We start from the raw sequence: 57671 nt of genomic DNA, 5'->3' as shown, positions 1-57671 counted from the left end.
GTGGAGTATTTGAAGCGGCAAACAATGTGGTTACCCTTACAGATGGGCAAAGAGATGCGCTATTAGCAGGAGAATTATATATCAATGTACATTCTTTGGAAATTGCTTCAGGAGAATTAAGAGGTCAAATTCTTAGAGATGATAATAGATTCCCAGCAACTACTGAAATTAGTGAAGTTAATACAAGAAGAGGATTGATAATTTCATGGGATGAAGCAATAGATTCAGATAATGATCTTGTTGTGTATACACTACAAAGTAGTCTTAATGAAAACTTTGAGGGATTATTAATTAATGAAAAATCTGCAGAGACATTATTTTCTCCAGAAAAGGATCAGGCTCGAAGTTTATTTAGAACCCTCCTGAAAGAGTTTATCAGAGCTAGAGTCCAAAGAAGAAATGCTATTCTTAATTTAAGAGTATTATCATCTGATGGTAGTGTTAGTGAAGTAGGAGCTTCATTTACGAGGAAAATAGATATCTCATTATTAAGAAGTTTATTGTTTAGTAAGTTTAGTAAGACTGAAGTAGAGAAGGAGTTGGCACAATTAGAAAAATTAGAAAATGCTCAAAATTTTAGTGTAAATGTATCTCCTAATCCAGCTACAAACGGTATAATTAGGATGAGTACCATTGGAGCTTTAAATTCTAATCTAAATATCACAATCTATGATATGTTAGGAAATGTAGTGTATCAAAATAATTATGATGAGATAACATCTAATAAAACGATTACTATTAATTCTGATCGATTATCTCGAGGTGTCTATATTATTAGAATGGCAGATGATAGTGGTAGTTATAGTACTACAGAAAGAGTGGTGATACAATAGTATTTATAATACGTAATAACGAGTACAAAATAAAGAAAGTGCCCTGACTTTAAAAGTCAGGGCACTTTACATTACCTACACTTGAAGTAATACCATAATTGTGGGTTGTATAATGTTTAATTTTAATTATTTGTTAATGTTAATACAGTCAATATTTTGTGGTAGAGCCATTTTTGTTAAGTGCTGATTTTGTGTAATTTCAAGCCCTAATACAAACTCAAACTTATAATGAAAAAATTTAACCAATTTATTTCAGTAGTATTTCTATGCTTTTTTTTATCGTATAGTTATGCTCAAGAAGAAGACAGTATGTTTTTTGCAACCATGCAAACTCAGGATGCTAAAGAACTTATAATTGACCATCCAGAAGATATTGTGATTATCGATTCATCAAACGGTTATAGCGCCGTTAAACTGAGTCAAAATGCGGCAGAAGAACTCCATCATAAAGTATTAGTTCATGGTCCTGGTTTCATATATGAAACATCCGAAAAAAATGCACTTGCTTCAATTTCTAATATCAATAAAAGAGCTGCAGAAAAACAAAGAGCAGTATTTTCTATAACTCAAGATGCATTAGTAAGACAGAGTCTTGATTTAGTAAATAATAGAAATATAGCTAACCAAATACAACAATTAGAAGATTATGGATCACGTTATCATACAACCAATAGTGCCCGTCAATCTGTTGTAGATTTAAAAACTAAGTGGGAAGGATTAGCTGCGGGACGTAGTGATGTTTCAGTAAGAATTGTAAATCATACCAGTACTAATATGCCATCTGTGGTTATGACTATTACAGGTACCGAAGAACCAGATGAATTTGTAATAATCGGAGGGCATATTGATTCTACGGCAAGAGGGGGTAATAGTAACAATGCTCCAGGTGCCGATGATAATGCCTCGGGAATAGCAACAATTACAGAGGCTGCAAGAGTTTTGTTTACAATGAATTTTAAACCTAAAAGAACAGTAGAGTTTATGGCTTTTGCGGCAGAAGAAGTAGGGCTAAGAGGGTCCAAGGAAATCGCTGAAGATTATAAAAGGCGTAATGTAAATGTTGTAAGTTATATGCAATTAGATATGACCAATTATAAAGGTTCATCTAATGATGTATATATTTCTACTGACTCATACAACGACGACACTTTAAACGATTTCTTGGTGGATCTAATGCAATACTATAATGCTTCGGGGACTCATAAAATTACGTATGGTACTTCGCAGTGTAATTATGGATGTTCAGATCACTATAGTTGGGCACAACAAGGATATGATGTTGCCTTTCCTTTTGAGGCAACTTTTAACCAGAGTAACCCAAATATTCATACTACACGTGATACTTTTGATCGCTCTCCAACGCCTAATGCTACACATGCTGCAAAATTTGCAAAATTGGCTTTAGAATATTTGATTGAAATCTCTAATGGAGTCACTACCGGAGGCCCAGGAGGAGGCCAATGTGCTTCTACAACATCTTCTTTTCCTTATGTACAAGGTTTTGAAGGTGCAATAGGAACTTGGACACAGGCAAGTAACGATAATCTAAACTGGACTATCGATGCAAATGGAACTCCTTCTAATGGCACAGGACCAAGTGCAGCGGCAGAAGGATCATCATATATATATGTAGAGGCGTCTGGTAACGGAAATGGGTTTCCAAATAAAAGAGCAATTTTAAATTCACCGTGTTTTGACCTTAGTAGTGTTTCTAAAGCTACATTTAGTTTTCAGTACCACATGTTAGGTAGTGCCGTTGGAAATTTAACCGTAGAAGCAAGTACAGATAATGGTGCAACTTGGACCAGTATCTTTAGTAAAACAGGAGAACAAGGAAACAGTTGGAATATTGCTAGTATTAACCTATCTTCATACATCGGCAATACAATACAATTACGATTTAATGCTGTAACTGGCACTAGTTGGCAAGGTGATATTGTTATTGATGATGTTAAATTAACTGAAGGTTCTGGCGGAAGTACAGATATTTGTGATGGTGTAGCACCATATAACTCATCCACAAGTTATCAACCAGGAGATAGAGTAACCTATCAAGGTAGTCTCTATGAACGAACTAATAGTGGATGGACTCTTATAGGAGCCTGCGGAACATCAGCACGCAACTATATAGCAACTACCAAATTAGCAGATGATGATACATTGTTAGTGTTATCTCCAAATCCAGTAAGTGGAGCATATATAAATCTTTCGGTAAATAATGATTTATGGAAAGGAAGCTCGATACTTATAATTGATAGTATAGGTAATATTATAGAAGAGGTCAAACTTAAAGAAAGAAATACCAAAATAAATACTTCTAAACTCTCTACAGGAACATACTTTTTAACCTTATTTAATGGTTCTAAAAGTTATACAAAGCAGATGATTAAGAAGTAATTTTAAAATTTTTTGCCAAATTTGTGAGTCTGAGCTTGTCGTAACATAACCTAGTTATTGAAAAGCTGAAAAAATCGGCAAGCTCAGTTTACTCGTTTATCTTCTATTTTAGTAACCCTGCACGTTTTAATAATGCCTCCGGTTTAGGTTCTTGACCTCGAAAACGCTTGTAAAGTATCATTGGATTTTCTGTACCTCCTTTTGATAATACATTATCTTTGAATTTTTCAGCTACTTTTTTGTTAAAAATTCCATTTTCTTTAAAATATTCAAATGCATCGGCATCTAATACTTCTGCCCATTTATAAGAGTAATATCCTGCAGAATAACCTCCTTGAAAAATATGAGAGAAGGCAGTACTCATACAATTTTCTTCTACATTTGGATATAAAGAAGTCTTTGAGAAAGTTTCTTTTTCGTGTTCTTTAACGCTTTTAATAACACTAGGATCTTGTGAATGCCAAGACATATCAAGTAAGCCAAAACTAAGCTGACGCAAAGTTGTCATTCCTTCCATAAATGTGGCAGATTCTTTGATTTTCTCAACTAAGTCCATAGGAATTATCTCACCTGTTTCATAATGTTTAGCAAAAAGTGCTAGAGCTTCTTCTTCATAACACCAATTTTCTAATACTTGGCTAGGTAGTTCAACAAAATCCCAATAAACGCTAGTTCCTGATAGTCCCGGATATGTAGTATTGGCAAGCATGCCATGAAGTGCGTGGCCAAATTCATGAAATAAAGTAGTTACTTCATTAAACGTCAGTAAAGATGGTTTGCTTGGTGTTGGTTTTGTAAAATTACACACAATAGATACATGAGGTCTATTGTCTAAACCGTTTTTTCTCATTTGTGATTTATAAGAAGTCATCCAAGCACCGTTTCTTTTTCCTGGTCTAGGGTGAAAATCTGCATAAAATAAAGCTACAAAATTTCCATCGGTATCAGTGACGTTAAAAGTTTTAACCTCTTCATGATATGTATCTACTTCATCAGTTACTTTAAACTGAAGTCCGAATAGTTTTGAGGCAATAGTAAATACACCATCAATTACATTCTCAAGTTTAAAGTAAGGTTTTAACTTTTCATCATCAAGATTAAAAAGTTTTTGCTTTAGCTTTTCGGTATAGTATGCTCCATCCCATTTTTCGAGATGATCAATTCCATCAAGTTCTTTTGCAAAAGATTCTAATTGTTTGAATTCTCTTTCTGCTGCGGGTTTTGCTTTTTCTAAAATTTCATTAAGAAATGAAAAAACAGTATCAGGGGTTTTCGCCATTCTTTCTTCTAAAATGTAATGTGCATGTGATGAATACCCTAAAAGTTGAGCTCTTTGATGTCTCAAGTTAGCTATTTTAAGAACATTTTGTTGATTGTCAAATTTATCATTGTGAAAACCTTTCGAACCAAAGGCTAGAGCGAGTTTTTTACGTAATTCTCTATTTTTAGCATAGGTAATAAAAGGAATATAGCTAGGATAATCTAATGTGATTAGCCAGCCTTTTTTATCTTTAGCTTCAGCCATTGCTTTTGCAGCTTCTTTTGCACCGTCTGGCAATCCGTCTAAATCAGACTCATCAGTCAGTAATAGTTCATAAGCATTGGTTTCTGCTAATATGTTTTCACCAAAATTGAGACTTAGTTTAGAAAGTTCCTTGTCAATTTCTCGTAGAGTCTCTTTTTTGGTATCCGGTAAGTTTGCTCCATTTCTGGAAAAAGATTTATATCTCTTGGTTAACAATGTTAATTGTTCTGGATTAAGATTTAAAGAATCTTTTTGATGGTAAACTGTTTCAATTCTTTTAAATAAATCCAGATTCAATGCGATATCATTACTAAACTCTGATAACAAAGGAGAGGCTTCTTGGGCAATTTCTTGTATTTCCTTTGTTGTTTCTGCACTATTTAGGTTAAAAAAAATGCTTGTTACTCTATCTAAAAGTTCACCACAATATTCTAATGACTCGACGGTATTCGTAAAAGAAGGTTCTTCTGTGTTAGAAACTATGGCATTAATTTCCTCTTTGGCAATACTAATTCCATTTTTTATTGCTGGTAGAAAATGTTCAGACTTTATTGTTTCGAATGGAGCGGCATCAAACTTTTTTAATAATGGATTGTTCATTATAGAGCTCTTTTTTTAAATTATTAATTATATTTTTTATTCTTTATCGAGAAAAGGTGTCTTTTATCGAAAAAAGAGGATTTCATTTCATGCTTTTTAATCTAACTGCTTTGGTATACCTGTACCTTTAACACGGTTTATTAGTGAAAGGGTCTATGGGTAGGGAAACTCGAAAATTATTTTTGCTGGGGGTATGAGCGTTAATAATTTTTTTCGAACCAAAGACCAAATATATGTAAAGAGCTATAATTTCTATAGCTCTTTTCTTCTTTTAAAAATATTTTCACTCTATTTTTTCTCTTTAATGTGTGTTTTTATGTTAAAAAAAAATGTTAATTTTTTTTAAAATTGCATTTCATCGAAAAAAACGGCTTTTTAACTAAAATTGTTAATAACTTTTTGTTACTTCTATTGTGTAATCAAAGTAAGGTTTTACCTTTGTAGTAGGTTTTAAGAGTAGGGTCTTACATTGAATTTTTTTGTGTAATATATTTAAGTTGGTTAATAAATATTGTTATATTCTTTTGTAAGACCTGATATTTAAAGAGTCACTGAGAAGTGGCTCTTTTTTTTATGGCTCTATTACAGAGGTTATTTCTTAACTTTTTTAGCTCCTTCAATAACTTTTTGCTTTAACCCTTCTTTGTATATTAAAACTTTATCTAATACACATGAATCATTAGAACCAATGATTTGAGCTGCAAGTATACCAGCATTTAATGCGCCATCTAGTGCAACAGTTGCAACAGGTACACCTCCTGGCATTTGTAAAATTGATAATACAGAGTCCCAACCATCTATTGAGTTGCTTGATTTAACGGGTACCCCTATTACAGGTAATGGCGATAGTGATGCAACCATTCCTGGCAGATGTGCTGCCCCTCCTGCACCTGCAATAATAACGTTGATACCTCTAGTATGCGCATTTTTGGCATAATCAAATAGTTTTTCGGGTGTTCGATGTGCAGAAACAATGTCTACTTCTATTTCTATATCAAAACCTTGTAGTATATCAATAGCTTTTTCCATTACTGGCATGTCACTAGTACTACCCATTATAATCCCAACCTTGCTCATTATGATATTTATTATATTATTTATCTACTAATTACTTTTATAGTCTTTTTTACCTTTTCGGCTATTATTCTGGCTTCTTCTATGCTTTCATGAACAATTGTAACATGTCCCATCTTTCTAAAGGGGCGTGTTTGTTTTTTTCCATAGATATGAGGGGTGACACCACTCCAAGCCATTATTTTTTCTATATTTTTATATACAACGTCTCCTGTATGTCCATCGGCACCAACCAAATTAACCATAATACCAGCTACTTTACTTTCTGTTGCACCTAAGGGCAGGTCAAGAATTGCTCTAACATGTTGCTCAAATTGATTAGTGTAGCTAGCTTCAATACTATAATGTCCACTATTGTGAGGCCTAGGAGCAACTTCATTAACTAAAATTTCATCATTTTGCGTTAAAAACATTTCTACAGCTAATATACCCACATGCTCAAATGCAGTTGATACATTTTTAGCCACTTCTATCGCTTTTAAAGCAATTTTTTCATCAATTCTTGCTGGACAAATTACATATTCTACTTGATTAGCTTCAGGATGAAATTCCATCTCTACTACAGGATAAGTTTTGATTTCTTCTTGCGGATTACGAACAACAATTACAGCAATTTCATTTTTAAAATTGATCATTTCTTCAGCAATGCATTCTACATCAGGTAATTTTACTAGATCTGCTCCTGATTTCACAATAGAAACTCCTTTTCCATCATATCCACCTTGTGTACTTTTCCATACAAAGGGAAGTTTAACCTTGTTGTCGGTTATTCCTTCTGTGAGATGCGCTTTATTAGAGAACCTTCTAAATTTAGCTGTGGGAATATTATGATCTTCATAAAAGAGCTTTTGCTTTCCTTTATTTTGTATTTTTTCTAAGGTTTTGGCACTAGGAAAAACCTTTTTGCCTTCTTTTTCTAGATCAGCAAGTGCTTTAATATTAACGGTTTCAATTTCAAAAGTTAATACATCGACTTTTTTCCCAAAATTGTAGACGGTCTCATAATCCATTAAACTACCTTGTTCAAAATGATTACAAGCGATCTTACATGGAGCATCAGGATTTGGATCCAAAACATATGTTTGAATATCATATTTACGGGTTTCATAAAGCATCATTTTGCCTAATTGACCACCTCCTAAAATTCCTAATTTAAAATTTGATGAAAAAAAGTTTATCATTACGGGGATTTGAAATTAACCTACTGTGAGCAAAAATAAATTTTTCATAAAGAATAACCATAATAATACGAAGTAAATGCTATAGTCAAACTTTTATAATCACTATCTTTGCCGCTTTAAATTGAAAACCAGTAGAGAGTAAGTAAACGAAGGCATGATAAAACTGCACGATTTACAATTTGTTCCATTCATTGCAGAGGATGAAATAGCTACAGCAATTGATAGGGTTTCTGATCAGTTAAATAAAGAGCTATCGGATAAAAAACCCTTATTCATTGGGGTGTTGAATGGTGCATTTATGTTTGTTTCAGAAGTAGTTAAACGTTTTAACTATGATTGTGAGGTAAGCTTTGTGAAATTTTCTTCGTATGAAGGTACCAAAACAACTCATGAAGTTAAAGAGTTAATTGGCCTCAATGAAAAATTGACAGGAAGAACCGTTGTTGTTCTAGAAGATATAATTGATACGGGAAATACTATTGCTTTATTATCCGAAACTTTAAAGGATAAAGGGTGTAGTGATGTGAAGATAGCTACTTTGTTTTTCAAGCCAGAAGCATATACAAAAGAGATTAATATAGATTATATCGGATTTGAAATTCCGAATAAATTTATAGTAGGATACGGTTTAGACTATGATGGACTAGGTCGCAATCTTACTCAAGTTTATCAACTAAAATCAAATAACATGACAAATTTGGTGTTATTCGGCCCTCCAGGAGCTGGAAAAGGAACACAAGCAGAAGTTTTAAAACAAAAATATGATCTAGTACATATCTCGACAGGAGATGTGTTTAGATATAATATAAAAAATGCAACAGATTTAGGTACTTTAGCAAAATCTTATATCGATAAGGGACAATTAGTGCCTGATGAGGTTACTATTAATATGCTTAATGCCGAAGTTGATAAAAACCCAAATGCTAAAGGTTTTATATTCGATGGTTTTCCAAGAACCGAAGCACAAGCGGATTCATTATCCGAATTATTAACTTCTAAAGGAACAGAGGTAAGTGCTATGGTGGCATTAGAGGTGGATGATGAGGTATTGGTGCAACGCTTACTTGAAAGAGGAAAAACCTCTGGACGTGCTGATGATGCTGATGAAGGAGTAATTCGTAACCGTATCAAAGTATATTATGACGAGACGGCTATCTTAAAAAATTACTACCAAAAACATGATAAATATTTTGGGGTAGATGGAGTAGGAGCTATTGAAGAGATTACAGAACGTTTAAGTTCTACTATCGATAAACTTTAATTGTTTTATTTATTACCAGTTCTCCGCAATTTATCGGGGATAACATGCACTGAGTTATGACAGAAGGAAATTTTGTAGATTATGTAAAGTTACATGTGACTTCCGGAAACGGAGGGAAGGGATCTGTGCATTTACATCGAGAAAAATATATTACTAAAGGAGGCCCGGATGGAGGTGATGGAGGACGAGGTGGTCATGTTATCCTTCGTGGTAATCCCAATATGTGGACACTTCATCATCTTAAATTTAAACGACATTTAAGAGCTGAACATGGTGGGCATGGAAGTAAAAGTAGAAGTACTGGAGCAGATGGAACAGATGTTTATGTTGATGTACCGCTGGGAACTGTAATACGCGATACAGAGACTCAAAATATTATTTCCGAAATCACTGAGAGTGGCCAAGAATATATTGCTGCGGAAGGCGGTATGGGAGGTAGAGGAAACTGGCATTTTAAAAGCTCTACAAATCAAACACCTAGGTATGCGCAACCTGGAGTCGAAGGACAAGAACATGATATTACTCTTGAACTTAAGATATTAGCAGATGTGGGATTAGTAGGATTTCCAAATGCAGGAAAATCAACCTTATTGTCTGTAATTACATCAGCAAAGCCTAAAATTGCAGATTATGAGTTTACCACACTTAAACCTAATTTAGGGATTGTAGAGTATCGGGATTTTCAAACTTTTGTTATGGCAGATATCCCGGGTATTATAGAAGGAGCTGCAGAGGGTAAAGGGATTGGTCATCGTTTCTTACGACATATAGAACGTAACTCAACACTTTTATTTTTAGTACCGGCAGACGCTCCTAATATTACTGAACAATATGAGATTTTACTGGACGAATTAAGGCGCTATAATCCCGATTTATTAGATAAAGAAAGACTCGTTGCGATTTCTAAATGTGATATGCTAGACGATGAGCTTCAAGAAGAATTAAAAGTAGAACTTGATAGTCAACTTAAGGTTCCATATTTATTTATATCATCTGTCGCACAACAAGGTTTACAGGAATTAAAAGACAAGCTTTGGCAAATGCTTAATGCATAGTTTATCTTACTTCAATCATTAACTAGAGATAGAGTTTGAAAAGTTGATTTATTTTAAAAATCTATAGTGTTTTGGACTTGAATTTTTACTCAATTCATTTTTTCAATCTGATACATTTTAATCATTTTCTTTTCTAAAATTTTATTTGGAGTACTTTTTAGTATAAAATTTCGAAAGCTCTGTCCGTATTTCTAATGTGCTATTTTTTCGGTACGTCTCGATAATTTAACAATAGTATTTACTTTACTGTATCTTTTCTTTTGAAATTTAGAAAATGCTATTTCCGTATTTTCTTCATTATTGATAAAATGAGACAGGTAATACGCATCTTCAATTGCTTGAGCACCTCCTTGTCCCATATCTGGAGTAGCACTATGGCAAGCATCGCCAATCAAACAAATAGTATCTGTATGCCATTGTTGTAAAGGAGTTATATCATTAATATCACCTCTAATAATTTTATCATTCATTGTATTGGAGATGAGTTGATGTACAATAGGATGAAATTTTGAAAAGATTTCTAAAAGTTTGTTCTTAAGATGTGTTGTATTATCTTTTTGATTTGGTTTACTAGTTACTACTGCAAACCAATATACTTTTTGGTCAGATATTCTCGAGATTCCAAATCTAATTTGATTTCCCCACATTTCAATACCTCTATGTTCAAAATCTGAGTCAATTTTGATATCTGCAACTCCTCTCCAGCAGGTCTGACCAGAGTAACGAATTTTGCTTTTTGGAAATAACTGTTTTCTAATTTTAGAATGAATACCATCGGCACCAATTAAAGTGTCTGTTACCGTAGAAGAATTGTCTTCAAAAATCACTTTTATTTTTTGAGGAGTTGCTTTTTCGAATTTATGAAAAGCCTTGCCCAAAGTGATTTTATGTTTCGGGATGGACTTTAATAGTATTTCTTGAAGTTCGGCACGATGAATTGCTATTGTAGAAAATCCAAATGTATCAACTACGAATCCTTGGTGTGTGTCAGAAAGAGGTGACAAGTCTTGATTAGTGACAGATATTCTGTCAATAGTATTTCCTTTTTCTGCTATTTTATCTAAGATACCAAGCCAATCTAGTACCTGCAAAGCATTGGGGGCAAGCCATATACCAGCCCCTGCCGTTTTTAAAGAAGGTGCTTTTTCAAAAATATGATAATCAATTCCGTGTTTTTCGAAAGCTAAAGCAGTTGTCAGCCCTCCTATTCCTCCCCCTATAATTGTAATCATAGTATGCGTATTTTATTTAGCTTAAAATTAAAGTAAACTATTGTTTTTCTGTATGTATTAGTGTGTCTATTTCAAAGAATTTCTCTTTAATGAGACTTAAACCAAATGCAGCTGCAGCGGCTGTAAAAACAGAATAATCTAGAGGCGCTTTTATACCTGTTGAAATAGTCATTGCCAATGCAAAAGTAAGTAGTATTACACCACTCAATTTGGCTACAAATGTAGTTTTGAAGCCTATAATTAAGAATATTGCAAGTAACAATTCTGCTATTGTAACCGCTATGGCAATTGGATTTATAACAGCATCTGGAAACCAGGGATTAAGTAGTTGTGTGTACTCTAAAAAGTTATCCCAATTTCCCCATGCAGATTTTTCTTGTGACCACATTCCAAACCTATCAGCTATGGCAGATAAAAAACCTATAGCTAAGGTTAGTCTTAAAAACAGTTTGATGTACATAGTTTTATATTTGCCTAGTTTTGCGATGGAATAGGTGTCATTAATGTAGCTCTACCAATTCTGTTCCATGTGTTAATACAGCATATGCCCATGATGATATCGGCTACTTTTTCTTTGCCAAAAACAGTAATTGCATTTTGATATAGGGCATCCTGTAATCCATCAATAGAAATGTTGGTTATTTGCTCTGTCATTTCAAGAATAATTTGCTCTTCTGTACTAAAAAAAGGAGATTCTTTCCAGTTTGCTAGGGCATGAATTCGAAATTGTTTTTCTCCTTGTTCAACAGCTTCTTTAATATGCATTTGTATACAATATGCGCACCCATTAATTTGGGATGCTCTAATCTGGATTAATAAAAATTCTGATGCTGTTAATGAACTTTTTTTTATGTCGTCATATAATTTATATAGAGGTTGATATGCGTTAGGATTAACTTCATTGATGTTGATTCTTTCGGTATTCATGTCTTTGTTTTTATAGTACAATACAAAAATCCGAATAAGGGATGGTCAAAAAATTAATCTAGATTAAGAAATAGTTCGTGATTATTACATCTGGAGATTTTATTTAGCATTTGAAATTAAATGATAACGGGGTAACATTTTGTTTGATTAAGACACCTACCATTGATATTAATCAAAACTATAAAAAAACAAAATGAAACTTAAAACCTTATTATTAACCAATTCAGCAATACTTGAGTATTCTCAGATAAAAATTGCAGATTTAAATTTTGCCTTTTATAAATTCAAAACTTCAGATAAAAACTTTAATAAACAAAGTGTTCTTGTAGTAATTTTATTACTTTTTTCTACTATTTTTTATGCTCAAACAGTTACAATTCCTGATGCCAACCTTAAAAACACATTAATTAACAATTTAAGTATCAATACAAATGCGGATACTGAAATACAGGTAACCGAAGCGAATGCCTATACAGGATATTTAAATTTGTTTAATAAGAATATTGGAGATGCAACAGGTATTGAAGCTTTTGTAAATATTAAGGGATTAAATTTATCGAGTAATAATTTGTATACTGTAGATGTGTCTAAAAATATAATGCTTGCTAGTTTAGCATTAAATAGGAATAACATTGCTGAACTAGATGTTACCAAGAATACAAAACTAGTATCATTAGGAGTTGGAGAAAATGATTTAAAAAGTATTGATATATCAAAAAACACATTTCTTAGAACATTTTATTGTAATGATAATGCGTTACGGTCATTGGATTTTTCTAAAAATATATTGTTAGAATTTTTGATTGTTTCGTATAACGAGATAAGTGTTCTAGATGTCTCTAATTTATTGTATTTAGATACATTAGTTTGTACAAAAAATTCATTGTCTAGTCTAGATTTGTCCACTAATGTTAATTTGACGTATTTGCTTTGCGATCAAAATCAAATATCACATTTAGATGTTTCCGGTAACGATAAGCTTGAGATTTTTGCATGTGGATATAATGATATGACCACTTTATTGTTACCATCGTTATCTACTTCTCTAAGGAGTTTTTCATGTAATAATAATTTATTAGAATCAATAGATGTTAGTCCTTTTCCAAATTTAGAAGTTTTAACATGTTCTAGTAACCCTATTCCATCATTAGATTTGTCTGAGATCTCAAGTTTGAAGTCTATTACTTGTGGTAATAATAATGTGATTACCGAATTGGACGTTTCTACTCAAAAAGGGTTGACCTATCTTTCTGCAGGGTTTAGTCGTAAATTATCTTCAGTAAATGTTAACAATGGGAACAATACAAATATGACCACTTTGTATTTAAGAAATATAGCTCCAACAGCTAAAATTTGTGTTGATGATGTAGCGTATGCTAGTGAGCAGTTTACCGATATTGATAGCTCTACTATATTTACAAATCAATGTTCGGTTGTTTATATTCCGGATGTTAATTTAAAGCAAGCATTAGTCGATAACTTAGTTATTAATACGAATGCAGATACAGAAATACAGGTTACAGAAGCAGAGGCTTATACAGGAAATCTAAATTTGTTTAGTAAGAATATTATCGATATGACAGGTATTGAGGCTTTTGTAAATATTAAAGCATTATTTGTCGAGGACAATAATATTTCTAGTATTGACCTTTCTTCTAATACTCTTTTAAAGTATTTAAGTATTAGTAAAAATCAATTAGATAGTTTAGATGTCTCAAATTTATTGAATTTAACTAATTTAGTATGTACAAAAAATTCACTGTCAAGTCTAGATTTGTCCACTAATGTTAATTTGACGTATTTGCTATGTGATCAGAATCAACTATCGAGTTTAGATATTTCTGGTAATGATAAGCTTGAGACTTTTATATGCGGATATAATGATATGACCACTTTAATATTACCATCGTCATCTACTTCTCTAAAGCGCTTTGCATGTAATAATAATTTATTAGAATCAATAGATGTTAGTCCTTTTCCAAATTTAGAAGTTTTAACATGTTCTAGTAATCCTGTTCCATCATTAGATTTGTCTGAGATCTCAAGTTTGAAATCTATAACTTGTGGTAATAATAATGTGATTACCGAATTGGACGTTTCTACTCAAAAAGGATTGACCCATCTTTCTGCAGGGTTTAGTCGCAAATTATCTTCAGTGAATGTTAAAAATGGTAACAATATAAATATGACTACTTTGTACTTAAGAAGTATAGCTCCAACAGCCAAAATTTGTGTTGATGATGTGGCGTATGCTAATGAGCAGTTTACAAATATTGATAGCTCTACGGTATTTACAAATCAATGTTCTATTGTTTACATTCCAGATGTTAACTTCAAAAATCGAATATTAAGTCATGATCCTATAATAGATAGTAACGCAGATGGAGAAATTCAGGTTTCTGAAGCAGAAAAATTTGATGGTTTTTTGAAAGTAGGAAATTATAATTTTAGTTATGAAAACTTAATAGAAGATCTTACGGGTATTGAAACTTTTGTAAATCTTAAGGGCTTTGATTGTTCAGAACAATCGGTAAATCAAGATTTAGATTTTTCTGCCAATACATCTCTTATAGAAATAAATATTGGCGGAAATGAGATTTCAAATATAAATCTGTCTAAAAATCTATCATTAAAAATACTAGATGTTTCGGGTAATTATTATTTATCTAATCTTGATGTAAGGGCAAATATTAACTTAGAAGAGCTTAACATAAGACATACAGAGTTTTCTGCTATCGATATATCTAAAAACACTGTTTTAGTGAAATTAGAAGCATTTGCAAGTGATTTAACCTCTCTTGATTTATCAACCAATATAGAATTGAAAGATCTTTCTCTGGGAGGTTCTAAAATAAATACTATAGATTTAAGTGCTAATACTAAGTTAGAAAAATTAGAATGGCAATCTGATTTATATAACGAGATTGATTTATCTTCTAATATTAATTTAAAAAGTTTTGCAGGTTACGGCACTAATTTTTCCGATTTTAATATATCTAATAATATTAATCTGGAAAGTTTGTACATAGGAAATAATAAAAACCTGAAAACTTTAGATGTAACAAATAATGTAAAATTAAAAATTCTTTCGATTGCAAATACTGAACTCTCAATATTAAATCTTTTAAATAATGTAGCCTTAGAGCGATTAGATATTGCGAATGCAAAGTTTACTGAACTTGATCTTTCAAATAATAAGATGTTGCAGTCGTTGAATGTGAAAAATAATAAATTTATCAATTTAGATTTATCATGTGTAAATTCATTGACTAGTTTAGATGTTAGTAATAACGCATTTTTAGAATCTTTAAATATTAAAAATGGTAATACAAGTAATATATTCTATTTTGTAGCTACTGGTGCTCCTTTGTTGCAATTTATATGTGTTGATAATGTTGATGTTGCAACTGTAAAATTTAAAAGAATCGATAGCAGTATCACAACTTTTACTCAAAATTGTAATGGTAATACATGTAATTCTAATACGATAAAGGCTGATGTGGTTTATAACGATAAGTTTATTGCGAACAATTCATATAAAATATTTCCGATGCCATTTAATGATGAACTTATTGTGAATGGCATAACAAATGAGAAGATATTTCAGGTGGACTTTTATTCTATAACAGGGAAACATTTTTCTGTAGGTTATATTACAGAAAATAATAAACAAGTATTTAATACAAGTCAACTTCCATCAGGTGTTTATTTTTTAAAATTTAGAACAGATAAAGGCTTCTTAGTAAGAAAAATTATTAAACAATAAATTATAACTAAACCACCCTGTTTCAGGGTGGTTTAATATGTATTTAATGCTTTTTCCTCATTAGGTTTGCTTTAATAGATATAGAACTTGCCTTGATTTTTATATTTCCTAAAAAAATGGATAAAACTGATTCGTTTTTTTTTATTCTCGACTCTTCTATGCTGTGCACAAAGTGTTTAATCTGTATAATTTATATCTTATTTTGATTAAAAAGAAAAAATCAAAATAGTTCTACTTTATGAAGTTTTAGACTTAAAAAAGGAATTAAATTAAAAAAGAGTTCTTGGTTTTTTACGAGCTCTTATTTTACTTAAAAATTCAGGAGTAAATCCTAGATATGAGGCAAGCATATATTGAGGTACACGTTGAACGAAATCAGGATTATATTTACAAAAAACAGTATACAGCTCTTCACCTGATAATTTATACATAAATTGAATTCTACGTTGATCTGCTATACGTACTTTTTCATGTATGATTCTAAAATATTGATTTAAGGAAAGAGAGTCCTTTAGAATACAATCTAATTTTTCTTTACTAATTTTTAATATCAATGAATCTTCTGCGGCTTGGATACTAAATTCTGAAGGAGTTTGATTAATAAAACTATCAAAATTGGTGTACCACCAATCTTCGATTCCAAAATTAATCACTTTTTCGACACCTTTACTGTTTAAGAAATAAGATCTAAAACAGCCTTTTATTATAAAATATACATGTTTGCAGTATTGTCCTTCTTTTAAAAGGTATTCTTTGTTGTTGACATCTTGATATTCTAACGCTCTTAAGAATAAGGAGAGTTCATTACTAGGTGGGGTGACAAACCTTAATATGTGATTTTTTAATGGTTCTACCATGATAAGAATAGCGTAAAGGTTTTGTACTATAAAAATAATACATTGTATCAAAATTATGGTAAGAATTCTATGTAAAGAAATGCTAATATGGTAGATAAGTATTGATATTACTTTTTAGGTTTTAAAATTAAAAAGTCCTTATCCATGACATTTCCGGTAATGATTAAATCTTCATAAGGTGTGGCAACTGTCGAGCCAGACATTGTACTGCCATCTTCTACATAAATTTTTTCTACAGAATAATCATTTTTTTCACGATAACTAATTTTTAAAATTTCTGAGGGAGAGGTTTCCTTTTTTCCTTGGGCATATGCTTTAAATCGTAATAAGTTAGGATGAGCCCCTACCCAAAGGTTGCCTTGCGGATCGATTTCAATATTATCCACGCCTGTACCGCAGGGAATATCTTCTATGAATTCTAGATCTCCATTTTGTTTGATGCTATAGACCTTAATTAAGAAACCACGAGGAGAGGCTACATAGAGTAATTGTCGTTTAGGGTCATGATTTATTCCGTTAGCATATGCGATACCATTTGCTACTTCTCTATAGTTTTTGCCGTCAAAGTAGATCACGTTAGCAACAGAAAGCCCACCATATTCTTCCATGAATTTTCCGAAGCCTTCATTATAACCATGATCATTAGTGAAGTAGAATCTATTTTCGTCTACCAAAACAATATCATTAGGACTAATCATAGTTGAATCGATTAATGATTTTTCGAAAATAAGTTGCTCTTTATTTTTCGTAAACACCTCTATTGAATGTCCTTTTGGAGTGTGATTGACCGCCATAACGATATAGGTGCTATCTTTTTTAAGTATAGATATTCCATGTGGAGCAAAAGACTTAGAGAAAGACGAAGTAAGATGTGTAAGATTAAAATTACCAGATGTTAGGTCCATGCTATATAAGCCTCCATGTTCTTCTTTTGTAGGAGGATAAATCTTTCTATCTGTTGACGAGATTAAGGCAAATCCATCTATATGACTCACTGTAATATCTTCTGCACCTACTAAAGGTATTTTTTTCAAGATTTCACCATTAAAATGAGGTTCAATGGTTCTGAAATAACCAGTAGATATTAAGGTGTATGCTACAAAACTTATAACGATTAGAGAGAGTGCTAAGATAATTTTTTTAAAAAAACTCATGAATTAATTTTTTCAGATTACATCGATTAAGATAGCGTTACTTTTTAATGCAATCTAAGATACCTAAAAACTATATATTTTAAGGTATGTTAAAGCACATGAAGGTTATTTATAGTAACAGTAAACGATAATAGCACATTAAATTGAATGATAAGGAAAGTAAAAACGAATTCTAAAAGAATGGCTACAGATAATAATTTTACATCACGTATGTGCTGATCATGATACTATATTTATCCTTTATTATTACTGTATTATTTACGTCTTTTATATTCTATGTGATAGAACGAATTTAAGATTCTGTTAAGAGTTATTTAACCTAAGATTACCAAAGCTAAATAATTTTTCAACGTTTAAAAAAAGCTAGATTAAATTAAACTAAAATCAAACCCGTCATAATGAATATTAGAAATTTATTTCCTGTTTTTGTAGGTGCTATTTTATTATTAACCACTGCATGTAGTGACTCTGAAAAATATATAGTCACAAAAGATGAAAACGGAAAGTTAATAGCTCAAAAAATATCAGATTTACCTGAAATTAATGCAAATAAGGAGCTGGAAGAAAAATTACCAACCATTATAGAGTTTACTTCTGTTGATAAGGGTTTTTCGGTTCTTTCTGATGCTATTAAAACAGCAGAAGTTACAGAAACATTCACGCAAGAAGGAGGTTTTACTATTTTTGCTCCCATCAATAATGCATTTGATAAATTTCCGCCAAAATCAAAAGAAAAGTTGCTGAATCCTGAAAATAAGGAGCAATTAGCAACAGTATTAAAATACCATATCATTCCAAGTGTAATATCTAAAGGAGATATTGTAAAAGCGATAAGAGAAGGTGGAGGAAGTATTCCTTTAAAAACTCTTGAGGGGTCTCGTATAACAGCCTCTCTAAAAGGGGATACTGTATATTTGATAGACGAAAGTGGTAACGGAGGTCGATTGATTACAACTGATGTTGAAGCATCTAACGGATTTATACACACAGTGGATGCTGTTATGATGCCTAAGAAATAAGACTTTATTTTTAAGTCCCAATATATAATTGAAAAAAAGGAGCGCTATTTATAGCGCTCCTTTTTTTATTGCTAATATCTAATTTACTTTAATTCTTACACCTTCAGAATGACTAGAAAATTCGGGAGCATACATACTTTGGATTGTTGTAATACCGTTAGAAAAATCTCCTTGATTATTTACGCGTAAGTCATATTCAAAAACGAATACTCCTTTTGGTAAATAATCGAAGAAAAAGTTAGTTGATGCATCTTTAGTGCTTTCATAGTATCCTAGATTATCCTGCCATTTGTATTGTGAAATTACATTGATAGGTTCAAGTCCAGAAGCACGCATGTCTTTCATATGTACAAACTGCATTGCACGATCAGATCTTAATTCGATACGCACTCGAACCAGATCTCCTAGTGCTAATTTGGTTTTATCGGTAATCTCTGTAATTTTTTCACCAGTATCCGTATTCTTTTTTAAGTATAGTTTTTTCTTAAGGGATAATGGGGTTTTTGCAGGTGTAATCTTATCTAGATTTTCAAAATATTGCCAGTATAAAGCTCCCCAAGCAATACCTTTTCCTTTTTTTGAAATTTTAGCAGTTCCCATTTCAGGTTTGATATCGTTTCCGTTCCAGGATGTTTTAAAGTAGCCCGTACCTGCTTCTACCTTTACATCTTCTAATTGATTTGGATCAATAGTTTGATTTCCAAGTACAATTGATACCATATCTGTAACAGATAACCAATCATTTCCTTGTAGCAACAAAGCATATACAGCATCAGCTGTTGCTTTAGTTGTTTTCCAACGATTAGTTTGTTTGTTTTTTAATAACCAAACCTTTAGATTATCTACAATCTTCGTTTTTAGCGGTTCTTTTTCAATTTCAGAAAATACTTCGATCATTAAAGATTGGGTTTCTATAGGCGCTTGATACCAATACCAACTAGAAGTGTTAGATTTCCAATACATTCCTAATTCTTCACTCGTAATACTTTTCTCATCTAATGATCTAATGATTTTTGTAGCAATGTCTGGATTATTATTTCGGTGCAAAACAAGAGCTAGTAAGCCTTGAGTATATAGACTTTGCTTTAACCAATATTTTTTTGATTGACCTAAATAATAGTCCCAAGCTTCATTCGTTTTTTTCGGCCTAGCAATGTCTTCAAAGAAACTACGCATATATAGATAATGCACTTGTGTGTAGCTTAAGTGATTCTTATTGATATCTATCTTATTTTTTGCACAATATCGTTTTAAATCGGTATACTCTTTAACAAATTCGGTATCTAAAAAACGAATTGCATTTTGTAACATATTCTTAGTGTTGCTATCAAATTGCGTTACACCAAGTTTTTTAAGATGCCCAAATCCAGTAGCTATATGTTGTGTAATAAATCGATTTTCTAGTCCTCCTTTAAACCAAGGAAAACCACCCGAACCATATTGCATTTGCTGTAGTTTTAGCAATGCAGATTGTAGCTCATTATTCATTTTGTTTAAGTCAAATAATAAAGCAATTCTCTTCTTTTGTTCTGTTTCACTTTGTGCATCACGTAGCCACGGAGTCTCTTGTATTATTAAAGATTTAAGTTCTTGATTCTTTTCAAGATTACTTACTAAAGCATCACTAGATTTCCATTGATTAAAAACTTCCTGAATTCTAGGGTTGCTGTTTGCAATATGACTAGCTAGTGCGTTGGCATAATACCTTGAGAATGTTTGTTCTGAACACTCATAAGGATATTCCATAAGATACGGAAGTGCCTGTACGGCGTACCATGCAGGATTAGAGGTCATTTCTAGAGTTAGCTTATGGTGTTCTAAAGTGGTAGAATTGTTATCTCTTAGTTTAGTAAGCGTAAATGTTTTAGTTTGATCAGAACGAATCCACATAGGCAGTGTTTCGGTTACTAACATTCTATTACTTAACACAGGTAAAACATTTTGTTCTCCATCAGAAAAATCCCCTGCTTTTGCAACGATTTTGTATTGTACTGTTTGTACGTTATCAGGGATTGATAGCTCCCAAGAGATATTTGTATTTCCTTTGCTTTTTACTTCGAAATTTTGACGTGCAGTAGTATTTTGTAACTGAGTATCAATTGCTTTATTTGTTAAAGCATCAAATAATTGCAATTCTACTATACCATTTAGATCTTTGATAGCTAAATTAGATATTTTAGAGCTTATTACAATTTTATCACCTTCTCTAAGAAACCTTGGAGGATTCGGAAGAATCATCAATTCTTTTTGAGTAACAGTTTCTAATGTGGTGGTCGCAGAGTTTAGTGTTTTAGTATGCGCTAGTAGTTGTAGTTTCCATTTTGTTAAGGCTTCTGGAGCCGTAAAATTAAAACTCACATTACCCTCTTTATCTGTTGTAAGTTTTGGAAAGAAAAAAGCAGTTTCTTGAAGATTTTTCCGGATTTTTACACCTTCTAAAGAAGTTTCTTTTTGAGACTTATCTTCTTTAGTTTTTTCAGAAGATGCCAGAGCAATACTATCTCCTTCTACAGATTCTTTCTTGTTTAGAGCAAAGTTTTCTACGGTTATCTCTTCTAATTCTGCATCATCAGCCATTTCCATTGCAGCCATAGGAGCAGGAGAAGATTTCATCATTCGTCTACTTCTAAAATATTGTTGTTGGCCAAAATACAATCCAAACCAATTTAATCGATCATATTCTTGATTTGAATAATAGTACCCAGACCCACTGTGGTTTTGTAGATTAAAAGATATACTACCAAAACTTTGTGTAGCAGTCCTTTTGTTTTGAGAATAATATTCAGGACGATTAATTGGGTCAAAATACCATTGATGCGGAGAAAACTGATCTAAAGAAATGTCATACATGCTTGCAAGAAGTTCTGCACTTACACGATCTCCTTTAGGGCCTTTGATAGTGAAACTCCAAGTTTCTTGTTGACCAGGTTTTAATTTGTCTCTAAATGTCTTAGTTTCGATACTAAGTGATGTTGGAGCATATGGCACGGCTATCAAAACCGAACCATTTTGATATCCATTATAATTCACAAAGCTATAACGTATTGCAAAACCACCTAAGTCTTCTTTGGTGACTGGGATTTTTATGATTTTACTGTTGTTAGAAAGCTTGATGAATCTCGTTTCTATAACCTTATGGTTTTTTTCGATATCAACAGTAATTGTAATATCATTTGATGCAGAACTTAGTTTGACAATAGCTTCATCACCAATGATATATGAGTTTTTGTTCGTAGTAACTTCAAATAATTGTTTGTCACTTATGTTAGTATCCTTTTGACTATACATTGTTGTGTAACGTATGTCCTTTACAGATTGTCCAAAACGATCTTTGGTAGTTAGTTCTATGACATACTTACCGGATTCCCACTTTTTAGTGTTGTTTAAGACAATTTCTTGTATTCCTTTTGTGTTGTCTTTCGTTTTGGCAGTATTAAAAGCTTTTTCAAAAACTAATGTCCCTTTTTTCCAAGTTCTATAATCATGTTCGTTTTCAAAAGCGTCATGAGGGAATAATTTTTCAAACTCTTCTTTTTTAAAGCCTTCATAATCGGGTGCTTTCCATGGGCGTATACGTATTGGTTTGTTGTGAGCTTTTAGTTTGAATATTTTTATTTTCCCAGAAGCTGCAATTGCTTCATTGTTCAGGTTTAGAGTGCTTACCTTAAGTGAACTTCCTTTTTGGGTTTTGTCAATCTTATCTTTTAATTCGATACTAGCAATCATAGCATGATATCCCACACGAACTGTGGTAGTTGTACTTCTAGTTTCACCATTTATATCTGTAACATCTGCTGTGACTTCATATGTAAATATGGGTAAATCATCTTTGTTTGCACTAAGGTCAGGAATTGCTTGAAAATCGATGAAATATTCTCCTTGATCATTGGTTTTAGTTTCACCATGTGTGATTTCTTGTGGTTCAACATTGTACCTTGGATACCAATAGCACCATCTAGGATATTGTACTTTTCGATATACTCGATATACCACTTTGGCGTCTGTTATCGTACTGCCCGCGTAGGCAGCTGCAATAGCTTTTAACTTGATGGTGTCATTTACTTTATACGTTTGCATTACAGGATCAAATTTTGTTTCAAATTTTGGTCTTTTGTATTCTTCTACAGAAAAAGAAACGCTATGATAGTCATTAGTTTGTATGGTATAGGTACCTGTAAGTCCAGATGTTGGAAGAATAAATTCACCATTAAAAGACCCATAATCATTTGTGGTGTGATTGGCAACCTTGACTTCTTGACCATTTACATCTCTAAGTGTAATGTATGCAGGTTGTTGCGGTGAAACTTTAAAATCATCTTTTCCATCAGATTGCATTACAATTCCTTTATAATATACTGTTTGGCCAGGTCTGTAAATACTTCTGTCTGTAAACAAAAATGTTTGTTGTCTACTCTGATTATTATGTTGTGGCTGGTACGATTGATTTAAGTAATAACCACTAAAATATGCGTTATCTTTTTCGTAAGAAATAGTAATAGTAACATCGTAATAATGTGTATTTACGATAAGACTTGCCTGACCATTTTTATCAGTCATTAGGGTTTTATCTAAGTTTTTACCATATCCTCTTCGGTCATTCGCTTTAAGGTGCATTTTTGCATTAGCAATAGGCGTACCTGTAATTCGATCAAGGACTTGAAAAATAGTCTTTTCAGGAGTCTTATTTTCAATAAGTGCTAAATTGCTTACTTGCACAGTACCATACGAGAATAAGTTTTTTTGTGAAAGATCTTTTGTGATTGTACTAACGATAAGATAGTTGCCATTTTCTAAAGGCGGAAGTAGGACTTCGGTTGAGTGTGATTGAAAATCATGTTCGTCGCAAATTTCAGATTCCCAAACTTTACTTGCTTTAAGATTGTTTAGAAATTTAATTTGATCTGCAGGTTGATATAATTTTCTTAAAGCTACTAGTTGATTTTGATTTATTTTTAAGGCTTTAAAGTATAATTTATTTAAATTCTTATAGTTAACGAGTAATCGCCCAGATTTGTTGATCGGAACATATTTCTCAGTCTTTAAAGAAAGTTCGATATGCAGTATCTGACTTTTTAGAGACTTACATTTATTAGCACCTCTTGAATCAGGAAATTTTTTTATGATACTATCACATAACTCTAAAGCTTCTTTTAGTTTCCATCTGTGTGTTTTGTTTTCTTTAGGAATATATGTTTCTCCTTGATGTTTATATTGATTAGCTATTTCATATGCATATAAAGCAGATGTTTTGTTTGTGCCTATTTTTTCTTGTTCTTCGGATAGTGTTTTTAGTAAAATGTCTTGTTTGTTCGAAAAATTAGCATTTTGATAAACAAAGTTCAAACGCTCAATATTTACCTCTGTTAGCGCTTCTGGAGAATTATCCTTACTATGAAATCGTATTAAATTTTGATATAGCTTTAATGCATTTCCTTGTAGGGATAATGAATCTTTTGGGATTATAACTAAGGTAGAAAACTGTTTATGCTCTTTAAGGTAGTCTGAGCTATTTATGGTAAATGCATAAGCTGGTTTGGTAATATTAGTTTCTGAAGTTTTATAGAAGGACAAGGCATTATGGACTAGAAAATCATATAGCGTAGGGCGGTATTTTTTAGAGCCTTCTTCTTCGTCTAGTATTTGATTAAAAATAGAAAGATCGGTTTGCTGTGCCAAAACCCCATTTTGTATAGACTTTTGATAGTATAGATGTACTTCTGTAAACAAAGTTTCTAAATCCCAGGTTCTAAAATCTTCTTGGTCAGATTTTTCTGAAGTTTGAGTCCTGTTATAAAATTTCCATCTATTTTGTTGGAAATATTGCCAATACATATTGGCAAGAATGCTTTCAAGAATATTTCTTTTGGGAAATTTACTTTCATCAATTTCTCTTTTAAAGTCTTTTATAATATTAAGCTGTGCATCTTCTTCAAGGGTAAGCATATATTTAGCTTTGTGAAGAAGCGCTTTTATGATCTGATTATCGTTATTTTCCTTTTTAGCACTGGTATATATGGTCTGGACTACCTCTAATGCAGATTTAGGAAGCCCTTGTTGGTTAAAAACTTCAACTTTTTTCCAATTAGCTTGGTATTCATTTTGACCTTTCATAGTATATTGATTTGATATACATAATATAATAAGGATGATAAATTTTTTCATCATAAAGATTTTAAGTTGTTAAATTAACATAAGCAAGAGATGTACCAAATTAATGCTCTTTTATATATCTTTTAAATAACATGATAAAGCTAAGTATTTGTATTGAACCCTAACAATTTTGTTTTGATAAAACATTACTAATAAAATACTAAAATGAATAATAGCGAAGTAATATTGAGGGAAACCCTGATTTCAATTATTCTAACACACTATTAGTTTAGTGAATAAGTTTTCTTAAATAATCAAGAGAGATGCATATAAACTAGGTTTATTTCTTTTTTGTTCTCTGGTGCTTTTATTATTCATTGTAGGTTGTATCTTTACTTCTTTATATAAAATCATTCGGACTTTGTTGTTATACTTTTGTTAGTATTCAATCAGTTTCGGATTTGAAGATTATTACAATTATGCGTGTACATTTTATAGCAATTGGAGGAAGCGCAATGCATAACCTCGCTATTGCATTACATCAAAAAGGATATAAAGTAACAGGAAGTGATGATACTATTTTTGAACCTTCGAAATCAAGATTAGATAAGTACGGGTTACTGCCTGCTGCATTTGGTTGGTTTTCGGATAAGGTGACTTCTGATCTTGATGCGATTATTCTAGGGATGCATGCTAAAGAAGATAATCTAGAATTACAAAAAGCAAAGGAGCTTGGTTTAAAGATTTATTCCTACCCAGAGTTTTTGTATGAACAGTCCAAAAATAAAACGCGAGTAGTAATCGGGGGGTCTCATGGTAAAACAACCATTACTTCTATGATTTTACATGTGTTACATTATCACGATAAAGAAGTAGATTATATGGTAGGTGCCCAATTAGAGGGATTTGATACTATGGTACATCTTACAGAAGATAATGATTTTATGGTTTTAGAAGGAGATGAATATTTGTCGTCTCCTATAGATCGTAGGCCAAAATTTCATTTATACCAACCAAATATTGCTTTAGTCAGTGGTATTGCATGGGATCATATTAATGTATTTCCAACTTTTGAGAATTATGTTGATCAATTTAGAATATTTATGAGCGCTATTGTTAATGGTGGAGCATTGGTATATAATGAAGAAGATACAGAAGTCAGAAAATTGGCAGAAGCTACAGAAGCCCCTATTCGTAAATTCCCATATGTGACGCCAAAATATAGTGTAGTAAATGGTGAAACCCTCTTAGATACTCCAGATGGTGAAATGCCTGTTGAGGTATTTGGGGCACATAATCTAAGTAATCTTGCAGGAGCGAAATGGATATGCCAGCATATGGGTATTGATGAAGAAGATTTTTATGAAGCTATAGCGTCGTTTAAAGGAGCTTCGAAACGATTAGAAAAGATAGCAGAAAACGCTACAGGTATAGCTTATAAAGACTTTGCACATAGTCCTTCAAAAGTAAAAGCTACAACTAATGCTGTAAAAGAACAGTATGCAAATAGAAAAGTGATTGCTTGTTTGGAGTTACATACATATAGTAGTTTAAATGCCGAATTCCTTAAAGAATACGAAGGAGCTCTTGATGCAGCCGATGAAGCAGTTGTTTTTTATTCTCCAAAAGCAGTTAAAATTAAACAATTAGAAGAGGTTACTGCAAATCAAATAGGTGAATCATTTAATAGAAAAGACTTAATTATTTATACCAATCCAGAGGATTTTCAAGAATATTTAAAACAAAAAGATTTTTCTGATACTGCCTTAGTTTTAATGAGTAGTGGCAACTATGGTGGGTTAAATTTTGATGAAGTGAAAACTTGGTTTTAAGAGATTTTAAAAATGTTGTTCAAATAATTTGTTGACGAAATTAGCAACATCCTTTTGGTTGTTTAAAATCAATTCTTGTTTTGCGTTTTCAATATCTGAAGGCACTTTGTCTTGACTTAGCTTAAACTTTCCTTCCCAATGTTCTACCTCAATCTCAAAACAATGAATATAGGGAACTAGTCGATCCATTCTTGTATCATCAAGATCTAGTATAAATTTTTGATGGGGAGCTTCAAGAAATTCTGTCATAGTGACTATTGATTTTTTGATCGCATCTGTATCTCTTAGCTCTGTTACCGTTCCTGTAGCATGGGCAATGATGTAGTTCCAGGTAGGTAATTGTTTCGTAGTATATATCGAAGGGGAGATATAGGTTTGAGGGCCTTGAAAAATAGCCGTAATAGGATAACCGTCCTTTAGTAATCTAATATGTGGATTGTTTTTATCAATATGTCCAATTAATTTTTCGCCATGAAATACTAGTGGAGCATGGGTGATAAAGGGAGTCTTATTTTCTGCGGATACTAATACCGAGAACGGATAAGATTTAGCAACTTCTTTACTATTTTCGGGGTTGTAATCTTGGTGATGTTTAGGTGGATACACAGTTTAAACGTTAAATTGTTGAAGATGATGATCTAAATGTTTGTATTGCATTTGGCCCCATTGCTCGTTAGTGAATTTCCCAAACATAGGATGTGGGTCCCATTCTTTTTTATTTCTCTGGTTAGCGAATTCAGACACAAGAGACAATAGCTCATCTTTTTCCTTAATAAATTCTTTCTGGTCTGTTACTTTTAATTTAGCATGTGTAGGTAAGCTTTTTCTCCAAGGTTTATCATTATATAAACTTTTCTTGAAAAATATTTTAGCCAATACGTTAGGCTTAAGATGTGGATGGTTTTTTTGAAGTGCTATTTTTAATGGAAATTGGCAATGATTAAGCATTTGTGATGTGGTCATTTTTCCCCACAAAGGTTTTTCGTCATCAGATAATTGTTTAATTCTATTTTCTATTTCATCCAAGGTAGACTTTTCAAACAAAGACTTCATAACTAAAAAATTATAGTGAATAGCTATATCCAAAAATACTGCATTAAAACTATAGAAACAAATAAAGGCAAATCATATGATTTGCCTTTATTTCTATTTATATGTTGTTCTGATTAACTTGCTTCGTCAAAAAATAAACCTAAAAACCCTTCAAGATCATCACTGGTATTAATATCTTTAGGTGTACCTAAATTCATCATAAGCGGTTGATCTTTTATTGTTCCTTGTAGAAAATACTGAAATGTAGTTCCCATTTTAAATTTATATCCTTTCAATTGACTACCAAAAGAAGTAAAAGTTACTTCAGTTGCTGCATCATCACTTTTTCCTTCAGTAAAGGCAGTGATTGTTGCATAAAAAACATCTTTTAACATGTCTGCACTATAGTAATCCCATCTAATTGATGTTCCATCACAGGCTTGCAATTCATACTCTGATGTAGCTTCGCATCCTCTAGGAACTTGTATGTTATTTCCTACTAAATTTAAAAAGGAAACCTTCTTGTCTTGACCGTAAAAACTTAACGCTGTAAATAGTAAAACGAAAGTAAAAATATTCTTCATAAATAGGTTAATTTGAAGTTGTTAATTTGTTCATTTTGGGATTTCGGGTGCCCAAATATAGTAAAACTTTCATTTTCAAACAAATATATATGTAAATTAATGTTAAAAAAGTATAAAATTAAATGTTAAATCCCTGCTTGATTGAGGTAATAATGTGTTGTTATTGAGGGAAATAGTTTATACTTTAGAGGATAAAAAAATATTGTATTATTATATATAAATTAAGCAAATGAGTGAGTTAAATTCTTCATTTTCTATCAAGAAATGGAGTGAAAATGATCGTCCAAGAGAGAAATTGATCGCTAAAGGGAAGAATTCTTTGTCTGATTCAGAATTAATGGCAATTTTAATCGGTTCCGGTAATCGTGAAGAAAGTGCAGTTGCTTTAAGTAAACGAATATTAGCTAGTGTGGATCATAAAATTAATACTTTGGGTGCATTATCTATAAAACAGTTAACAAAATTTAAGGGTATTGGTGAGGCTAAAGCAATTACGATAATTGCAGGTTTAGAACTAGGGCGAAGAAGAAAAAAAGAGGAAGTAGAAATTAAACCTAAAATAACCAGTAGTAAAGATGCTTTTGCTCTTTTACAACCTATTATTGGTGATCTTGATCATGAAGAGTTTTGGGTGTTGTTTTTAAATAATGCCAATAAAGTTCTGTACAAAAGACAAATTAGTATTGGAGGAAAGACAGGAACGTTAGTAGATGCGCGTATCGTTTTTAGAGCAGCTTTAGAATCAGGAGCCACTGCAATTATACTCGCGCATAATCACCCTAGTGGGAAATTATCCCCAAGCCAATCTGATAAAGATTTAACTAAAAAACTAAAAACCGGAGGAGCTAGTTTAGATATCAATGTGCTAGATCATTTAATTATTACAGAAAAAACCTACTTTAGCTTTGCGGATGAAGCAATGATCTGAAAATTTATTAAGCTAAAAGAAGCAATACTTTACGTGTAGATTTGAATTATTCTTAAGAATTGAGAAAAGTTAAAATCTATTCTTTTTCAATTTTAGGAGTAGGGTGTTTCAAAGTTAGTTTGTTTTATATGTAACATGATTACAAAAAAAGGAGTATTTAGATAGAAGAACTAATAGAACTTTATATAGAAATATCGTTCGAATAGTCAAGAAGATAATCATAATTAGGGATAAAATTAAAATATGGTATTAATCCATGTACAAAAGGTTACACCAAGAGTTTCTTATACATTTAAACATATTTGTAGACGAATTTTAAAATTGGATGTTGATTTTACAGCCAAAATAGAAACTTTTATAGCACATGATGGGCCTAAATTTTCATACGGAAAACAACCATTAGGGAAAGAGTTATATTTTCAAAGTGTAGAGTTGTTATTTGAACATGGATTAAATGATGTAGATATTCATGTTCAGGATTGGGAAGAGACGAAGTGTTTTTTTCAAGTGCAACATGAAAATGCAGCATTGCCTTTTGATATTTTTGCGGCGACATTCTATCTTTTAACCCGTTATGAGGAGTATCTGCCGCATGTAAAAGATAACCTAGGACGTTTTCCTGCTACCGAAAGTATTGCATACATACATGACTTTTTAAAAGATCCTGTAATAGATATTTGGGCATACAAATTCAAAAAAATCCTTTTAGAAAAGTACGCCAATCTTGAATTAGAGGAGAAAAAATTTAATATTATACCTGTTGTTTCAGTATCTCAGGCATTTGCATATAAAAACAAAGGCTTTCTAAGGTCTATAGGAGGTGGTTTTCGAGATTTATGGGGATTAAAATTAGATGAATTAACAGATAGAATAAAAGTTTCATTAGGTTTTAAAAAAGATCCCTATGATACTTTCGACTTTATAATTGATTTACAAAAGCAAAAGAAGAGAAAAGCTAAAGTTTTATTTGGCTTAGGTGATTATTCTAATTATGAGAAAAATATTGGTTTTAACCATTTAAAACATAGGACATTAATTAAGCATATTGCTGATTATCTTGATGTAGGTTTAAAAGTATCATATGAAGCGATAAGTAATTTGTCTATGCTAACCAAAGAAAAAGAACGAAGCGAAAATATTCTTAACAGAAGACTTAAATATGTGATTTGCGGTTTTTTTAAGATTAAGCTGCCAGAAGCGTATCGCAATTTTATTGAATTGGAGGTAGAAGAAGATTACTCTATGGGGTATTCTGGATATCCTGGGTTTAGAGCAGGTACATGTACTCCTTTTATGTTTTATGATTTGGATTATGAAGTACAAACTCCATTAGTAATATATTCTTTTTGCCTGGCTAATTTAGGAGGAGAAGAATTTGTTAAAAATGAAACATTTGCCCGAAATGAAGTAGTTGCATATATAGAAAAAATTAAAAAGGTAAAGGGATGTTTTATTCCAGTTTTCGGTAACACCTTGTTTAGCGATTTACAAGAACAACCCTACTGGAAGTCAATCCTTGAAGATATTTGGAATATAGATGATGAATAAAAATATAAAACATGTTTTTTTTGATTTAGATCACACGCTTTGGGATTTCGATAAGAATTCATCTTTGGCTTTCGAAATGATTTTTGAGAAGTTCAATATCAATCTTGAAGTTGATGTTTTCTTAAGCCAATATCAACCCGTTAATTTGAAGTATTGGAAATTATATCGAGAAGAAAGAGTAAGTAAAGAAGAATTAAGAAGAGGCCGGTTAGTAGATACGTTTACTAAACTAGAAAAGAAGTATTCGTTACAAGTAATTGATGAAATATCTCATGATTATATAGCCTTTCTTCCACTTAATAACTATTTGATTGAAGGTACACTAGAACTGCTCGAATATCTTAGACCGAAATATCACATGCATATTATAACAAATGGTTTTAAAGAAGTGCAAAACACTAAGTTAAATAATGCTGGTATAAAAAAATATTTTAAAACGGTTACAAACAGCGAAGAAGTAGGGGTAAAGAAACCAAATCCGTTAATTTTTGAGCATGCTTTAAAGGTTTCTGGGGCACAAGTGTTTGATAGTGTTATGATTGGTGATAATTATGAAGCAGATATTTTAGGTGCTGAGTTATTTGGATTAAATACGATATGTTTTAACTATCATAAAGAGAAATTACCCAAAGACAATGTAGAAGTTTCAAAGCTAATACACATTAAAAATTACTTATAAGTGATAAAAATTCGTATTTTAGGAGGCTATAACCTATTATGCCCCAAGATGAAAACAAAAAAAATATGCGTAATGCTAAGCATTATTTGCACAGCATTATTAATGGCTTCCTGTGTCAAAGATCTAGATTTTGATCAAAGCGAGGATATCGTTCTAACACCAATTGTAGAACTAGATTTTATTTTTTCTAAGTTTGATACCAATCAATTTGTGGACCCTAGTATCGACCCTGCTATTACGGTACCAGAGGTTGAAGTTGATGATACTTTAAATTACGATTTATTAGGTTCAAGTTTTGCTGTTGATAACCTAGAAAGAATTGAGCTTTCTTTTGAATTTAGAAATACTATTGAGAGAGATTTTGTTTTTGAGTTTGGATTCTTAAATGAAGCAGATCAACGTATTGGCCCATTTTTTACACTTACTGCTAATGCAGGTAGGGGAGAAGGAACAACCCCTGTCGTTACTGCCGAAACAATTGTCTTAGACAATGCAACCATTAGAACTTTAGCCCCTACAAAGAGACTTTTCTCAATCATTCGAGTGCAGAATGTAAATAGTGGTTTAAGAGGGATTCTAGATGTGAGATCCAAAGGTACTTACTTCATTAATTATGACTTATGAGAGTTTTTATATTCGTTTTTATAGGTATATGGAGTATTTCTGTGTGTTCTCAAAATAAAGAAACTCTATATGATTTTACAGACATTCCTCAGGCACTGTTATTAAACCCAGGAGCAGAAACTAACTTTAAATTTCATGCTGGAGTTCCATTTTTGTCGCAGTTTCATGTAAATGCAGGATTAAGAGGTGCGTCTCTTTTCGATGTTTTTGGTGATGATGGTAGAAATATTAATGAGAAAATCGAACAAACATTAAATAAACTTACGAGTAATGATTTTGTGACTTTGACCCAACAATTAGAATTGTTTAATTTTGGGTGGCAAAGCAAAAAAGATCCTAATGTTTATTTTTCGGGTGGTGTATATCAAGAGTTAGATCTAATAGGGTATTTTCCAAAAGATTTTGCAGTTTTGGCTTATCAAGGAAATCGAGATTTTATTAATCGACCTTTCCGTTTTTCGACAATAAATGGATCGGGCGAATTGCTTATGGTATATCATTTTGGATATAACAAAAAGGTAAGCAAAAAATTAACTTTTGGTGCAAGAGCAAAATTATATTCAAGTATGCTTCATGTACGTAGCGCAAGAAATAGTGGTACGTTTACAACTGTAGAAACTCCTCAAGGAAATAATTTTTATCAACATATAATTAGTAATGCTGATGTTACTTTGCGAACTTCTGGCCTTGCATCTCTTAGAGAGTTAGAAGGTGAAAATAGCGGAAAAGAAGTTGTTAGTAAATTGGTAGGAAGAGCACTTCTTGGAGGAAACTTAGGTTTAGGTGTTGATGTAGGTTTTACTCATCATATAGATGAACAATGGTCTTTAACAGGTAGTATTAATGATTTTGGAGCAATTTTATATGCCAAAGATGTAGAAACCTATAGGGCAAGAGGTAATTTTGTTTTTGAGGGTTTTGAAACACCAGTTCAATTTTCAGGTAATGGGGATCAGGATTTTCTAGATGAATTAGAGGCGGCAGTTCCTTTAGATACTTTGTCTACAACGTACTTAACTATGCGTCCTTTAAAACTCAATGGATCTATTAAATATTCATTTAACCCTTATGAGGACGAGAGTTGTAATTGTTCACTTTATGGGGATAGTCCTGTTTATCGAGATGCTTTTGGCTTACAAGTGTTCTCACAATTTAGACCCAAAAGGCCACAGTATGCAGCATCTTTATTCTACTATAAAAGGATTTTTAATTTTTTAAGAGCTAAAGTGACTTATACAATAGATGATTATTCATATAATAACATAGGTTTTTTGTTATCTACCCATATTGACAAAATTAATTTTTATATTTCGGCTAATAATGTATTAGAATATTCTAATCTTGCAAAAGCAAGATCAGTTTCTATGCAATTTGGGTTTAATTTTATAATGTGATAGGTATGTTACGCTTTTTATTTTTGGGGATTATCTTAATGTCAAGTTTTAATTCTTTTTCGCAAAAAAATGTCAATGATTATAAATATGTGTTAATTCCACAAAAGTTTGATTTTCTTAAAGAGAATGATGCATATCAATTGAATTCTTTGACAAAATTTTTGTTTAATAAGCATGGGTATAAGGCTTTTATTCAAGGAGAAAATATTCCTGAGGACCTGGCAAAAGATGGTTGTAAAGCTTTAAAAGCTAATTTGGTTAAAGGTTCAGGACTTTTTATTACAAAAGTAGCTATTAGGTTGACTGATTGTGGAAATAATATTGTTTTTACTTCGTCTGAAGGTGCGAGTAGAGAAAAAGAGTTTAAAAAAGGGTACCATGAAGCAATTCGCAAAGCTTTTAAGGATGTTCAGGCACTCAACTATGTTTATAATGGAGGAAGAGAACAACAATTAGAAAGTAACAATATAGCATCCAAAGATATTGGGGCTAAGCCTAAAGTGTCTAAAGTAGAAGAAAAAAATACTATTTCGACAACTGTAGCAGTAGAACAGCCCAAAACAGAAATTTCCTCAAAAGAAATTCCTGCTGATAAACCTCAGTCAGTAAAAACATTAAGATATCTTTTAAATGAAGATGCTTTTGAGTTTAAAAAGGAAGAATACGGATATGAACTGCTAAAAGGCGACAAAGATAAGGCTGCTCTTGTGGGTAAAATTTATGTGTTAAAAAGAAGTAATACTTATTTAGTTAAAGCTGGAGATTTAAGTGGTGCAGGACATTTTGATAGCTATGGAAACTTTATACTAGAAAGAGTCAATCCTATAACCAATAAGTTAATATCTGATATTTTTGCAAGGCAGTAGATACGTTACATTTCCTGTAAATATTTAATAATTATACTTATCACCCCACCGGGATTTTAAAAATGCTCTAAAAGAGTTTTCTCTTTGATTGTTTCCTGGTTCGTAAAGTTTTGTGTTTACAATTTCTTGAGGTAAAAACTCTTGACTTATAAAATTATCTTTGTGATTATGAGCATACTTGTAATCTTCACCATAACCTAGTTCTTTCATTAATTTTGTAGGTGCATTTCTAATATGTAAAGGAACAGATAAATCTCCTGTTTGTTTTACTAATTGCTGTGCTTGGTTTATTGCCATATATGATGCATTGCTTTTCGCAGAAGTAGCCAGATAAACAGCGCATTGACTCAAAATAATTCTTGATTCTGGATATCCGATAGTAGTTACCGCTTGAAAAGTATTGTTGGCCATAATCAATGCTGTAGGATTTGCATTTCCAATATCTTCAGAAGCCAAAATAATCATTCTGCGAGCAATAAATTTAAGATCTTCACCACCTTCAATCATTCTTGCAAGCCAATAAACAGCAGCATTGGGGTCACTACCTCTAACCGATTTAATAAATGCAGATATAATGTCATAGTGCTGTTCGCCTGTTTTATCATAACGCACTGTGTTTTGTTGAATTAATTTTGTTACTAAGTCATTCGTGATAATAATATTCTCTTGGTCTTGACTGGATATAATAAGTTCAAATATATTGAGTAGTTTTCGGGCATCTCCTCCGCTCAATCTTAGTAATGAAGAGGTTTCTTTAAGCTCAATTTTTTTTAATTTTAAATACTCATCCTCACGCATAGCACGATCTAGCAGTGCTTCCAGTTCTTCTTTGCCAAAAGCATTTAAGACATAAACTTGACATCTTGATAAAAGTGCAGGAATAACTTCGAAGCTGGGGTTTTCCGTAGTAGCTCCAATAAGAGTTATCCATCCTTTTTCTACAGCACCTAACAGTGAATCTTGCTGTGATTTACTAAACCTATGAATTTCATCAATAAATAAAATAGGATTTTTTGACGTGAATAAGCCACCACTTTGTTTAGCCTTCTCGATAACGTCTCTAACTTCTTTTACACCACTATTTATCGCACTGAGTGAGTAAAAAGGTCTGCCTGATTCTTTAGCAATAATATTGGCAAGAGTTGTTTTTCCTACACCAGGAGGTCCCCAAAGAATTAATGATGGGATTATACCTTTTTTAATCTGTTGGGTAAGAGAACCTTTATCTCCAACCAAGTGTTCTTGACTAAGGTATGATGATAGTGTTTTAGGGCGTATTCTTTCTGCCAAAGGCTTATTTATATCCATATCTGCAAAGTTACAAAGCTTTATATAATCTAAGATATAAATAATATTTCTTGAAGAATTATTTAACAGCTTATGATGATTTAATAAAAACCTGCCATTTTAGCGGTTCATATTGGTTTGGAATTTTTTTTGATATATAAAATCATTATGAGTGAAGAACAAGATGTTTTTAAGTTTAATACTGGTGTAATAGGGTATCCCTTATTATTTGTGCTAATTATTTGGATAGTTTTTTGGTTTGAGATTCGTTTTGGTTTTGATTTCAATTATCTGGGTGTTAATCCAAGAACTTTTTTAGGACTTAGAGGAATCTTTCTTTCTCCATTTATTCATGCAGATATCACTCATTTATGGCACAATACATTGCCACTACTTATCTTATCATCAGCGCTTTTTTATTTTTACCAAAGCAATGCTTGGAAAGTAATGCTTGTAGGGCTTCTGTTAACAGGTGTCTTTACTTGGTTACTTGGTCGACCCGCTAATCATATTGGTGCAAGCGGGGTGATTTATATGCTTTTTGGCTTTCTGTTTTTTAAAGGGATTGTGGCCAAGCATTTTAGGCTCATAGCGTTATCATTAATTGTTGTTTTTATTTATGGAAGTATGGTAATGTATGTATTGCCTATAGATCCAAAAATTTCTTGGGAGGGACATTTATCAGGTTTAGTGTCTGGTGCAGGTTTGGCATTTTTTATAAAAAAGGGGATAGTAAAGCCTAAACTGTATACATGGCAGTCAGAAACCTATGACCCTGAAGAAGATGAATTTTTAAAGCATTTTGATGAAGATGGTAATTTTATCGAAAACATTCCCGAAGACTTTCCTGAAGTAGATATTACCATTACTTACGACTATACGGATAAAAGTAATAGTCAGAAAGGGTATGATAAAGATAGTCCTTTATAGTCGCTGTCTTACAGTTTCGTAAACAATTACACCACAAGCAACAGAAACATTAAGAGAACCAATTTCTCCATACATTGGTAATTTAGCTTTATGGTCAACAAGTTTTAATACAGAAGATGCTATTCCTTTACCTTCACTTCCCATAATAATTGCTGTAGGCATAGTAAGATCTACATCATAGATAGTAGTCTCTGCTTTCTCTGTAGCAGCTACTGTCTGTATCCCTGATCCTTGTAGATAAAAAATTGCATCTTTAATATGGTCAACTTTACATATTGGGATCTTAAACACTGCTCCTGCAGAAGTTTTAATAGTGTCTGCATTTACAGGTGCTCCACCTTTTTTTTGTATAATAATACCATGCACTCCAGTGCATTCTGCTGTTCTGATGATAGCACCAAAATTTCGAACATCAGATAATTGGTCTAAAACTAAAAACAGAGGAGTTTGTCCCGATTCCACAACATTCATGACAAGATCTTCTAAATTGTGAAAGTCAATAGGGGATATGTTAGCTACAACACCTTGATGGTTACTTCTAGTTAATCGGTTTAGCTTTTCTATGGGTACATAAGTAAAAGTAATGTTTTGTTTCCTAACAATTTGCATTAATTCTTTAGCTAAATCTCCTTGCAGTCCTTTCTGAATAAAAAGCTTGTCTACGGTCTTACCAGAATGTATAGCTTCAAGAATAGCTCGAATACCAAAAATTAATGTTTCGCTTTTCATTTGTTAACTTTTATCACTTTCTATGCTATAGAGTAATTGATTATATATCTGAACTCTGTAAAGCTTGAATCTATTGAATAGGGCGCAAATATACTATAAAAAAACAACCCTCTGAATATTTTCAGAGGGTTGTGAATTATTTTGAGTAAATCTCTTTCTTAGTGGAAAGGTAAAACTTGACTTGAAGTTTTATTTTGTACTAAAAGAACATTTAAATCTACTGTAGTGCTTGCAGTAGTAGCTCCTTCTGTATAGGTGATTTCATCTAAATCTTCTTTAACAGCATCAATGAAAGAAGGTATTACTGCTATTGTGCTAGGGTCTCCTTCAGATATGTTAGGATTTTGATTAAATTCATTTTGGTGTACAACTAACTTAACACCCATATCTGCAAAACGAAGTCCTTCAGCAATAAAAATTTCTTGTCTTGTTCTATGTAATAAAATTAAAGCAGCATCATTAGCAGCTGTGATAGCATCAACATCTCCTTGTACAAGTGATGTTCCAGATACAGAAGGTATCATAACGTCACCAGCTTGACGATCTAGAACTAATCCAGGTCTTCCATTTACAACTACATCTGCTGTTTTAGGGCGAGAGGCAAAAGCAGAACTTGCATCAGGTCTACCTTCAATAGAATCATCAACTTCTCTTACTTCTCTTGTCCCTACAACTGTTAATAAACTAGTGAGGTTAGTTCGTGCTCCAGCTACATTGTTGTCTGCTAGAGCAGCTTCAGCAAGTATTAAATATGCTTCTTCCGCTTTGAATATGTGTATAGAAGGATCTACATTTGGATCAACAAAAGAATATTTAGGATCTAAAAAGTCTAATGTTGGTAGTGGTTGAAGGTCATCAAATGTAGCTCTTTCATATAATGCACTTTCAAACGTATTAGCAGGAAGATTTAATTCATCAAATTCAATAGAGAATAAGAAATCATCATCAAGGCCTATGGCAGCAGTTGCTTCAGCAACCGCCTCAGCTTGATTACCTAAATAATAATTAGCTCGGGCTTTGGCAAGATGATATTGCGGTTGAGGATCAGCAGCAATTGCTGCATCAAATGATGCGATTGCACTAGCATAGTTATCAATATCAGATACTACAGCACCTCCCTCTTCCTGTGGTAATGCAGAAAAGTACATTGCAGCATATAAATAAGATAGCCCTTCAAAGAAATTAAAAGAAGCCTCAGTAGCGGCATCATAAGCTGGATCTGCTGGTCCAACTGATTCAAGACCAAATTTAGCCATTACTCTTAATCTTGCAATTTGAAATTGTACATCTTCTATTTCAGGATCATCTGTTCTTATTTCTAGAGCGTCTAAGAATTGATCAAAAAATGTCTGAGTGTTAACATAGTTGTCAGATCCAAGTTCAGCTAGCATTACAGCTTCATTTAGCACATTTGCTGTCTGACGTTGCAATCCTGTTAGCCATATTGTAGCAGAATTTTCTTTTCCAAGAATTGCGGCTTCATCTAAGTTTGGATTAGTTACTGATGTGAAATCTGTAGCATCCTTTAGGTTATCTGTACAACCTATCAATAGACCGATTGCTAAGATATATATTGATATTTTTTTCATTTTAATTATATTTTTAAATTATCTTAAAATTGGAATCTAAGAGACGTCATATATATTCTTGGAGCAGATTCTGTACCATAAGCAAATCCACCACTACCAAATCCATTTTGGTTACCAATACCTGAACCAGTTGTTTCTGGATCAAATTGACCATCTATTCCAAAATTGAAAGGATTAGTTACTGTAAATCCAACTTTTAAATCATTAAATAAACCTAAAGCGTCTCCGAAAGAATAACTTGCTCCAATATTTCTAATTTTTATAAAATCGTTGTCAAAAGTAAAGAAGTTTACATAATTAAAAGGGCTAGTAGTTCCAATAAGATCTGCAGGAATACCTGTGTCATCTACACCTCTTAAGTGTCTTAATAAGAAACTTAAATCTACAATCTTACCACCAAATTGATAATCACCAGTCATGAATATATTTAACTTGTTGTTCCAAGTATAATTAAAACCAAATGATCCAAAGTTAGGAGCAAAAGTATCACCTAATGCTGCATTTGCAGTTTGAGCAAATGTTCCATCAGCTTGTCTTACAGAACTTGTACCTCTTAGATATCCAAGACTCTGCCCTTCTTCAACCCATGCACCAATTACATTAAATCCACCTACGTTAAATGCAGGAGCTCCACCAGTACTAACTACTATGTTATCGTTAATGTTGTATGAAGCATTTATGTTTAAAGCATGTTTTTCAGTTTTAATTACATCTGCGCTTAGAGCAAATTCCCATCCTTCATTTTTAATTTCTCCAATATTCTTTATTTGATCTAATTGACCAGATGATGGTAATGCAGGAGGAGTAAATAATGCATCTTCAGTTGTAGCTACATAACGAGTACCACTTAAGTTAATTCTATCCTGAAAAAACCCTAACTCTATACCATATTCAGTGGTGATTACTGTTTCCGATACAAGATCTGGATTTCCTGGATTATTAAATGTAAATGAAGGTCCTCCTAAAAATGGATTAAGAGCGAATGTTCTATCTTCTGAGAATGCTTGAGCAAAGTTTGTTGCTTCACCATAGTTAGCTCTAAGTTTAACGGTAGATAATACTTTACTTATACCGCTATCATAATAAAAATCATGATCTGATATATTATAAGTAATACCTATCTTAGGTAATAATAATGGATCTGTATCATCACCAGCTTGTGTATTTTGATCTAAACGAGCTCCAAATTCAAGGAACGCTACATCATAGATACCGATATTCTCTAAGAAATATATACCGTAGTTTGCATTTTCTAAGAAGAAATCATCTGTTGTCTGGGTTGGAAATAAACCAAGGTCATTAGTACCATCAACACCACCAGAACCACTGGTTTGGTATTGTCTGTCTGTTGATCTAAAAAATTGACCACCTAAAACTGTAACAAATTCAAAATTATCTATTCTTCCTCTGTGTGTAAAGTTAAGATCCCCTGTTACGGTAAAAGCATTTCTTATTAATCTATTAAGCACTGCTTGATCTGCTGTACCAGCTGCAATGGATCCAGTTGCTATTTGAAAGGCATTTGTTTGGTTTTCTTCTTGAACCTGAGTTCTTGTATCAACACCAATTGTAGCGTTTGCCTGGATATTGTCTGTAAAATCGTAGATAAATTTATTTGAATTCGTAAGACGATTTACGGTATTGTTTATAGATACTTCCTCACCGATAGCATTAGAACGAGCTAATTCAGCTTGCCACTGAGCATCGGTTAATTCATCTAGATTTCCACGACCACCACCTTCAAATGCAGAAAATCTTGAAAGACTAGTATTGGCATTATAATCAAGATTTGATTCAAATCCTACATAAGAAAAAGAACCTTGATATCTTAACTTGTCATTAACCTGAGCACCTAGACCGAAAGAAAGGTTTCTTCGTACTTGCTCATTTAATAAGTTAAATGAATCATCAGCATATAAACTACCAGCAAAGTTGTATGTTACTTTTTCATTACCACCATTGATTCCTATTTTATGTTCTATGGAAAGTCCTGGCTTAAATAATGCTTCACCAGTTCTTTCATACCATAAATAATCATCAGTAGCTTTGATAACACCTACTCTTGCTTCATATGAAAAACGAGCTTTTCCTGAAGTACCTTTTTTAGTGATAATCTGGATAACACCATTTGCCGCATCGGCACCATATAATGTAGTTGCAGCACCACCCTTTATATATTCTATTTTTTCAATAGATTCAACAGGGATATCTGCAAGAGCTGATACATCTGCACCACCTGTTGCAAGACCAAGTTGTGGGTTTGAGTTAAGGTTATCTACACGAACACCATCAATGATAACTACTGGAGTAGCAGAAGAAGAAGCTGAAATAGCACCCCTTGTTCTAATAATAGCAGCAGTACCTGGTTGTCCAGAACTTAACCTAATCTGCGCACTTGGCGTTGTAGATTGTAATAATTGGTCGATTTGGTTTGAAGGAAGCTTATCAACTTCGTCTGCTGTAAGAAAATCTACAGTAGTTGAAAGTTTTCTTCTAGAAATTCCCGAACCTTGACCTGTAATTACTACCTCTTCAAGTTCTGCGGCAGATGGCGCTAATTGGGCATTAACAGTATCCCCATCGCCTACTACTTTGTCAATAACCTGAAATCCTACATAACTAAAGGATAATACAGCACCTTTATTCGCAGTGATGGAATAGTTACCATCAAAGTCGGTTTGTGTACCGTTCGCAGTGTTTTTAATAATTACATTAACTCCAGGTAGAGGTAAACCTTTATCGTCGGTTACAGTACCTGAAACTGTTTTTTCTTGTGCAAAAGTGAATTGCACAATAAACGCTAGAAATAGCGTTAAAATTCCACTAAACTTTGTTCTCATTTTACAATTTATTTGAATTAGCCAGTTCCAAAAATGATAATAATATCTTTATAAAACAACTTTTTAGTATTAAAATTTGAATTATTGAGTAATAGGGAACGTGACTTATTAAAATCTTACTATAACGTTATAGTAGGGGTTTTTGAGAGATTTGTGTAATATTTTATTTGGGGTTTGATTGGCATTTGAAGAGTGTTTTAAAACAAAAAGAGCCTGAAAATCAGACTCTTTTTAATTTTATTTTTTAGATGACAATCTAATTAATTCTGATCCCAGAACAGTTTACTTGTTATGACATCACCATCACTTAATCTTGAAACCGCTGTAGCTCTATTGGTTCCGTTAAGAGACTGTAATGTAACTGGGTAACGCAATCTTGTGGGTAAATCTGTAATTGATACTCTAGGAACAAAAGTATAAGTAGATGCAGATCCTGTAGGTAAATCAGCAGCTTGAGCTGTAGTTAAATTGGCCATTTGTCCTGGTAACAGTAATGTCTGAGGAAAGCCTGTTCTCCTGTATTCTGCCCAGGCTTCATATGGCTGCATGTATAAAGCAATATATTTTTGAGTAAGTACGTTTTCTTCTGAGGCAGCTGGTAAAGTACCTATATATGTTGTGATGTCTGTATCCGCAACACCCCAACGCTCCATAGAAGCTCTTACTCCTTGCTCATATTCTGCTTGACTCCACCCATTACGTTCTGATATAATAAAAGATACTTCGGCATACTCCATTAAAACTTCGCCATAATCGGCACGTAATACTTGGTCGCTAGGAAATGAGTAGTTTGTGAACTTGATGAAATTTACACTTTCAAACGCATAAGGAACACCTTCATAATCATCAAAATTAGTAGAGACTGTGTAATTTTGATCTCTAATGTCCTCAATTGATACTGTAATTGGTGCTGCAAATTGAAATAATCTTGGGTCAGGACCAAAGTTTCCTGTGCGATTCTTCAATAAATTAATAAAAGGAGCCGCTACACCAAAATCTGTTCTGTTATTAACAAAATAGGCTCTGTATAAAGGAGATCCGGTAGCATCTGTATTTTCATAAGCTTGAATAGCATTGTCTGCATTAGATGTAAAAACTCCCGAAGCTATGGCTTCATCGATTGCTGCATTTGCTGCAGCGGCATCGACGCTTCTTAATCGGTTTGCAACTCTTAAAATTAAAGAGTTTGCAAATTTTCTCCATTTTTCTGCATTTCCGCCAAAAATATTATCCCCACTAGTAAATACAGATTCTGTAGTAGTAAGCATGTTTACGGAAGCTCTTAATTCAGAAAGTATGTCGGCATATATTTCTTGTTGTGTTACAAAAACAGGGGATAATACATTATCCACATTTAATGCCTGAAAATTTGGATCATTGTTTCCAAAAGAGTAGTAAGGTACATCACCAAATGTATCTGTTAACTGATGAAAAATATATGATAGCATAATTCTACTTGCAGCAATTTGATTATCATTATTTCCAACAGAGGACATTTGTTCTCTAGTTTCAGCATTGGTGTTAAGCTCTATTATTTTCTTTAGATCTGTTCCAACTCTATAATAATTAGCCCATAAATCTTCTGCAGTAGATTCGCGATACAAGTAACGATCTTCATCTGCATAACTGTTTTGCCCCCAATACTGCATCCATGGTAAGGCTGCTCGTCCAGAAGAGAAGGCACCTCTTGAAATATCTGTCAATTCTTTAGTTGCACTGTTAAAAATTGTATTGGTGAGCACAACCTCTGGGTTGTTGGGATTAGAGTTTATATTCTCAAGATCATCCGAACATGAGGTAGACAACAGTGTAATAACTGTTGCTACAAATAATATTATATATGTGTTTTTCATTTTTCTTAGAATTTTAATTGAAGATTAAAACCATAGTTTCTTGTAGATGGTAAAGAACCTCCCTCAGAACCTTGAATGTTTCCACTTCCAGAAGTTGCTACTTCGGGGTCAAAATTATCATTTGCTAATCCCCAAACAAATAGGTTTCTTGCAAACAATGATAATTTTATTGTATTTAAAGGTCCTCTCCATTTAGCTGGTAATGAGTACCCAAGAGTAACTTCTCTTAATTTTACATAACTTGCATCAAATACATTTTGAGCATCAGCTCTAAAGAAATGATCTTGCCCGTATTGTTGAGCAGAAAGTACAGTTGTATTGGGCGCGGTATTTGCTACAGTATAAGTGCCATCGGCATTAAATGTTACATCTCCGGTCACACCATCTAAAATAATACCTTGTTCACGAATATTATTTGCCGCTGTCTCTTCTAAAATACCAGAATAGTTACCCCAAATATTGGTTAATGATCTGTAAACACCACCCTCTTGTATGTCAATTAAGAAACCAAAGTTTATGTTTTTATAAGTAAGTGTATTTCGTATACCCATGTTATAGTCAGGTAAAACACTACCTAGGTTTTCAACATTTCTAGATTCAAGAAATCTACCATCAGCATCAACGACACGATTTCCTTGGTCGTCAAAAACAAAATTAGTACCTCGTATAACTCCATACGGCTCACCAACAACAGCATTAAGTGTTACTCCATTAAATGGGAACCTTGCTATTTCAAGAGTTTCTACTCCAGGAATTAATTCTTCTAATTCATTTACATTTTTAGAGAAATTCCATGTAACGTCCCAGCTAAAATTTTCGTTTTGAACAGGTGTAACTGTTACAAGAGCTTCAACACCTTTATTTGATAGTTTACCAGCATTTACAAATGTAGAACTGTATCCGGTAGATGGATCTATTTGTACTGGTGTGATCAAGTCCTCTGTAAGTTCGTCGTAATAGGTGACGTCAAGACGTACTCTATTTTTGAAGAGCGCCATTTCTAGACCAACTTCCCAAGTTGTCTTTTCTTCTGGTCGTAGATCTGGGTTCCTATTCTCATCTGGTTGTGTGTATCTTATATTACCAAAAAAAGCAGTTCTGTTATTGAATACATTTCTTAAGCTATAGGGATCGGTATCGTTACCTACACTTGCCCAACTTCCTCTTACTTTACCATACGAAAGCCAACCAGCATCTACTAATTGAGAGAAAAGAAAACTACCAGTTACTGCTGGATAGAAATAAGAATTGTTTTCTGGAGGTAAAGTAGAAGACCAGTCATTTCTACCTGTAACATCTAAATAAAGAAAGTTTTTGTACCCTAAAGATACAGAGGCGAAGATACTGTTTGTTCTTCTTTCTTCGTCAGTGTCAATAATTCTAGGGTCTTCGTTTGAGTTGTTTAGGTTGTAAATACCTGGAACAGCTAAACCACCTCTTGTGTTTCCTTCAAGACTAGAGAAAATAGAATTTCTTCTATTGGCTCCAACAATAGCATTAAGACTAACTTTGTCTTCAAAAAGACTTTCGTTGTACTGAAGACGTAGTTCATAATTTAATTCCTGAAAAGTTCTGATATCCTCGTCATATCTTGATTGAGCTTGAGACCCTGATGCAACTCTAGTGCTTATTTTAGAATCGTAGCTATCTAAAAAGATACTTCCTAATGCAGAGATTTTATCAGTGAAATCATATTTGAATTTTGTGTTTCCAAACCATCTGTTTCTTCTATCAGCAGAGGTGTTTTCAAATATTGTCCAATATGGGTTGTCCGAGAATCTTGGCGTGGGATCATCAAATGCTCTTCTGTTCCATGTTCTCTGATTTCCGTTTGGAAGAAGATAGTTTCTTAATCTGTCATAGTCCAAAGAAGTTTGACCAAATTGGTAGAACTTTTGTATTAAACTATTATCGCCATATCCAGATTCTGGTCGGTTAAAACCATCAGTAATAACATAGTTAATACCAGCATCTACTCTGAATTTTTTAGAAAGTTTAGTCGACCCACTGAAACTAATAGTTGTTTTTTCAAGCTCACTATTAGGAATAATCCCTGTAGTTCTTACATTAGAAAAAGAAAGTCTTAGTTTAGAATCTTCAAAAGATTTAGAAAAAGAAATACTATTGTTTAGGGATACTCCAACATCGTAGAAGCTTTCTGCATCAGCATTTGGATATACCCATGGTCTTGGGTTAAGAAATTCATTAGGGAATTCAGGGTCAAAGGCGTCCCATCCTAATACAGATATGTTAGGATCATATCTAGGACCCCAAGATTCATCTGTTGCATAGTCTACTAAATTAAATGTAGTTCCATTAATATTTTGAGTAGCAAAATTACTTTGGCCAATTGTTCCTGGATCTCCAGCACCTCCACCATATAGTTTTTGTACTTTAGGGAAAATATTAATGCTTTCAAACGAAACACCAGAGTTTACAACTATTTCTGCTTTACCATCTTTAGCTGTTTTGGTCGTGATAATAATAACTCCATTATTGGCACGGTTACCATAAAGAGCTGCTGCTGCACCTCCTTTAAGTACTGATATATTTTCTATATCATCAGGGTTAATGTCGAAACCTGTATCACCAAAGTCTCTACCACCTCCACCATCTTGAGTGTCTTCGTCGTTGTAATTCGAATTGTCAAGAGGTGTTCCGTCAACTACAATTAAAGGTCTGTTTTCTTGTGTTATTGAACCTGCACCTCTAATAAGGATTCTTGTAGAACCTCCAATGTTACCAGCAGCATTGTTGATTTGTACCCCAGCAACTTGACCAGTTAATGCTCCAAGTGCATTAGTGCTTCTGGTTTGGGCAATGGCGTTACCATCTACTTCTTGTACTGCATACCCAAGAGATTTTTTTTCCCTTGAAATTCCAAGAGCAGTGACTACAACTTCGTCTAGCTCTGCAGTTGAAGCCTGTAACTGCATATCGATTGTGTTGCTAGCACCTACAGTTACCTCTTGACTAGCAAATCCAAGATAACTAAATACTAAGATGTTGCCTTCAGAGGCCTGAATGCTGTAGAGTCCGTCGAAATCAGATTGTGCTCCATTGTTTGTTCCTCTGATAACGATATTCACTCCAGGAAGAGGAAGTCCGCTATCATCTGTAACTTTTCCGGTTACAGTTTTTTCTTGTGCATAACTAAAATGCACAATTAGCGCCATAAGCAGCGCTAAAATTGCTTTACAGTTTGTTTTCATTTGTTAATTGTTAGAATTAGCCTGAGCCAAAATTGATGATAATTATGTAAGTAGACAATTTTTTTTCCGACTAAAAATGCCTTTTTATGATAAAATTATCTACAAGAAATGTTATTGTTTTCCTAAAGAAAATGTATTGAGTTGAAGTTGTGAGTAGTGTGTTTGGATTTAAGGTGTTGGGTGTGTGGGTGCTATGATAATTTTGGTAAGAATTTGAGTATTCGAAGTGATAATTTAAAATAAAAAAAGGTTTCTCAAAATGAGAAACCTTTTCTAGCTAATTTAAATTTGTGAATAAGATATGTTATTCCATTCTTCTAAGAAGTATTGGCCATACTTTGCCTGCTGGTCTTGTAAGTACGACTGTACCTCGATCTCCTTCAGAATTACTAAAGTCAATAGTCATATCTGATCCTGAAGTTTCTTTGATAGTATATACGTATGTAAAATCTATCTCTTTGTTAGTATCGTTTTCTACTGTCTCGATAGTTCCACCTGCTTTTAAGTTGGTGCAATCCCACGTGATTAAAATTTCATCAAATTCGATTTTACTAAAAGTATCAACGTAACAGTTGTCAAATTGACCAAAACTAATATCTGATGTTGAATATTCACCTGGAGTATCGGTTTCGGACCAAGTTACAGTACCGCTTGGGAGATCTCCCGGATCTGTTTGGCACTGGCTTCTTCCACCTGGGGCTGATTGTAAAGAGGTTACTGTATACGTGTAGGTGTCTGCAAGACTTTCTGTAATATCACAACTAATGCTGCTTCTATATGCAAAAGGGGATGAGAAATACGATCCACCTGATACATTACCATTTACATCATCTTCAGAAAAAGATCTACCGTCTGTTAAGTTTATTTTAAACCTAAGTGCGAAATCATCACTTCCTTGAATCTTACTTTCGTCAACACCAGTAAAAGCTACAAGTTCATCTGCAGTGAATGTCACTACAGATTCTGGTAAGTTTCTTGGTCCTGTCGTGAAATCTGCTATTGTCAAAGTTCTAATTAACCCTTCGGTTGTAGTAAGGTTATCATCGTCAATAGTGCCATCGCTATTTGCGTCATCTTTTGTGTTTTCAACAAACCGAGCAAAAATTTCAATGTTATCAAGTAAATCCCCATTACTAGCGTCCTGTTCTTCGAGTGTAAGGATGTAATTTGATGTCGCAGTAAATTCTCCTGTAAGATTATTGTAAACCATATTATTGTCAGTGTCTCTCGTACGTAATACTGCTCCACTGGTCACATCGTCTAGAATTCTATCTACAATCTTATCATCTCCGCTACATCCTAAAGTAAGTATGCTGAGTAATGTAAGACTTAAATATTTTGTTATGTTTTTCATGTTTTTCATGTTTTTGGTAAATCCAATATTATTTATTCTTAGCATTAATTTGAGCTAGGAAATGTTGGAGAGTCTGGGTTATTGTCCCAGAATACTTTTTGATTAGTGTCTTTAGGACTAACAGATGAATTGTTAGTTGTTAAATCTGCCGGGTAAGGAAAAGACCTAATAAAGTTTCCTGGATTTGGTTCTACATTAGGTTGTAATGTATTTGGATAACCTGTTCTTCTGTAAAAATTATAAGCATCAACACCGTTCCCAAATAAAGCAACCCAATATTGCTGAGCGATAGCATTCCAGCGTTCTTGATCTGTTGTTGCGGAATCGAAACTACTTGTTCTTTCATTAACAAAGTTCGATACGGCAGTTGCATCTGGTTCGAAAGATAAATTTGCTGAAGGGTCTAGACTACTGAAAGTCTGAACTTTTGTAATAGATTTAGTAATTCCATTACTTAAAGCAGTTCTAGCAGCCATTATATTCATTTCTTCCATGGCAACTTCTGCAATCATAAAATCTACCCAAGATGATAACATGATAGGAGTAATACCAGCTCCTTGACCTCCATCTCCTTGAGAAGTTCCTTCAAAACTACTGTCGTCGAATCTTCCTCCTGCTGGATATACTCCAAAATTAGTTCTTAAGAACCCGTCTGGTGGAATACCATCATCGTCACCATGATCTCTACCCCAGTAACCGCTATTCAAGAAGCAAAAAGTAAACCCTCCGTCAATATAATGTTGGGGTGCACTTTCTAAAGAACAACTTAGTGTTTCTTCATTTGGTGCAATTTCGGCACCTGGTACAGCGTTAGTTTGTCTGTAATAGTAGTATCTAATTCTTGGGTCATCCGTCGTGAGCATTAAATTCATTAGCCAATTAGACATATATTCATCGGCACCATCTCCTTCGTAATTGTTCGCATATCTAGGATGACGGTTGTCTGGTTGTATAACATTTGTTCCCCAAGTAAATTGAAAATCTTCGTCAACTGTTTGAATATAATTCCCTGCTGTAACAATAGCATTAAAACTAGAAATGGCATCACTATCAACAAGCCTTTGTTGTAGGTAAATTTTCATTCTTAATGTATTGGCAGCTTTAATCCATTTATCCCAATCTCCATCATAAAAGAAATCATTAATAGGATCATTTTGTGGAGTACGACCAAAATTTACAATTGCATCTTCTAATAGGTTTAATGCAGCTTGGTAAACAACATTACCTGCATCAGGTTCAGGATTGAAATTTCCGATATTAGCTTGTAATGCTTCAGTATAAGGGATGTCACCAAAAAAATCTACTAATGTTACTATAGTATATGCTTCGATCACTTGGCTTATGGCGGTATGTCTGTATAGTTCTCCTTCTTCTGCTAGGGGAGTTAACGCTCTAATATCTGCTAGTATGCCATTAAATGTTTGGCTATGACCAAATTGATCGTTGAAAGAAACACCGGTAGATTGATAAGAACCACTCCATACGTCATTAAAGTCTGCAGGAGAATATGTGTTAGGGTAATCCCTACCATTCATATAATCGATTCGAGTTACTTGACCTGCGATCGCCCCAAAACGTTCAACTACTTTTCCAAAATCCACTTGAATAGAATTCAAAAATAGATCGGGATTAGATTGTTCAGGGGTTAACTGGTTTGGGTCATTTGCTAAATCCAACTCAGTACTTTCGCATGATATGAATAGTAATCCTAGTATTAAGGTCGTTACTATTGAAATTTTATATGATAATCTTAATTTAATCATGATTTTATGTTTTTTGTTAGAATGAAGCTTTGATACTTACACCATATCTTCTAGAACTAGGTCCATTTAAAAAGTCAAAACCTCGACCATTTCCTACACCTAGCCCTGCTACATTAGGGTCGAAATTAGTTCCATCAGGGATATTAAAGGCATTAAACCATAGGTTATATCCCGTTAAGTTCATACTAACAGCTCCAAAAGGAGTGTTATCTAAAAATTTAGTAGGTAGACTATAACCTAAAGAAAGTTCCTGTAGTCTAAGAACTGTTCCGTCAAATACACCTAATTCATCAGGTCCAAATAATACATTTGAAAAGTAAAATGTTGAGTTGTTAATTTGAACATTGTTTGGTGAACCGTCTTCTTGCACACCAGGAAGAATAAAAGTATTTATACGATCTTCTGTGTCTGTTGTAAGTCCTCTACCTAATAATGTAGATACGGTTCTAGAATAAATATCTCCACCTTTTACAAAAGCGAAAAGAAAACTAAGATTGAAATTTTTATAAGAAAAAGAATTTGAAACATTCAATAAGTAATCTGGATTCGGATCTCCAATAACAAAAGTCCCTTCTTCTTCAACATAATTTCCAGCACTATTTACCAAGAAATTCCCATCGTCGTCTCTTTGAATTCTGCTTCCTACGATAACACCAAGAGGTTCTCCTTCGATAGCTGCATTTCCTAAGTTTGAAAAACCTGAATATACAATGATATCTGTATCTGCTCCTAGATCCTCAACAGTTGTTTCTGATGTGGTAAAATTGATGTTTGTATTCCATGTAAAACCATTATCTGGTGATGTAACAATATCAACTCCAAGATCTGCTTCGAAACCTGTACTTTTAATTTCTCCAATATTCTCACTTCGTATAGTTGCTCCTGTTGAATTGTCAAGAGGTCGATCAATGATTAAATCTTTTGTGATTCTACTGTAGTATGAAGTGTTTAAGCTGATTCTGTTTTTGAAGAAACGGGATTCGATACCAAATTCGATTTCGTTTAATCGTTCTGGTTTTAAATCTGGATTACCTAATCTTGGTGCTGCAGAGTTTGTTACGATATCTCTTCCTGAATCTCTAAAGTTTTGTGTATCTATAAGTAAGGTTGTTGCAATAGGAAAACCTGTAGGGAAGTTTGCAGAGGTTCCGTATCCAGCTCTCACTTTTAAGTAATTGATACCGTTCTCACTTTTTATCCCCTTAAAAGCTGTAGTTGGAAGAAAAGACATACTTGCACTAGGGTAGAATATAGATCTATTCTCTGTACTTAAATTTGACACCCAGTCATTTCGTCCTGCTACAGTTACATATAACATTCTTCGATAATCGAAATCTGCTTGACCATAAAGACCAACAATATTTCTTTCTTGTTGGAATTCTATCTCATCTTGTACAGCAAAATTTTTGTGTTGGAATACATTAAAAACTTGTTGGTTTGTACTAGCGACACCATTTCGTTCAAAAATTTCTCTTCTTGATGTAGCACCTACGTTGAATGTCATCCCAACATCATCATTTAAAGAGTAATCTCCATTTATGATAAAGTTATGATCGAATATTGTGTTAATGTTCGTCCACGTTTGGTAAACACCGCTTCGTAAACCTGCATCATCACTAACTCCTCCTCGGTTTTGTTGATTCGTGTTAGATTCGGTATAGTTATCTAGTCCAAATCGGTACACTAAATTTAAATTTTCAGAAAGGTCGTATTGCAAAGTTCCATTACCAAAAACACGATTTGTGATTTGTCTATTTTGAGCATTGTTTACTGTCCATAAGGGATGTTGTATACTATTATTCTGTCTGTAATAAGTACTTGATCCATCAATTGGATTTTGAAAAGGTAATCCAATTAAATCAACACTACGAGGAGTGAAAAATAACTCTCCAAAAACAGAAGAACCAGTACCAAAAGCTCCATTACCTTGACTTGCTGCAACGGGTGGAGTTCTAAAGTCTGTTTTAGAATAATTTAAAGTATTTGAAAGTGTAAATTTATTTGATAGTTTAGCTCTTCCACCAAACCCTAGAGTGTTTCTTCTTAGCTTGTTTCCAGGTGTAAAACCTTCATCTTCAAGATAACTGTAGTTTGCATTGTAACTTAATGTGTTGTCTGCTGTAGTGCCTCTAAAATTTATAGCGGTATTAGATACTGCACCTGTTTTGAAGAAATTATCTACACTGTCATAAGGTCTCCAATCATATCGAGCTCCTGCAAATTCTGGAAAAGCGGCTGGGATTCCAGTGGCAGATGATGCTGTGCTATATGGATGTGCAAGTGTCCCGTCTGGATTAAATCCTCTATTTGGGTCATCGTTTATACCATTACCCCAACCAGCTACACCATCTCTTTCAAAACTTGGTCCCCAGTTACTAAAAAACCATCCAAAGGCTTGATCAAAACCGTTACCAAAGCTATCTTGGTAATCAGGTAAAGATGCTATTTCATTAAAGAAAAACGATGAGGTAATGGTTACCTCATTTTTCTTAACGGCATTGCCTGCAGATCCGTTTTTTGTGGTAATTAGAATTACCCCATTTCTTCCTGCAGTTCCATAAAGTGTAGCTGCTGCTAAACCTTTTAATACATTAACACTCTCGATACTATTAGGATCTAAATCTAAGAACCTACTAGATCCTGAGTTTCCATCGATAAAGTCATTTTGACCATTGCCATCATTTCCACCCTGTGAGTTTGTGTCACTACTAAATGGAACACCATCAACAATAAATAGAGGCTGATTACTACCACTAAATGAGCTGAGTCCTCTAATCACGATGTTTGTTCCAGAACCAGATAATCCGTTCTGCTGTGTAATGTTAACACCTGAAGCTTTACCTAGTAAAACTCGACCAATATCACCTTCTGCTCGTTGTTCTAATTGTTCGTTTTTTACCTCTGCAACAGCGTATCCAAGAGCTTGTTTCTCTCTTTTAATACCCTGCGCTGTTACAATAACTTCTTCTAATTGAGAAGTTGAAGCATCAAGTTGTACATTAATAGTAGTGCTAGCTCCTACGGTAACTTCTTTATTAGTGAAGCCGACAAAACTAAAAACCAGAACGTTTCCTGCAGAAGTTTCAATAGAGTATAATCCATCAAAATCTGATTGGGTTCCATTGTTTGTGTTTTTGATAATGATGTTTACTCCGGGTAAGGGAGAACCGTTATCATCTGTTACTTTACCAGTTATGGTTGTTTCTTGTGCAAAAGAAAATTGCACGACTAATGCCATGAAAAGCATTAGAATTTGCCTCCTAGTTAAATTCATTATTTGTGTGTTTATTTTAATTAGCCTTTACAAAATTGATAATAAAAAGCGATAAAAATGGTTTTTTTTTGAATATTTTAACGTTTATTAACGTGTAGGTTTGTTAATTTATAATAATTTAATAATCTTTTTGTTTTTTCGTAATTAGGGGTAATTGAGACTAGAGTAGTAGGTTTTTTTCTTTTCTTTTTTTAGCGTATGATATTTTAATTTTTACACGTAATATGCTGTTTTTCAAAAGATTAAATTATGTTTCTGTTAAATAAGCGTAGCTTGGAAGTGTCTCTAAAATCTTGTAGTAGTCTATGTTTGAAATGTAGGAATTGAGTTTTAGCAATGCGATTTTTTGCCATACGGAAAAACAGTAGTTCTTGTGTACTTATTTTGTTGCTTTTTAAATCTATTTGAAAATTAATCCCTTAGGATTTGATTTGCTGAAAAATATTTCTACCTTTGCAGCCCTTTAAAAAGGGATATTATAAAATTATTTAAAAATAGTGTAAAGCAAATTATGCCAACAATTTCACAATTAGTACGAAAAGGTAGAGCCAAAATAACTAAGAAGAGTAAATCGGCTGCTTTGGATTCGTGCCCGCAACGCCGCGGTGTTTGTACACGTGTTTATACTACTACACCTAAAAAACCAAATTCAGCTATGCGTAAAGTAGCTCGTGTTAGGTTAACTAATGGTAAGGAAGTAAATGCGTACATCGGTGGTGAAGGTCACAATCTCCAGGAGCACTCGATAGTATTAGTTAGAGGTGGAAGGGTAAAAGATTTACCAGGAGTTAGATATCATATCGTTAGAGGAGCTTTAGATACCGCAGGTGTTGAAGGTAGAACTCAACGTAGATCTAAGTATGGTGCAAAACGCCCTAAGAAGTAATTAAAAACTTTAAGAAGAAGACATGAGAAAAAGAAAGGCTAAAAAAAGACCTATTTTACCGGATCCACGTTTTAACGATCAATTAGTGACTCGTTTTGTAAATATGATGATGTGGGATGGTAAAAAGTCAACTGCTTTTAAAATTTTCTATGATGCTATTGATATCGTAGAAGAGAAAAAACAAAATGATGAAAAGACATCATTAGAGATTTGGAAAGACGCATTGTCAAATGTTATGCCACACGTAGAGGTAAGAAGCCGACGAGTTGGTGGAGCTACTTTTCAGATTCCAAACCCAATCAGACCAGACCGAAAAATTTCTACTGCTATGAAGTGGTTGATCCAATTTTCGCGTAAAAGAAATGAAAAATCTATGGCTCAAAAACTTGCTGCAGAGATTATAGCTGCAGAAAAAGAAGAAGGAGCAGCTGTTAAAAAGCGAGTAGATACTCATAAAATGGCTGAAGCAAATAAAGCATTCTCACACTTTAGATTTTAATCATTAAGAAATGGCTAGAGATTTAAAATACACAAGAAATATAGGAATTGCTGCGCATATTGACGCAGGAAAAACTACAACTACAGAACGTATACTTTATTATACAGGTGTTAGTCACAAGATAGGTGAGGTGCATGATGGTGCAGCAACTATGGACTGGATGGAGCAAGAGCAAGAGCGTGGTATCACGATTACTTCAGCTGCTACTACCTGTGAATGGAAATTCCCTACTGAAAATGGGCAGCCAATTGCGGATACAAAAGGTTATCATTTTAATATTATAGATACACCAGGTCACGTTGATTTTACGGTAGAAGTTAACCGTTCTCTTCGTGTTCTTGATGGTTTAGTGTTTTTGTTTAGTGCAGTTGATGGTGTTGAGCCTCAGTCTGAAACTAACTGGAGACTTGCTGATAATTATAAAGTGCCACGTATTGGTTTTGTAAACAAAATGGACCGTCAAGGATCTAACTTTATGGCAGTTTGTCAGCAGGTTAAAGATATGTTAGGGTCAAATGCTGTTCCAATAGTTATGAATATTGGTGACGAAGCTGATTTTAAAGGTATTGTAGATTTAGTAAAAAATCGCGCTATTGTATGGCATGATGAGACACAAGGTTCTACATTCGATATAGTAGATATTCCAGAAGAATTAAAAGCGGAAGCTGCAGAATTAAGAGGTAAACTTATTGAAGAAGTAGCTGCTTATGACGAGAATCTTTTGGAAAAATTTATGGAAGACGAAGATTCAATTACAGAAGACGAGGTGCATGCTGCTCTTCGTGCTGCGGTAATGGATATGTCAATAATTCCAATGATTTGTGGTTCTGCATTTAAAAATAAAGGAGTTCAGTTTTTATTAGATGCTGTATGTCGTTATTTACCTTCTCCAACCGATAAGGAGGGTATTGTAGGTGTGAATCCAAACACAGATCAAGAAGAAATCCGTAAACCAGATGTGAAGGAGCCATTTTCGGCTTTAGCTTTTAAAATCGCAACTGATCCTTTTGTAGGTCGTTTAGCATTCTTTAGAGCGTATTCAGGTCGTTTGGATGCAGGGTCATATATTCTGAATAATCGTTCAGGTAAGAAAGAAAGAATATCTAGGATATATCAGATGCACTCTAATAAGCAGAATGCTATAGAGTATATAGAGGCTGGAGATATTGGAGCTGCGGTTGGATTCAAAGATATCAAGACTGGTGATACCATGACTGATGAAAAGAATCCAATAGTTCTAGAATCTATGGACTTTCCTGATCCAGTAATTGGTATCGCGGTTGAGCCTAAGACTAAGGCAGATGTTGATAAATTAGGAATGTCATTAGCTAAATTAGCTGAAGAAGATCCTACATTCACAGTAAGAACAGATGAGGCTTCAGGTCAGACTATTATTTCTGGTATGGGTGAGCTGCATTTGGATATTATTGTTGATCGTTTAAAGCGAGAATTCAAAGTAGAGGTTAATCAAGGTCAACCTCAGGTAGAATATAAGGAGGCTATAACGCAATCTGCAGATCATAGAGAGGTTTATAAGAAACAATCTGGTGGTCGAGGTAAATTTGCTGATATAGTCTTTACTATTGAGCCTGCTGATGAAGGACAAGTAGGACTTCAGTTTGAATCTATAATTAAGGGAGGAAATGTTCCTAAAGAATTTATACCTTCTATTGAAAAAGGATTCAAAATGGCGATGGTAAATGGTCCTTTAGCAGGTTACGAGGTTGATGCTGTTAAAGTAACCCTTAAGGATGGATCTTATCATGATGTCGATTCTGATCAATTATCTTTCGAATTAGCTGCAAAATTAGGTTTTAAGAATTCAGCAAAAGCTGCAAAAGCCGTAATTATGGAGCCAATTATGAAATTAGAAGTTATTACTCCAGAAGAAAATATGGGTGATATCGTTGGTGATCTTAACCGTCGTAGAGGACAAGTTAGTGATATGGGAGATCGTGCAGGTGCGAAAACTGTAAAAGCTACCGTTCCACTTTCAGAAATGTTTGGATATGTAACAACATTAAGAACATTGTCGTCTGGTAGAGCAACATCTACAATGGAATTTTCTCACTATGCTGAAACACCTTCTAATATATCTGAAGAGGTAATAGCAGCAGCAAAAGGAGTTAACGCTTAATTTATTACAGAAATGAGTCAAAAAATTAGAATAAAACTGAAATCTTACGATCATAATTTAGTAGATAAGTCTGCTGAAAAAATTGTAAAGACGGTAAAGAGCACAGGAGCTGTAGTAACTGGGCCAATTCCTTTACCAACACATAAAAAGATATTTACAGTGCTTCGTTCTCCACACGTGAACAAAAAATCAAGAGAGCAGTTCCAATTAAGTTCTTACAAAAGACTATTGGATATATATAGCTCGTCATCAAAAACAATTGATGCTTTGATGAAACTAGAGTTACCGAGTGGAGTAGAAGTGGAAATTAAAGTGTGATAAGAAACTTTAATTTCTAATTTCTGATAAATAGATAAGAGATCTCTACAAGAGATATGAAAATGTCCCGAGCTGCGTGCAAGGGAAAAACGGCAAAAAGTACATTCAGGGTTGAAGTATTTTGACCCTGTTTTTTTGCAAGAGATTGAAAGCGATTTCAAATATAAATAAGAATAATTAATAAATAATTTAAATATGTCTGGGTTAATAGGAAAAAAGATCGGCATGACCAGCATTTTCGATGAGAATGGAAAAAATATTCCATGTACTGTGATCGAAGCTGGACCATGTGTGGTTACCCAAGTCAGAACTAATGAGGTTGATGGTTATGAAGCTATTCAGCTAGGTTTCGATGACAAAGCAGACAAAAATGCTACAAAAGCGGCTTTAGGTCACTTTAAAAAAGCAGGAACTGTTGCTAAACGTAAAGTTGTCGAATTCAAAAGTTTTGATGAGGAGTACAAATTAGGTGATACGGTAACAGTAGAGCACTTTGCTGAAGGAGAGTTTGTTGATGTTTCAGCAACTTCTAAAGGTAAAGG

At 33.3% G+C, this 57671-nt stretch carries 40 protein-coding genes (2 of these 40 cut by a window edge); 19 read left to right on the top strand and 21 right to left on the bottom strand.

From position 1 onward, the window contains the following. Together AWE51_RS14345 and AWE51_RS14340 are read left to right on the top strand one after the other, a co-directional pair. Window positions 1-833 carry the 3' end of a CHRD domain-containing protein gene (locus AWE51_RS14345; protein ID WP_066314528.1) on the top strand. Its footprint begins 2767 nt before the window's first position, so 833 of the gene's 3600 nt are visible here — the last part of the coding sequence; its start codon lies off the left edge, out of view; it ends in the stop codon at window positions 831-833. 228 nt (window positions 834-1061) lie between these two features. Continuing rightward, complete coding sequence (locus AWE51_RS14340) at window positions 1062-3230, top strand: M20/M25/M40 family metallo-hydrolase (protein WP_066314527.1); 2169 nt, start codon at window positions 1062-1064, stop codon at window positions 3228-3230. Between the two features lie 103 nt (window positions 3231-3333). Here AWE51_RS14340 and AWE51_RS14335 read toward each other — a convergent pair whose 3' ends face one another. The 3 genes from AWE51_RS14335 to AWE51_RS14325 form a co-directional block, all read right to left on the bottom strand. Then, a complete protein-coding gene (locus AWE51_RS14335; RefSeq protein ID WP_066314525.1) occupies window positions 3334-5355 on the bottom strand; it encodes a M3 family metallopeptidase in 2022 nt (673 codons plus the stop codon). A 591-nt stretch (window positions 5356-5946) separates the two neighbouring features. Then, entirely contained in the window at window positions 5947-6432 is a 486-nt protein-coding gene (gene purE / locus AWE51_RS14330; RefSeq protein WP_066314523.1) for a 5-(carboxyamino)imidazole ribonucleotide mutase, read from the bottom strand. A gap of 20 nt (window positions 6433-6452) precedes the next feature. Further along, window positions 6453-7607 (bottom strand): 5-(carboxyamino)imidazole ribonucleotide synthase, encoded by a 1155-nt coding sequence (locus AWE51_RS14325; protein WP_099098791.1) that lies wholly within the window; start codon window positions 7605-7607, stop codon window positions 6453-6455. A 157-nt stretch (window positions 7608-7764) separates the two neighbouring features. Here AWE51_RS14325 and AWE51_RS26155 point away from each other — a divergent pair, with 157 nt between their 5' ends. Together AWE51_RS26155 and obgE are read left to right on the top strand one after the other, a co-directional pair. Further along, window positions 7765-8871 (top strand): adenylate kinase, encoded by a 1107-nt coding sequence (locus AWE51_RS26155; protein WP_082832441.1) that lies wholly within the window; start codon window positions 7765-7767, stop codon window positions 8869-8871. A 56-nt stretch (window positions 8872-8927) separates the two neighbouring features. Next, window positions 8928-9926 (top strand): GTPase ObgE, encoded by a 999-nt coding sequence (gene obgE, locus AWE51_RS14315; RefSeq protein WP_066314519.1) that lies wholly within the window; start codon window positions 8928-8930, stop codon window positions 9924-9926. Window positions 9927-10117: 191 nt separating this feature from the next. Here obgE and AWE51_RS14310 read toward each other — a convergent pair whose 3' ends face one another. From AWE51_RS14310 to AWE51_RS14300, 3 genes are read right to left on the bottom strand one after another with little or no spacing between them, the layout of a single operon-like run. Continuing rightward, window positions 10118-11158, bottom strand: a complete 1041-nt coding sequence (locus tag AWE51_RS14310) for an FAD-dependent monooxygenase (protein ID WP_232517389.1) — start codon at window positions 11156-11158, stop codon at window positions 10118-10120. 37 nt (window positions 11159-11195) lie between these two features. Further along, window positions 11196-11618 (bottom strand): DoxX family protein, encoded by a 423-nt coding sequence (locus AWE51_RS14305; protein WP_066314517.1) that lies wholly within the window; start codon window positions 11616-11618, stop codon window positions 11196-11198. Between the two features lie 14 nt (window positions 11619-11632). Continuing rightward, window positions 11633-12085 (bottom strand): carboxymuconolactone decarboxylase family protein, encoded by a 453-nt coding sequence (locus tag AWE51_RS14300; RefSeq protein ID WP_066314516.1) that lies wholly within the window; start codon window positions 12083-12085, stop codon window positions 11633-11635. Window positions 12086-12278: 193 nt separating this feature from the next. Here AWE51_RS14300 and AWE51_RS14295 point away from each other — a divergent pair, with 193 nt between their 5' ends. Then, window positions 12279-15851, top strand: coding sequence for a T9SS type A sorting domain-containing protein (locus AWE51_RS14295; protein WP_066314514.1), 3573 nt, complete (start codon window positions 12279-12281; stop codon window positions 15849-15851). 269 nt (window positions 15852-16120) lie between these two features. Here AWE51_RS14295 and AWE51_RS14290 read toward each other — a convergent pair whose 3' ends face one another. Next, a complete protein-coding gene (locus AWE51_RS14290) occupies window positions 16121-16708 on the bottom strand; it encodes a Crp/Fnr family transcriptional regulator (RefSeq protein WP_066314512.1) in 588 nt (195 codons plus the stop codon). Window positions 16709-16815: 107 nt separating this feature from the next. Next, entirely contained in the window at window positions 16816-17862 is a 1047-nt protein-coding gene (locus AWE51_RS14285) for a strictosidine synthase family protein (protein WP_066314510.1), read from the bottom strand. A gap of 398 nt (window positions 17863-18260) precedes the next feature. Here AWE51_RS14285 and AWE51_RS14280 point away from each other — a divergent pair, with 398 nt between their 5' ends. Beyond that, window positions 18261-18881, top strand: coding sequence for a fasciclin domain-containing protein (locus AWE51_RS14280; protein WP_066314509.1), 621 nt, complete (start codon window positions 18261-18263; stop codon window positions 18879-18881). A gap of 78 nt (window positions 18882-18959) precedes the next feature. Here the strand turns inward: AWE51_RS14280 and AWE51_RS14275 are convergent, their stop codons facing one another. After that, a complete protein-coding gene (locus AWE51_RS14275; protein WP_232517388.1) occupies window positions 18960-24992 on the bottom strand; it encodes an alpha-2-macroglobulin family protein in 6033 nt (2010 codons plus the stop codon). Between the two features lie 458 nt (window positions 24993-25450). On the opposite strand from AWE51_RS14275, the gene AWE51_RS14270 reads away from it, so the two are divergent. Next, window positions 25451-26803, top strand: coding sequence for a UDP-N-acetylmuramate--L-alanine ligase (locus AWE51_RS14270; protein ID WP_066314504.1), 1353 nt, complete (start codon window positions 25451-25453; stop codon window positions 26801-26803). 6 nt (window positions 26804-26809) lie between these two features. Here AWE51_RS14270 and AWE51_RS14265 read toward each other — a convergent pair whose 3' ends face one another. The 3 genes from AWE51_RS14265 to AWE51_RS14255 all read right to left on the bottom strand — a co-directional run bounded on the left by AWE51_RS14265 (window position 26810) and on the right by AWE51_RS14255 (window position 28419). Beyond that, window positions 26810-27409 (bottom strand): FMN-binding negative transcriptional regulator, encoded by a 600-nt coding sequence (locus AWE51_RS14265; protein ID WP_066314503.1) that lies wholly within the window; start codon window positions 27407-27409, stop codon window positions 26810-26812. Between the two features lie 3 nt (window positions 27410-27412). Then, window positions 27413-27856: a DUF1569 domain-containing protein gene (locus tag AWE51_RS14260; protein ID WP_066314501.1), complete on the bottom strand. Its 444-nt coding sequence runs from the start codon at window positions 27854-27856 to the stop codon at window positions 27413-27415. A gap of 113 nt (window positions 27857-27969) precedes the next feature. Further along, entirely contained in the window at window positions 27970-28419 is a 450-nt protein-coding gene (locus tag AWE51_RS14255; protein WP_066314499.1) for a hypothetical protein, read from the bottom strand. 229 nt (window positions 28420-28648) lie between these two features. Here AWE51_RS14255 and radC point away from each other — a divergent pair, with 229 nt between their 5' ends. The 6 genes from radC (at window position 28649) to AWE51_RS14225 (ending at window position 34458) form a co-directional block, all read left to right on the top strand. Further along, window positions 28649-29347, top strand: coding sequence for a RadC family protein (radC, locus tag AWE51_RS14250; RefSeq protein ID WP_066314498.1), 699 nt, complete (start codon window positions 28649-28651; stop codon window positions 29345-29347). A 243-nt stretch (window positions 29348-29590) separates the two neighbouring features. Continuing rightward, a complete protein-coding gene (locus tag AWE51_RS14245; RefSeq protein ID WP_066314496.1) occupies window positions 29591-30895 on the top strand; it encodes a DUF7033 domain-containing protein in 1305 nt (434 codons plus the stop codon). Continuing rightward, complete coding sequence (locus AWE51_RS14240) at window positions 30888-31574, top strand: YjjG family noncanonical pyrimidine nucleotidase (RefSeq protein ID WP_317041832.1); 687 nt, start codon at window positions 30888-30890, stop codon at window positions 31572-31574. Before AWE51_RS14245 ends, AWE51_RS14240 begins: the two co-directional genes overlap by 8 nt. A gap of 48 nt (window positions 31575-31622) precedes the next feature. Continuing rightward, the gene (locus tag AWE51_RS14235; protein ID WP_198403826.1) at window positions 31623-32198 is read left to right on the top strand and encodes a hypothetical protein; all 576 of its coding nucleotides are present in this window, start codon (window positions 31623-31625) and stop codon (window positions 32196-32198) included. Continuing rightward, window positions 32195-33592, top strand: a complete 1398-nt coding sequence (locus AWE51_RS14230; protein ID WP_066314491.1) for a DUF5723 family protein — start codon at window positions 32195-32197, stop codon at window positions 33590-33592. Before AWE51_RS14235 ends, AWE51_RS14230 begins: the two co-directional genes overlap by 4 nt. A gap of 5 nt (window positions 33593-33597) precedes the next feature. Next, window positions 33598-34458, top strand: coding sequence for a hypothetical protein (locus AWE51_RS14225; RefSeq protein WP_066314490.1), 861 nt, complete (start codon window positions 33598-33600; stop codon window positions 34456-34458). Between the two features lie 24 nt (window positions 34459-34482). On the opposite strand, the gene AWE51_RS14220 is transcribed toward AWE51_RS14225, so the two are convergent. Next, window positions 34483-35760 (bottom strand): replication-associated recombination protein A, encoded by a 1278-nt coding sequence (locus AWE51_RS14220; RefSeq protein ID WP_099098790.1) that lies wholly within the window; start codon window positions 35758-35760, stop codon window positions 34483-34485. A gap of 153 nt (window positions 35761-35913) precedes the next feature. On the opposite strand from AWE51_RS14220, the gene AWE51_RS14215 reads away from it, so the two are divergent. Next, a complete protein-coding gene (locus AWE51_RS14215; protein ID WP_066314486.1) occupies window positions 35914-36675 on the top strand; it encodes a rhomboid family intramembrane serine protease in 762 nt (253 codons plus the stop codon). On the opposite strand, the gene rlmB is transcribed toward AWE51_RS14215, so the two are convergent. The 8 genes from rlmB to AWE51_RS14175 form a co-directional block, all read right to left on the bottom strand. Beyond that, on the bottom strand, window positions 36670-37404 hold the full coding sequence (gene rlmB / locus AWE51_RS14210; protein WP_066314484.1) for a 23S rRNA (guanosine(2251)-2'-O)-methyltransferase RlmB: 735 nt from the start codon (window positions 37402-37404) through the stop codon (window positions 36670-36672). The two genes, AWE51_RS14215 and rlmB, sit on opposite strands and share 6 nt — an antisense overlap. Before the next feature lie 158 nt (window positions 37405-37562). Beyond that, window positions 37563-38993: a hypothetical protein gene (locus tag AWE51_RS14205; RefSeq protein WP_066314483.1), complete on the bottom strand. Its 1431-nt coding sequence runs from the start codon at window positions 38991-38993 to the stop codon at window positions 37563-37565. A 23-nt stretch (window positions 38994-39016) separates the two neighbouring features. Further along, window positions 39017-41833, bottom strand: coding sequence for a TonB-dependent receptor plug domain-containing protein (locus tag AWE51_RS14200; RefSeq protein WP_066314481.1), 2817 nt, complete (start codon window positions 41831-41833; stop codon window positions 39017-39019). 260 nt (window positions 41834-42093) lie between these two features. Further along, complete coding sequence (locus tag AWE51_RS14195; protein ID WP_066314479.1) at window positions 42094-43686, bottom strand: SusD/RagB family nutrient-binding outer membrane lipoprotein; 1593 nt, start codon at window positions 43684-43686, stop codon at window positions 42094-42096. Between the two features lie 5 nt (window positions 43687-43691). Further along, on the bottom strand, window positions 43692-46898 hold the full coding sequence (locus AWE51_RS14190) for a SusC/RagA family TonB-linked outer membrane protein (RefSeq protein WP_066314477.1): 3207 nt from the start codon (window positions 46896-46898) through the stop codon (window positions 43692-43694). 304 nt (window positions 46899-47202) lie between these two features. Next, window positions 47203-48252 carry a hypothetical protein gene (locus AWE51_RS14185; protein WP_147405095.1) on the bottom strand — a complete coding sequence of 350 codons (1050 nt, stop codon included), beginning with the start codon at window positions 48250-48252 and terminating at the stop codon, window positions 47203-47205. Window positions 48253-48296: 44 nt separating this feature from the next. Further along, window positions 48297-50015 carry a SusD/RagB family nutrient-binding outer membrane lipoprotein gene (locus tag AWE51_RS14180; RefSeq protein WP_066314471.1) on the bottom strand — a complete coding sequence of 573 codons (1719 nt, stop codon included), beginning with the start codon at window positions 50013-50015 and terminating at the stop codon, window positions 48297-48299. Between the two features lie 16 nt (window positions 50016-50031). After that, a complete protein-coding gene (locus AWE51_RS14175) occupies window positions 50032-53289 on the bottom strand; it encodes a SusC/RagA family TonB-linked outer membrane protein (protein ID WP_066314470.1) in 3258 nt (1085 codons plus the stop codon). Between the two features lie 511 nt (window positions 53290-53800). Here AWE51_RS14175 and rpsL point away from each other — a divergent pair. From rpsL to rplC, 5 genes are all read left to right on the top strand, one after another. Beyond that, window positions 53801-54175 carry a 30S ribosomal protein S12 gene (rpsL, locus tag AWE51_RS14170; RefSeq protein ID WP_024770883.1) on the top strand — a complete coding sequence of 125 codons (375 nt, stop codon included), beginning with the start codon at window positions 53801-53803 and terminating at the stop codon, window positions 54173-54175. A gap of 22 nt (window positions 54176-54197) precedes the next feature. Beyond that, a complete protein-coding gene (gene rpsG, locus AWE51_RS14165; RefSeq protein ID WP_024770882.1) occupies window positions 54198-54674 on the top strand; it encodes a 30S ribosomal protein S7 in 477 nt (158 codons plus the stop codon). 10 nt (window positions 54675-54684) lie between these two features. Further along, entirely contained in the window at window positions 54685-56811 is a 2127-nt protein-coding gene (fusA, locus tag AWE51_RS14160) for an elongation factor G (protein ID WP_066314469.1), read from the top strand. Window positions 56812-56823: 12 nt separating this feature from the next. Then, window positions 56824-57129, top strand: a complete 306-nt coding sequence (rpsJ, locus tag AWE51_RS14155; RefSeq protein WP_010181931.1) for a 30S ribosomal protein S10 — start codon at window positions 56824-56826, stop codon at window positions 57127-57129. 195 nt (window positions 57130-57324) lie between these two features. Then, on the top strand, window positions 57325-57671 hold the 5' portion of the coding sequence (gene rplC, locus AWE51_RS14150; protein ID WP_066314467.1) for a 50S ribosomal protein L3. 271 nt of this gene lie beyond the right edge of the window; 347 of the gene's 618 nt are visible here — the first part of the coding sequence; its start codon is at window positions 57325-57327; its stop codon lies off the right edge, out of view.

The sequence above is a fragment of the Aquimarina aggregata genome (assembly GCF_001632745.1).
GTDB lineage: Bacteria > Bacteroidota > Bacteroidia > Flavobacteriales > Flavobacteriaceae > Aquimarina > Aquimarina aggregata.
Note: the sequence above shows the minus strand (reverse complement) of the source record. Positions and strands in the feature narration are given on the sequence as shown.

Bases quoted from the DNA above. Each gene is read 5' to 3' on its own strand.
- obgE (WP_066314519.1), top strand. From the start codon at position 8,928: ATGACAGAAGGAAATTTTGTAGATTATGTAAAGTTACATGTGACTTCC.
- AWE51_RS14270 (WP_066314504.1), top strand. From the start codon at position 25,451: ATGCGTGTACATTTTATAGCAATTGGAGGAAGCGCAATGCATAACCTC.
- purE (WP_066314523.1), bottom strand. From the start codon at position 6,432: ATGAGCAAGGTTGGGATTATAATGGGTAGTACTAGTGACATGCCAGTA.
- AWE51_RS14305 (WP_066314517.1), bottom strand. From the start codon at position 11,618: ATGTACATCAAACTGTTTTTAAGACTAACCTTAGCTATAGGTTTTTTA.
- AWE51_RS14310 (WP_232517389.1), bottom strand. From the start codon at position 11,158: ATGATTACAATTATAGGGGGAGGAATAGGAGGGCTGACAACTGCTTTA.
- AWE51_RS14285 (WP_066314510.1), bottom strand. From the start codon at position 17,862: ATGAGTTTTTTTAAAAAAATTATCTTAGCACTCTCTCTAATCGTTATA.
- AWE51_RS14205 (WP_066314483.1), bottom strand. From the start codon at position 38,993: ATGAAAAAAATATCAATATATATCTTAGCAATCGGTCTATTGATAGGT.
- AWE51_RS14255 (WP_066314499.1), bottom strand. From the start codon at position 28,419: ATGAAGAATATTTTTACTTTCGTTTTACTATTTACAGCGTTAAGTTTT.
- AWE51_RS14335 (WP_066314525.1), bottom strand. From the start codon at position 5,355: ATGAACAATCCATTATTAAAAAAGTTTGATGCCGCTCCATTCGAAACA.
- AWE51_RS14300 (WP_066314516.1), bottom strand. From the start codon at position 12,085: ATGAATACCGAAAGAATCAACATCAATGAAGTTAATCCTAACGCATAT.
- AWE51_RS14280 (WP_066314509.1), top strand. From the start codon at position 18,261: ATGAATATTAGAAATTTATTTCCTGTTTTTGTAGGTGCTATTTTATTA.
- AWE51_RS14225 (WP_066314490.1), top strand. From the start codon at position 33,598: ATGTTACGCTTTTTATTTTTGGGGATTATCTTAATGTCAAGTTTTAAT.
- radC (WP_066314498.1), top strand. From the start codon at position 28,649: ATGAGTGAGTTAAATTCTTCATTTTCTATCAAGAAATGGAGTGAAAAT.
- AWE51_RS14295 (WP_066314514.1), top strand. From the start codon at position 12,279: ATGAAACTTAAAACCTTATTATTAACCAATTCAGCAATACTTGAGTAT.
- AWE51_RS14175 (WP_066314470.1), bottom strand. From the start codon at position 53,289: ATGAATTTAACTAGGAGGCAAATTCTAATGCTTTTCATGGCATTAGTC.
- AWE51_RS14240 (WP_317041832.1), top strand. From the start codon at position 30,888: ATGAATAAAAATATAAAACATGTTTTTTTTGATTTAGATCACACGCTT.
- AWE51_RS14190 (WP_066314477.1), bottom strand. From the start codon at position 46,898: ATGAAAACAAACTGTAAAGCAATTTTAGCGCTGCTTATGGCGCTAATT.
- AWE51_RS14260 (WP_066314501.1), bottom strand. From the start codon at position 27,856: ATGAAGTCTTTGTTTGAAAAGTCTACCTTGGATGAAATAGAAAATAGA.
- AWE51_RS14215 (WP_066314486.1), top strand. From the start codon at position 35,914: ATGAGTGAAGAACAAGATGTTTTTAAGTTTAATACTGGTGTAATAGGG.
- AWE51_RS26155 (WP_082832441.1), top strand. From the start codon at position 7,765: ATGATAAAACTGCACGATTTACAATTTGTTCCATTCATTGCAGAGGAT.
- AWE51_RS14185 (WP_147405095.1), bottom strand. From the start codon at position 48,252: ATGAAAAACATAACAAAATATTTAAGTCTTACATTACTCAGCATACTT.
- rlmB (WP_066314484.1), bottom strand. From the start codon at position 37,404: ATGAAAAGCGAAACATTAATTTTTGGTATTCGAGCTATTCTTGAAGCT.
- rpsG (WP_024770882.1), top strand. From the start codon at position 54,198: ATGAGAAAAAGAAAGGCTAAAAAAAGACCTATTTTACCGGATCCACGT.
- AWE51_RS14275 (WP_232517388.1), bottom strand. From the start codon at position 24,992: ATGAAAGGTCAAAATGAATACCAAGCTAATTGGAAAAAAGTTGAAGTT.
- AWE51_RS14290 (WP_066314512.1), bottom strand. From the start codon at position 16,708: ATGGTAGAACCATTAAAAAATCACATATTAAGGTTTGTCACCCCACCT.
- rpsL (WP_024770883.1), top strand. From the start codon at position 53,801: ATGCCAACAATTTCACAATTAGTACGAAAAGGTAGAGCCAAAATAACT.
- AWE51_RS14340 (WP_066314527.1), top strand. From the start codon at position 1,062: ATGAAAAAATTTAACCAATTTATTTCAGTAGTATTTCTATGCTTTTTT.
- AWE51_RS14195 (WP_066314479.1), bottom strand. From the start codon at position 43,686: ATGAAAAACACATATATAATATTATTTGTAGCAACAGTTATTACACTG.
- AWE51_RS14245 (WP_066314496.1), top strand. From the start codon at position 29,591: ATGGTATTAATCCATGTACAAAAGGTTACACCAAGAGTTTCTTATACA.
- rpsJ (WP_010181931.1), top strand. From the start codon at position 56,824: ATGAGTCAAAAAATTAGAATAAAACTGAAATCTTACGATCATAATTTA.
- AWE51_RS14235 (WP_198403826.1), top strand. From the start codon at position 31,623: ATGAAAACAAAAAAAATATGCGTAATGCTAAGCATTATTTGCACAGCA.
- fusA (WP_066314469.1), top strand. From the start codon at position 54,685: ATGGCTAGAGATTTAAAATACACAAGAAATATAGGAATTGCTGCGCAT.
- AWE51_RS14230 (WP_066314491.1), top strand. From the start codon at position 32,195: ATGAGAGTTTTTATATTCGTTTTTATAGGTATATGGAGTATTTCTGTG.
- AWE51_RS14180 (WP_066314471.1), bottom strand. From the start codon at position 50,015: ATGATTAAATTAAGATTATCATATAAAATTTCAATAGTAACGACCTTA.
- AWE51_RS14200 (WP_066314481.1), bottom strand. From the start codon at position 41,833: ATGAGAACAAAGTTTAGTGGAATTTTAACGCTATTTCTAGCGTTTATT.